The organism is Mycobacterium colombiense (genome assembly GCF_003284975.1).
Lineage (GTDB): Bacteria > Actinomycetota > Actinomycetes > Mycobacteriales > Mycobacteriaceae > Mycobacterium > Mycobacterium europaeum_A.
The window spans coordinates 1-57,025 of the sequence record NZ_QMEU01000022.1 but is presented as its reverse complement, the minus strand read 5'-3'; the positions used below and the strand labels follow the sequence as shown (position 1 = coordinate 57,025).

Below are 57,025 nucleotides of genomic sequence, written 5' to 3'. Positions count from 1 at the left end.
CGGCTGTCCGCGACCGTGACCAGGGGGCTCAAGGCGGAGGGGTTCGTCGTGGTGGCCGTCGGCAACGGTGTCGACGGGCTGCGGGAAGCCACCGAAAACGCCTTTGACGTAATCGTTCTCGACATCATGCTGCCCGGCCTCAGCGGTTATGAGGTGCTGCGCCGGATGCGGTCGCACAACGTGTGGACGCCGGTGCTCATGCTCACCGCCAAGGACGGCGAATACGACGAGACCGATGCGTTCGATCTGGGTGCCGATGACTATCTGACCAAACCGTTCTCGTTCCGGGTGCTGGTGGCGCGGTTGCGGGCGCTGGTTCGCCGCGGCGCACCGGCGCGCCCGGTGGTGCTCAAAGCCGGGTCACTGGCGCTCGATCCCGCCCGGCACACGGTGAAACGGGGCTCGACGCCGATCGCGCTGACTCCCCGCGAGTACGGCGTGCTCGAGTACCTGATGCGCAACATGGACGTGGTGGTGACCAAGGCCGAGATCCTGCAGAACGTCTGGGATGCCCACCATCACGGCCCGGACAACGTCGTCGAGGTCTATGTGGGCTACCTGCGCCGCAAGATCGATGTTCCCTTCGGTACCAACACCATCGAGACGATCCGGGGCGTCGGCTACCGGTTGCTGTGCTAAGACTCCTGCCGCGGCAACGTCACAACCATCGTGGTCCCCCCGCACGGCGGGTCGTCGATGGCAACCGTGCCGCCATGTGCGGCGACGACCTCGGCGACGATCGCCAGGCCCAGCCCGGTCCCGCCCCCGCTGCGGGCCCGGTCGGAGTCCAGCCGCACGAAACGTTCGAACACCCGGTTGCGGTCGGCGGGGGCGATTCCGGGGCCGTCGTCGCTGACGGTCAGGATCGCCGTCGCGCCCTCGCCGCGGACTTCGATTGCGACACACGAAACCGCATGTCGCACAGCGTTTTCGACGAGGTTGCGGATCATCCGCGACATCGCCACCGGGTCGGCGTCCACGCGCACCGGACGGAAATCGGTGTGGATCACGCACCGTGCGTCGCGCCGGGCCCGGTCGGCCTCGGCCCGCGCGAGGTCGTCGAGGGCCACCGGCTCCTTGCGCCGCAGCAGCCGCTGCTCGTCGGCTCGGGCCAGCAGCAGCAGGTCTTCGATCAGCGTGTGCATACGCTGCGCCTCGGGTAGCAACGTGTTGACCGCCAGCTCGGCGTCGAGCAGGTCGGGATGGGCCTCGGCCACTTCCAGTCCCGAGATGATGGTGGCCAGCGGGCTGCGCAGCTCGTGGGAGGCGTCGCCGACGAAGCGTTGCTGGGCGCGGTGACCCGCTTCCAGCCGCGAGAGCATCTCGTTCATGGTGACGGCCAGGGCCGCGATCTCGTCGTGGCTGTCGGGCACCGGAACCCGCTCGGCCAGATCGGACGTCGAGATGTCGGCCACCCTGGTCCGGATCGCGTCGACCGACTGCAGCGAGCGGCGCACCAGCCAGTAGGTCGCCCCCGCCACCACCGCGACGATCACCGGCGCGCTGCAGGCCAACAGGATCGCCAGGGCCCGCGCGGTCCCCTCGACCGCCTCGCTGCCCCCTCCCACCAGCACCGTGTATACGCCTGATCGGGTCGCGACTTTCTGGCCGCTGACCCGCATGTCATCACCGGCCACCGCGTCGTCGGGCAGGCCGCGACGCAGGGTGAAGTCGAACTGATCCGGCGAGATCAGCGGCGTTCTCGGCGCCGAACCGGACCGCCTGACCACGGTGCCGTCCGGGCCGATCAATTGGGTCGCAACCACCCGCTGGTCGGTGTGCAGCAGCGCGTTGTCGAGGTCGTCGAACGAATCGGCCTGCAGCGCCTTGGTGATATCGCGGACCCGCTCGGCGGCGGCGTAATCGACGCCCGCCAACAGCGACCGGTACAGGATCGCGTCCAGTCCCGCGCCGGCGATGGCCAGCGCACACAGCACGACGATCGCCGACACCGCCGCCGAGCGAGCCGAGATGCCCAGGTGCGGCAGGTGCCGCGGGCGCAGCCGCCCGCGTCGCCGGGCCGACCGGCCACCGAATTTGTGCACGCCCTTGATTCTGCAGGGCCGCGTGCTCGCAGAGAACACCGAGCTCAGCGCGCTCTCAGCGCCCTCTCAGCGCCGCCGTCCTAGGCTGACGCCGTCATGTTTGGTACCGCACGCTCTTCGCGTCGTCCCGACCGGGTGATCACCCGAGTGCTGGTCAGCGCGGCGGTGCTGGTGGGCCCGGCCGTCGTAGTGGCGGCACCGGCCGTCGCCGACCCCAGCCCGTTCAGCACCCTGCACTCGAGCTGCAACGACACGGCCCCGGCGGGAAGGGACGCACTGCTGCAGGGAATCCGGCGCGGCATCGCCGACTGGTCGACCGGCGCACCGCACACCTCGGCGCGCACCACCTGCGCCGCCCGGCCGACGCCGACCCCCCGCTGATCGCTCAGCCGCTGTCGGCGCCCGACGGTAGGGCCGGGGCGTCGCTGGCCCCGTTGTTGCGCGCCCCGTTGGTCGCGGACGCGTCCGAGGGCAGCTCGAAGGCCGCGGTCACCGAACCCACCGCCGCCATCGCGGCGCTGCGTTGTGCCTCCATCCGCGCCAACGCCGTCTCGGTGAACACCGACAACCCCAGATCCGGGTTGTAGCCGTGGATTTCCTTGACGTCGAGCTGGGCCAGGAAGTACACGATCTCCTTGGACACCACCTGACCGGGGACCAGCACCGGGAAGCCCGGCGGGTAGGGCACCACGAACGTGGTCGACACCAGGGTCTTGCCCTCGGCCAGCCGTCGCCCGGCCATGCCGATCAGCACGTGTTCGCGGTCGGACTCCTCGTATCCGGCGTAGAACGCCGAACGCATGTCGCCGAATTTGCACTCGTCGACGGGCTTGAACGCCATGTCGAATTCGCTGAAGTCGGGTAGATGCGGCAGGTCCTCGGTGATCTCCTCGACGTGACGCTGTTGCAGCGCCCGGTCGGCAACGCTGGCCGCCTTCTGGATGCGGTCGAAATCGATTGCCACTCTTCGCAACACGTCGAGCAGGTAGTGCACGCTCGACCAGGTGACGCCGATCGTGAAGATCAGCAGCACGCTGTTGATCGACGTCTTGTTGATCTGGATGCCGAATCGCTCCATCAGGATCTTCTCGCGGAAGTCGTAACCGTTCATCCCGGTCGCGCCGACGAACAGGGTCACCCGGGTGGCGTCGAGCACGAACTGGTCCGAGCGCCACGCCTCGTTCCACTCGGCCAGCGCCCCCTGCCTGACCTCGCGGTAGGAGCTCACCGAGGACTCCCGGAATTCCTCTGGCACCAAATCGGATTCGTCGAGGATGCGGAACCACTTGCTGATCAACCGGTCCTTGCGCACCCGATGCCGGAAGACCAGCGCCATGTCGTAGACCTGCCGGACCAGTTGGAAGCCTTCGATGTCGACCTGCCGGCGCGCCAGATCCAGCGACGCCAGCAGTTGCTGGTTGGGTGACGTCGAGGTGTGGGTCAAAAACGCCTCACCGAACGAATCGCGGGTGAGCGCGTTGAAATCCTGGTCGCGCACGTGGATCATCGACGCCTGCCGAAGCGCCGACAGCGATTTGTGGGTGGAATGCGTGGCGTAGACGCGGACCCGCGCGGTGGCCGGGTCGGGCATCAGCTCGCGCTCGATCCATTCCGACCGGTCGACGCCGTCCATGGTCGCGGCCCATTTCCGGTACTCCTCAAGGTATTCCGGCGAGGCAAGCATCTGCTCGAGGCGCTCGGCGGAGACCATCGCGGTCCGCTGCCGGGCCCACGGCACCGCCGTGGCGAACGCGTACCACGCCTCGTCCCACAGGAAGCAGATGTCCGGCTTGATCGCCAGCACCTCCTGCATGACCTGCAGCGGGTTGTAGACGACGCCGTCGAAGGTGCAGTTGGTCAGCAGCAGCATGCGCACTCGGTGCAGCTGCCCGGCGGCTTCCAGGTCTAGCAGCGTCTGCTTGATGGTGCGCAGCGACACCGCGCCGTAGATCGCGAACTGCGGCAACGGATAGGCGTCCAGATACAGCGGGTAGGCGCCGGCCAGCACCAGCCCGTAGTGATGCGACTTGTGGCAGTTGCGGTCGATCAGCACGATGTCGCCCGGCCGGGTCAGCGACTGCACCACGATCTTGTTGGCCGTCGACGTCCCGTTGGTGACGAAGTAGGTGTGGTCGGCGTTCCACGTCTTGGCGGCCTTGTCCATCGCCTTTTTGATGTTGCCGTGCGGATCCAGCAGCGAGTCCAGGCCACCGGAGGTGGTGGAGGTTTCGGCCATGAAGATGTTGCGGCCATAGAACTCCCCCATGTCCTGCAGCGACCTGGAGTTGAAGATGCTGGCGCCGCGCGCGACGGGCAGCGCGTGGAATTGACCGACCGGCGCGGCGGCATACGCCCGCAGCGCATCGAAAAACGGTGTGGCGTAACGGTTCCGCAGACCGGCGAGCACCGTGCTGTGCAGGTCGGTGACGTCGTTGAGCCGGTAGAACGTGCGGTCGTAGACGTCGGGCTCGGTGTCGTCACCGGCCGCGATCGACTCGTCGGTGAGCAGGTACAGGTCGATGTGGGGTCGCAGTTCCCGGATCCACTCGCCGCACTCCACCCAGTAGTTGGCGCGATCCGGAATGCCGTCTCCGGCGTCCTCGTTCGGGCCGAGCAGCGTGTTCATCAGCGGCAGCCGGTCGCGGGACCGCAGCGGCAGGTCGTCGCGGATTATCGCGGCCTGAATCTCCCCGTTCAGCGCCACCGCGGTGATGGCGTCCTCGACGCTGGGAACCACCAGGATCTCGAACTGCACATCGTCGGACGGTGCGCGCAGCGCGCGCAGGCACTCGGCCAGGCTGTCCGGCGCGGTGCTCGGGGCGTCGTCGGCGAGCAGGACCGTGTAAAAGTGCTGCTGTTTGGCCTGGGCCACCAGTTCCTGGTCATCCAGCGGCGCCGACGTATCGAAAAGCCCTGCGCGGTCGCCATATTCACTGAGCAACCGCACGGCCAGCGACACCTCTTCGGTGAGCCGCACCGTGGACAGGCTTTCCAGGTGGGCGCGGAAGATCGCCAGGTTCGCCGCCCCGGGGTACAGCCAATACCGCTCGTAAGCGGCGATGCGGTCCATCAGCCGTTTCACCCGGGCCACGTCGTGCGTCTTGTCCAGGCCGGCGAGGTCCACCTCGGCCAAGTGACGGCAGGCGTCGTCGAGCAGGTTCCAGGTGTCGACCCGCGCGTAGGACGGGTTGGCCACGGCCGCCAGTGCCGACACCCGAAGTCGTCGCGGCTGGGTGCTGTATCGAATCATGACCTCACCTGTTCGTCGTTCGCCGCCGCTGACGTGCCGCTCGTATTGTCAACCCGCCGCGGCATGCCCGTGGTCATTTCACCTCAGCTTGATCAGTGATCCGCCTCGTCGTCACTTTCCACCACACGGCGATTACCCCGGGTGCTGTCCACCCAACGCAACACGGGCAACTCCCAGCGGCGGGCGGGCAATTCGGTGACGTCGGACAGCGAGCGCACCACGCCCTGCGTCAGCCCCATGATCGCGGCCATCACCGGCAGCAGCGGCTGCAGCGGCTTGGCCGCCGAACGCACCGTGCTGATGCGCCGGGCCACGACCACCCGTTCGACGCAGTGATACAGCCAGGCGCCCACCCCCAGCGCGTAAATGGAGAGCACCGAGGCGACGATGGTCAGGCGGTAGGCGGCGCAGATCACCGCGCCCAGCACCACCGTCGCGGCCAGCGCGGCCGCAACGAGCAGGCGCAGCTCCAACCGGGTCATGGCTGCGGTCCGGGGTCCTCCGGGGTTATGTCGGGGCCCACCGCGCCTCGGACCGCCTCGGCGGCGGCCCGGATCTGCGGCGTCACCAGCATGACGTGGCCCAGCACCCCGTTGACGAAGCCCGGCGAGTCGTCGGTGGACAGCTCCTTGGCCAGCTGGACGGCCTCGTCGACGGCGACCGGCTCGGGCACGTCGTCGGCGTACAGCAGCTCCCACACCGCGACCCGCAGGATCGCCCGGTCCACGGCGGGCAGCCGGTCCAGCGTCCAGCCCTGCAGATGCGAGCTGATCAGGTCGTCGATGTGCGCGGCGTGCTCGCCGACGCCCCGGGCCGCCGCGGCCGTATACGGCTGCAGGGGCGCGACTTCGGGGTTCGTCTCGGCGAGCCCGGTGCGGACGTCGACGACCTCCGCCGGGCTCAGTCCGCGGGCCTCGGCTTCGAACAGCAGGTCGACGGCGCGTTTGCGGGCCTGGTGGCGTCCCCTCGCGGGTCTACTCACGCGTTGATGCGCCCCAAGTAGCTGCCGTCGCGGGTGTCCACCTTCAGCTTGTCGCCGGTGTTGATGAACAGCGGCACCTGGATCTCGGCGCCGGTCTCCACGGTGGCCGGCTTGGTGCCGGCGCTGGACCGGTCGCCCTGCAGGCCGGGCTCGGTGTGGGTGACCTCCATCTCGACCGACACCGGCAGCTCGAGGTACAGCGGCGACCCGTTGTGAAACGCCACCTGCACCGGCAGGCCCTCCAGCAGGAACCGGGCGGCGTCGCCGACCAGCGACTCTGGCAGCGGATGCTGCTCGTAGTCCTGGCTGTCCATGAACACGAAGTCGCTGCCGTCGCGGTACAGATAGGTGGCGTCGCGCCGGTCGACGGTGGCGGTCTCCACCTTGACCCCGGCGTTGTACGTCTTGTCGACGACCTTGCCGGAGAGCACGTTCTTCAGCTTGGTCCGCACGAACGCCGGGCCCTTGCCGGGTTTGACGTGCTGGAACTCGACGATCTGCCACAGCTGGCCGTCGATCACCAGCACCAGTCCGTTCTTGAAATCGGCGGTGCTTGCCACGGTTCGGTATATCTCCTCGGGATGGACAGCCGTCTGCGGACTGTCTGCGACTTGTCGGCTAGTTTAGAGCGCCGCGGGGCCGGGGCTTGCGGGCCGGGGTCGCGCGGCCGACGCGCGAAACTTCGTCAGCGGAGCGCCGGTTCGCGGCCGGCCGCGGCGTGCTCGTCGTGCGACGGCTACCCCAGGACGGCCAGCTCCTTGGGAAACTTGGTCAGCAGTTCCGGTGGCGTGCCGCTCGACTCCTGCGGCACCACCAGGGTGTCCTCGATGCGCACCCCGCCGCGGCCGGGCAGGTAGACGCCGGGTTCCACGGTCACCACCGATTCGGCCAGCAACGTGCCGGTGGAGGTGGCGCCGATGCCCGGCGCTTCGTGGATCTGCAGGCCCACGCCGTGGCCCAGGCTGTGGCTGAACTGCTCGCCGTAACCGGCGTCGGCGATCACCTGGCGGGCCGCGGCGTCCACCTCGCGCAGGTCGGCGCCGGCGTGCAGCGCCTCTCGGCCGGCCCGCTGCGAGTCGGCGACCAGCTGGTAGATCTCCAGCTGCCAGTCGGCCGCCTTGCCGAGCACGAAGGTGCGGGTCATGTCGGAGTGGTAGCCGCCGACCAGCGCGCCGAAGTCGATCTTCACGAAATCCCCGCCGGCCAGCACGGCATCGGTGGGCCGATGGTGCGGGATCGCCGAGTTCGGCCCGGCGGCCACGATGGTCTCGAACGAGATCGCGTCGGCGCCGTGGTCGAGCATCAGGGCCTCCAGCTCGCGGCTCACCTCGCGTTCGGTCCGGCCGGGCCGCAGGCCGCCCCGCGCCACCAGATCGGCCAACGCGGCGTCGGCGGCCTCGCAGGCCAACCGCAGCAGCGCGACCTCACCGGCGTCCTTGACCTCGCGCAGCGCCTCGACCGTTCCGGCGGCCTTGACCAGCTCGGTGGCCGCCTTGCGGTCGTCGAGCTCACGGGTCAGGGCGTCGAACCCGTCGACGGTGACCACGTTGCTTTCGAAGCCGAGTTTCTGCGCGCCCGCCTCGGCGGCCTGTGCGACCAGGTAGCGCCCGAGGGCCCGTTCGATGGCGACCTCGAGGTCCGGCGCCTGCTCGGCCGCCTGGGTTCGATACCGCCCGTCGGTGGCCAACACGGGGCCCCGGTCGTCGGCAAACACCAGCAACGCGCCGTTGGACCCGGTGAAACCGGAGAGGTAACGGACGTTCACCAGGTCCGTGACCAGCAGCGCATCCAATCCGCTGGCCTCGAGTCGTGCTTTGAGCCTGTCTCGACGCTGTGAATGTGTCACAGGTCTTGACGGTACTCGCTACGCTTTTGGGCCATGAGTAACTGGATGCTGCGCGGATTGGTCTACGCCGCGGCGATGGTCGTCGTCCGATTGTTCCAAGGTGCACTGATCAACGCGTGGCAGACGAACGCCGGGTTGTTCAGCGTGGTGCTGCTGGTGCTGTTCATCATCGGCGTGGCCGTGTGGGGGGTGCTCGACGGGCGGGCCGACGCCCGCGACAACCCGGATCCGGACCGCCGCGGCGACCTGGCGATGACCTGGCTGCTGGCCGGCCTGCTGGCCGGGGTGCTCAGCGGCGCCGTGTCCTGGCTGATCGCGCTCTTCTACAAGGGCCTGTACACCGGCGGGCTGCTCAACGAGCTCACCACCTTTGCCGCCTTCACCGCGCTGTGCGTCTTCCTGCCCGGCATCATCGGCGTGACCTTCGGGCGCTGGCGGGTGGACCGCAATCCCCCGCCGCGGCGGCCGGGCTCCGACGACGAGCGTGCCGACACCGACGTGTTCTCCGCGGTGCGCGGTGACGACGCCCCCACCGGCGAGATCCCCGCGCAGACCTCCGGCGCGCAGGCCGAGGCGCGGACCGGGTCGGTCGCCACGGCCGAGCGCGAGGCGCCCACCGACAAGGTGGCCACCACCGAGTCGCCGACCGAGACGATCGCCAAGCCCGAGGACGACCCGAAGACCGAGGTGATCCGCACCCGCCGCGGCGACGATGCAGCGGGGGCACCTCCCGCTTGCGGGGGACGAAGCGATGAGGAGGAGCGCCGCAACTAGCCGCGAGGAGCACACCAAGCCGGACCACGACAAGGGCTAGCTGTCGGTGCCGGGCTGTCCGGCCAGATAGCGCAGGGCCAGCAGATAGCCCTGCACCCCCAGCCCGACGATCACGCCGGTGGCGACCGGGCTCAGGTAGGAATGCCGCCGAAATTCTTCGCGCGCATGGACGTTGGAGATGTGCACCTCGATCAGGGGTGCGCTCAGCTCGGCGCAGGCGTCGCGCAGCGCCACCGAGGTGTGGGTGAGCCCGCCGGCGTTGAGGATCACCGGCTCGCCCGCGTCGGCGGCCGCGTGGATCCAGTCCAGCAGTTCGGCTTCGTTATCACTTTGCCGCACAACGGCTTTGAGGCCCAGCGCGTCGGCCTCCCGCTCGATCAGCGCCGCCAGCTGATCGTGCGTCGTGTCGCCGTACACCTCGGGCTCGCGCCGGCCCAGCCGGCCCAGGTTCGGGCCGTTGATGACGTGCACCGTGTCACTCATGGGCCACCCCCGCGTACGCCGCCGCCAGCAGCGCCGGGTCGGGTCCGGCCAGCCGGCCCGGCTTGCCCAGCCCGTCGAGCACCACGAACCGCAGCACCCCGGCGCGCGACTTCTTGTCTCCCGCCATGTATTCCAGCAGCTGCGGCAGCGCGTCGGCGTCGTAGCTGACCGGCAGGCCGAGCGCGGACAGGATGGTGCGGTGGCGCTGCGCGGTGGCGTCGTCGAGTCGGCCGGCCAGCCGGGCCAACTCGGCGGCGAAGACCAGACCCACCGACACCGCGGCGCCGTGGCGCCACTGGTAGCGCTCCCGGCGCTCGATGGCGTGGCCCAATGTGTGCCCGTAGTTGAGGATTTCGCGCAGCTCCGACTCTTTCTCGTCGGCGGCCACCACCTCCGCCTTGACCGCGATCGCGCGGCGAATCAGTTCCGCCAGCACGTCACCCGACGGGTCGACGGCGGCCTGCGGATCGGCCTCGATGAGGTCGAGGATCACCGGATCGGCGATGAATCCCGCCTTGACGATTTCGGCCATCCCGGCGACAAGTTCGTGGGGCGGCAACGTCTGCAGCGTCGCGAGGTCGACCAGAACCGCGTGGGGCTGATGGAAAGACCCGACCAGGTTCTTGCCCGCGTCGGTGTTGATCCCGGTCTTGCCGCCGACCGCCGCGTCGACCATGCCCAGCAGCGTGGTGGGCACGTGCACGATGTCGACGCCGCGCAGCCAGGTGGCCGCCGCGAACCCCGCGACGTCGGTGGCCGCGCCGCCGCCGAGGCTGACCAATGCGTCCTTGCGCCCGATCCCGATGCGGCCCAGCACTTCCCACAAGAAGCCCACGACCGGAAGGTCTTTGCCGTCCTCGGCGTCCGGGATTTCGATGCGGTGCGCGTCAACACCCTTGTCCGCCAACCGGCTTCGGATCACCTCGGCGGTCTCGGCCAGCACCGGCTGATGCACGATGGCCACCTTGTGCCGGTTGCAGAGGAGATCGTCCAGCTCGCCCAGCAGGCCGGTACCGATGACCACCGGGTACGGCGGGTCGACGGCCACCTCGATGGTGACCGGATCACCCGAGCCGGTCATGTCGCGGCCCCCGCGGGAGCCTGCAACCGCGAGACGATGTAGCGCACCACCGCGCCGGGGTTGCGCCGGTTGGTGTCGACGCGGATGGTCGCGGCCCGCCGGTACAGCGGGCTGCGCTCGGCCAGCAGCGCGCGGTACTTGTCGGCGCGATCGGGCCCGGCCAGCAGCGGACGCACGGCGTTGCCGCCGGTGCGCCGCACGCCTTCGGTGGCGCTGATCTCCAGGTAGACGACGGTGTGACCGGCCAGCGCCGCCCGCACACCCGGGGTGGTGACGGCGCCGCCCCCCAGGGACACCACACCGTCGTGATCGGCCAGCGCGGCGCGCACCACTTCCTCCTCGATGCGGCGGAATTCCGGCTCGCCGTCGGTGGCGAAAATGTCGGCGATGCGCCGCCCGGTCTGCTGCTCGATGGCCACATCGGTGTCCAGGAAGTCGACCCCGAGGGCCTTGGCCAGCCGCCGGCCGATCGTGGATTTGCCCGATCCCGGTAGACCGATCAGAACAGCCCTGGGCGCCATTACGCGGTACCCCGGGCGGCCGGCGACTCCCGCTCGGCGACCGCCCGCCGGTAGGACTCGACGTTGCGGCGGGTTTCGGCCAGCGAGTCGCCGCCGAACTTCTGCAGCGCCGCGCGGGCCAGCACCAGCGCCACCATGGCCTCGACCACCACGCCGGCGGCCGGCACCGCGCACACGTCCGAGCGCTGGTGGATCGCGACGGCCTCGTCGCCGGTCGCCATGTCGACGGTGGCCAGCGCCCGCGGCACCGTGGAGATGGGCTTCATCGCGGCGCGCACCCGCAGGGGCTGGCCGTTGGTCATGCCGCCCTCCAGGCCGCCCGCCCGGTTGGTGGAGCGGACCACCCCGTCGGGGCCCGGATACATCTCGTCGTGGGCGCGGCTGCCGCGGCGGCGCGCGGTCTCGAAGCCGTCGCCGATCTCAACGCCCTTGATCGCCTGGATGCCCATCACGGCGGCGGCGAGCTGGCTGTCGAGACGGTTGTCGCCGCTGGTGAACGAGCCCAGCCCGATGGGCAGGCCCAGGACCACCACCTCGACCACCCCGCCCAGCGTGTCGCCGTCCTTCTTGGCGGCCTCGATCTCGGCGATCATCGCCTCCTCGGCCACCTTGTCGAAGGCCCGCACCGGGCTGGCGTCGATCGCGGGCAGGTCGCCCGGGCCGGGCGGCGGGCCCTGGTAGGGCGCCGACGGGCCGATCGCGATGACGTGCGAGAGCACTTCGACGCCCAGCGCCTGACGCAGGAACGCGCGGGCGATGGTGGCCGCCGCGACGCGGGCCGCCGTCTCGCGGGCGCTGGCCCGTTCCAGCACCGGCCGGGCGTCGTCGAAGCCGTACTTGAGCATGCCCGCATAGTCGGCGTGGCCGGGCCGCGGCCGGGTGAGCGGCGCGTTGCGCGCGCTGTCGGCCAGCTCGCTCGGGTCGACCGGGTCGGCGGCCATCACGGTCTCCCACTTCGGCCATTCGGTATTGCCGATCTCGACGGCGATGGGGCCGCCGAGGGTGACACCGTGGCGCACCCCGGACAGCACGCTCACCGCGTCCCGCTCGAACGCCATCCGGGCGCCGCGGCCGTAACCGAGGCGGCGGCGGGCCAGCTGTTCGGAGATGTCCAGGGAGGTGATCTCCACACCGGCGACCATGCCTTCGAGCACGGCCACCAGCGCGCGGCCGTGCGACTCCCCAGCAGTGATCCAACGCAACACGGGTCCCATTGTCCCATGGGCGCCTGCGCTGACTTAAATCCGCGCGCTGCGTCAGAAGAAGCTGCTCTGCGGCAGCTCGACGCCGTTGACCGCGACATCGCCGAGCACCCGCGCCTTATAGACCGTCGGGTTGTGCGAGAACAGCGTCCGCAGGTTGCGCCAGTGCCGATCCAGCAGCGCCGACGCCTGCACGGCCGACGCGCCGCCGGCGTCGAAGACGCGGGAGGCGGCCCGCAGGGCGGGTTCCTGGATCGCGACCTTGACGCGCGCCGCGGCGATCGACGACCTGGTTTCCAGCTCGGGATCGATCCCGGTGTTGCGCGCCGCCTGCAGCGCGGGAGCAAGTTCGGCCGCGGCGCTGTGCACCAGCGCCTGGGCGGCGTATGCCACCGCGTCGATCTCGCCGACGATCTGCAGCAGCTGCGGATCCGCGGTGGGCTCCTCGACGCTGGCGAAGGTGTAGGTGCGTCGCCGCCCCCGCACCAGCGCCGCGGCGTCGGCGGTCAGGGACCGCAGGATGCCCGCGGCTATCGCGTGCAGATACAGCTGCATCAGCGCGCCCCTGGAGCGGTTCATCCCGATGGTGTCGGCCAGCGGGAACACCTCGTCGGGTGCGACGGCGACGTCGTGGAATACCGTTGTGCCGCTGCCTGTTTGACGCTGGCCAATGCCGTCCCAGTCGTCGAGGTGCTCGACGCCGGCCCGGTCCACCGGGATCACCACGGCGGTCGGGACGCCGTCGTCGTCCTGGGCGGTGATGCGCAGATAGTCGGAGAACTGCGCGCCGGTGCTGTAGAACTTCCGGCCCCGCAGCCGCAGCCCGTCCGCGCCGCCGACCAGCCGGGTGTCACGGTCGTTGCCGCCCACCGACTTCTGGCTCTTCTCGGCGTTGGCACCACCGATCAACCCGCCCTCGGCGACCACCGCGATCCACCGGTCGCTGCCCGGCCGCCGCGGTGTGACCTGTAGCTCCTCGACCAACGCGTAGTGGATCCGCAGGATGTGCGCCAGATCCGGATCGGCGGCGGCGAGCGCGATGAGGTGGTCGAAGAATTCGGCCACCGAGTAGCCGGCGCCGCCGTGTTCGCGGGCCAATCGCACCGCGCCCCACCGCTGTTCCCGGACGAGCTTGAGGCCGCGCAGCGGCGGCTCGGTCCCGCCGTTGGCCAGCCGCAGGCGGTAATCGGCCGCGATGTCGGCGAGCACGCCGTCGTTCTGGGGTCCAACGGGCATGCGGGTCAAGGCCTTTCTGGATGAATCGTTGTCGCGTGTACGACAACCAGCCCGAAAGGCTGTCAGGAGCCGACGCCGCGGGCAACGGTTTCCTGCGTGCTGAATTTTTCGGCGGCCGGTGGACTTTCATCCGCGGTGATTCCTGGCCTGACCACGCGTTAAGCGCCGACGGCAGATGCGGCCGCGCGGTCATGTGCCAGCATGTTGTCTGGTGGGTCAATTTCTCTGGTACATACCGAATACCGTCGAGCCGGGCCATCGAGGCGATGACACCGTCGACGGCTGGGGAAGCCTGGACTATTCGGTGGATCTGGCGCTGCGCGCCGAGCAACACGGCTGGGAAGGCGCGCTGATCGGCACCGGCTGGGGCCGGCCGGACACGTTCACGGTGGCGACCGCGATCGCCGCGCGCACCAGCAACTTCGCGCCCCTGGTGGCGGTCCGGCCGGGGTACTGGCATCCGGCGCATTTCGCCAGCGCGGCGGCAACGCTGGATCGGCTCAACAACGGCCGGCTGCTGGTCAACGTCGTCAGCGGCGCCGATGACCTGGCCGCCTACGGCGACCCGGAGGTCGACAAAGCCCGCCGCTACGACCGCACCCGCGAATTCATCCGCCTGGTCCGCCGGTTATGGAGCGAGGACGACGTCACCTTCCGCGGCGAGTTCTACCGCGTCGAACACTCGACGCTGCAGCCGCGCCCGACCGGTGCGGACGAAGGCCGGTACCCGAAGCTCTACTTCGGTGGGGCGTCGGCGGCCGCCGAGCAGGTCGCCGCGACCGATGCCGATGTCCAACTGTTCTGGGGCGAGCCACTGGACGGGATCGCCGAACGCATCGACAGGCTGAAGTCGTTGTCCGCCAAGCTCGGTCGCGAGCACGCGCCGCTGGAGTTCGGCCTTCGGGTGACCACGCTGGTGCGCGACACGTCCGAGGAGGCGTGGCGCGACGCCGAGGCGAAGGTCGCCAAGCTGGCCGGCACACCCACGATGATGCTGCTGCACGACCCGGCGGGGTCCGCGGGCCAGCGGCGGCTGACCGATCTCGCCGAGCGCGGTGAGGTGCTGGACTCCTGCCTGTATACGACGCCGAGCAAGTACGGCGGCGAGGGCGCCGGGACGACCTGGCTGGTCGGCTCGGCCGCCGAGGTCGCCACCGCGCTGCGCAACTACGCCGACCTCGGGGTCACCCACTTCGTGTTGTCGGACACCCCGTACAAGTCGGAGACGGTCCGGCTCGGCGAGCAGCTGTTGCCGCTGCTGCGACCCGCCCCCGCCGGAACCTGAGGGCCTCAGAGCAGCGCCAGCCCCACGCCTGCCGCGCTGGCCAGACACATCGATGGACCGTGCGGCACGGTGGCCGTGCCGCACCTGGGAAGCCGGGCCACCATCCCGAACGCCGCGGTCAGCAGCGGCGCCCCCAGCGCCGCCAGGAACCATGCGCCCACGCCGAAGCACCCGGTCAACGCGCCCAGGCCAAGGGCCAGCTTGACGTCACCGGCGCCCATTGCGCCCCGCGACGCGCAGTGCACGACGAGATAGGTCGCGGTCAGCGCCCCTGTTCCGGCCAGCGCCGGCGCGCCGCGGCCGGCCAGAGCGGCGGCCGCCAGAATCGTCGCGGCGCCGGTCAGCGTCAGCGCGTTGGGCAGCCGGCGCTCCCGGATGTCATAGCCGCTCAACGCCGCCAGCCAGGCCAGCACCACGCACGCCGCCGCAATTCGCATGCGCGGCAGGCTAATCCGGTGCGCCCACCGCGCAAGTCATGGCCTCGCGCGGCGCGGGCCGCCCGGTGAACTGTTCCACCTGCGCGAAGGCCTGATGCAGCAGCATCTGCAGACCGCTGATCACCCGGCCGCCGGCCGCGCTCACCGCGGCGGCCAGTGGCGTCGGCCACGGGTCATAGACGGCGTCCAGCAGCACGCCGATGCGTCCGAAGGCGCCGGCATAGCGCGCGGCCACGTCCGCCGGGATGGTGCTGACCAGCACCTCGGCGCCCGCCACCTCATCGGCCAGCCCCCCGCCGTCCAGGTCGCAGAACCGGGTCGGCACGCCCAGTTCGTCGCCCAGCTCCACCAGCCGGGCCGCCTTGGCGGGGTTGCGGGCCACCACGGTGACGCCGGCGACGCCCAGTTGGGCCAGGCCGGCGACGGCCGCCGGCGCGGTGCCGCCCGATCCACAGACCAGCGCCCATCCAGAGGCCCCGCCTATTGACGCCAGCGCCCCACTGACCCCGTCGATGTCGGTGTTGTCGGCGCGCCAGCCCGCCGGCGTGCGGACCAGGGTGTTGGCCGAGCCCACCCGCCGCGCCCGGTCGGTGCGCTCGTCGGCGAAGCGCAGGGCGGCGAACTTGCCGGGCATCGTCACCGAGACCCCGACCCATTCCGGCCCGAGACCGCCGACCACGCCGGGCAGCTGCTCGGCGTCGCACTCGATGCGCTCGTAGGTCCAGTCGGCCAGGCCCAGCGCGCGGTAGGCGGCCAGGTGCAATTGCGGGGATTTCGAGTGGGCGATCGGCTTGCCGAGCACGGCCGCCTTGCGCGGCGCCGGGCTAGCGGGGGGTGCTGTCGAGGACACCGTTGTGCTTAGCCAGCTCGATGTTGGCCAGGTGTTGTTGATAGTCGCGGGTGAACAGCGTCGTGCCCTGCGCGTCGATGGTGACGAAGTACAGCCAGTCACCGGGCTGCGGGTGCTCGGCGGCGTTGAGCGCGTCGGTGCCGGGCGAACAGATCGCGGTGGCCGGCAAGCCCTGCGACACATAGGTGTTCCACGGCGTCTTCTGGGCCCGGTCGGCGTCACTGGTGGCCACCTCGCGGCGGTCCAACGGGTAGTTGACCGTCGAGTCGAACTCGAGCGTGTGGTGGGCGTGCAGCCGGTTGTAGATGACCTGCGCCACCTTGGCGAAGTCCTGGGAGTTGGACTCCTGCTGCACCAGCGACGCCACCACCAGGATGTCGTACGGCGACAGGCCCATGGCCTGGGCGGTGTCCACCAGCCCGGACTTGACGTACTCCTCGGCGCCGGCGCCGATCAAGGTGGCCAGAATGGCCTCGGGCGACGCGGACGGATCGATGTTGAAGGTGCCCGGCCCGATCAGCCCCTCGATGCGGCGGTGGTCCTTGCCGAGTTCACCGACGGGTTCGGTGGCCCACGGCGGCACCGCCAACGCCAAGGGAGAACTGTTGGTGGCGGCGGCCCGCAGACCCTCCACCGGGACGCAGTGCGTGTCCCCGTCCAGGTCGACACAGGTGGCGCGCGAGATCAGCGTCAGGATTCCCGGCGTCACCACGTTGGTCTTCATGTCGGTGGTGTCGTCGAGCTGACGGCCTTCGGGAATGACCAGCCGGCCTACCCGGCTCTTCGGGTCGGTCAGCCGCGCGACCGCGTTGGCGGCCGGGATCTCGGTGCGCAGCCGGTAGAAACCCGGCTGGATCGCGTTGATGGCGCTGTTGCCGTGCGCGGCGTTGACGAACGCCCGCACCGTCTTGATGACCTGCTCTTTTTGCAGCGTCTCGCCGATGTTGGTGGTCGAGTCACCGGCCTGGACCTGAATCACCAGGTCCCGCTTGCCGCTGCCGGTGTAGTCGTCGCCGGACCCGAACAGCGCGTGCCACAGCTTGCCGCCCACCAAGACACCGGCGAGCACCACCACGACGAAGATGGCCAGCGCGACCTTGCCGGCGAAGCGCCGCCGCCGGCGGCCCCGTTCGGCCTTTCGGGCGACGCGGCTCGACCTGCGCCCCGACGACGCACCCACCGCCTCGGGCTCGGCCCGTTCCCGCCGTGCGCTGTCAACCATCGCTGAGCTCCCCCGCCACCGCCGCGCGGCGCTGATCCAGCCAACTCTGCAGGATCGCCACCGCCGCGGCCTGATCGATCACCGCACGCTGTTCTTTGGCCCGCATCCCGGCCGCGCGCAGCGAGCGCTGGGCGGCCACGGTGGTCAGCCGCTCGTCGGCCAGCCGCACCGGCACCGGGGCGATGCGCTGGGCCAACGCGTCGGCCACCTCGATCGCGTCGAGGGCCGACAAGCCGGTGCGATCGGCCAGCGTGCGCGGCAATCCGACCACCACCTCGACGGCTTCGTATTCGGCGACCAGCGCGGCCAGCCGCCGCAGGTGCTTGCCGTTGCGGTCGCGGCGCACGGTCTCCACCGGGGTGGCCAGGATGGCGTCGGGGTCGCTGCAGGCCACGCCGATGCGCACGCTGCCCACGTCGATGCCGAGCCGTCGTCCCCGGCCGGGGTCCTGGTGAGGATCGCCGGGCCGGTCAGGCGAGCGGTGCTGTGTCAAGACCACTCAATCGACCCGCGCTATCACGGCGATCTCGGACCGTACCGCGTCGAGCGCTGCGTCGATGCCCGCCGGATCCTTGCCGGATCCCTGCGCCAGGTCCGCCTTGCCCCCGCCGCGGCCGTCGACGGTCGCCGCGAGCTGCTTGACCAGGTCGTTGGCGCGCAGCCCCAGGTCCTGGGCGGCCGGATTGGCGGCGACGGCGTAGGGCACCGACCCGCCCTCGCCCTCGGCGATCAGCGCGACCACCGCGGGATCGCTGCCCAGCTTGCCGCGGATGTCGCCGACCAGGGAGCGCAGATCGCCCGCCGTCATCCCGCCGGACATCCGTTGCGCCACCACCCGGACGTTACCGATGCGCTCCGCGCCCGCCGCGGCGTTGGTCGCGGCGGCCCGGGCGCCGGCCAGCCGGGCGCGTTCGAGTTCCTTCTCCGCCGCTTTGAGGCGCTCCACCAGATTGGCCACCCGGGCAGGCACCTCGTCGGAGGGCACCTTCAGCGACGACGCCAGCCCCGCCATCAGCGCGCGTTCCTTGGCCAGGTGCCGGAACGACTCCAGCCCGACGTAGGCCTCCACCCGGCGCACCCCGGAACCGACCGAGGATTCGCCCAGGATGGTCACCGGCCCGATCTGCGCCGAGTTGTGCACGTGGGTTCCACCGCAGAGCTCGAGCGAGAAGGGGCCGCCGATCTCCACCACCCGCACCTCGTCGGGGTAGGCCTCGCCGAACATGGCCATCGCGCCCATCGCCTTGGCCTTCTCCAGCTGCTCGGTGAACGTGTGCACCTCGAAGTCGGCCTGCACGGCCTGGTTGGTCACCTCTTCGACCTGGGTGCGCTGCTCTTCGGACAGCGGCCCCTGCCAGTTGAAGTCGAACCGCAAATAGCCGGGGCGGTTGAGCGAGCCGGCCTGAACGGCGTTGGGGCCCAGCACCTGTCGCAGCGCCGCGTGCACCATGTGGGTGCCGGAGTGGCCCTGGGTGGCGCCGCGGCGCCACTGCGGGTCGACCGCCGCGACGACGGTGTCGCCCTCGACGAATTCGCCCGACTCGACGTTGACCCGGTGCACCCACAGGGTTTTGGCGATCTTCTGCACATCGGTGACCGCGGCGCGGGCGGTCTCGCCGGCGCCCGTCCCGCTGATGGTGCCCTCGTCGGCGATCTGGCCGCCGGCCTCGGCATACAGCGGCGTGCGGTCCAGCACCAGTTCGACGCGGTCGGCCCCCTCGGTGCCGTGGGTCACCACCGGAACCCGCTTGCCGTCGACGAAGATGCCCAGAATCCTTGCCTCGGAAGTCAATTCGTCGAAGCCGGTGAACTCGGTGGGCCCGGCGTCGACCAGCTCGCGATAGGCGGTCAGGTCGGCGTGGGCGTGTTTGCGCGCGGCGGCGTCGGCCTTGGCGCGGCGGCGCTGCTCGGCCATCAGTTCGCGGAAGCCGGCCTCGTCCACGCGCAGGCCGGCCTCGGCGGCCATCTCCAGCGTGAGCTCGATCGGGAATCCGTAGGTGTCGTGCAGGGTGAAGGCATCCGACCCCGAAATCGCCTTAGCGCCGGAGGATTTGGTGGTGCCGGCCACCTCGTCGAACAGCTTCGAGCCCGCCGCCAGCGTGCGATTGAACGCGGTCTCCTCGGCGACGGCGATGCGCCGGATCCGGTCGAAGTCGGCGACCAGCTCGGGGTACGACGGCCCCATCGCGTCGCGCACCGTGGCCATCAGGTCACCGACGATGGGCCCCTCGATGTCGAGCAGCCTGGCCGAGCGGATCACCCGGCGCAGCAGCCGGCGCAGCACGTAGCCGCGGCCGTCGTTGCCGGGAGTGACGCCGTCACCGATCAGGATGGCGGCGGTGCGGCTGTGGTCGGCGATAATCCGGTATCGGACGTTGTTGGCGTGGTTGCCTTGCTCATCGTCTGGGTCATACCCGCGGGGCGCCCGGGCGGCGGCGGTGTCGATGACCGGGCGCAGCAGGTCGGTCTCGTAGACGTTGTGCACGCCCTGCAGGATGAACGCGACCCGCTCCACGCCCATGCCGGTGTCAATGTTCTTGCGCGGCAACGGCCCCAGGATCTCGAAGTCGGCCTTGCCGGTGCCCTCGCCGCGCTCGTTCTGCATGAACACGAGATTCCAGATCTCGATGTAGCGGTCCTCGTTGGCGATCGGGCCGCCCTCGATGCCGAACTCCGGCCCGCGGTCGTAGTAGATCTCCGAGGACGGGCCGCACGGGCCGGGGATGCCCATCGACCAGTAGTTGTCTTCCATGCCGCGGCGCTGGATGCGATCGGAGGGCAGGCCGGCGATCTCCTGCCACAGCTGCACGGCCTCGTCGTCGTCGAAAAAGACCGTCGTCCAGATGCGTTCGGGATCCAGGCCGTAGCCGCCCTGCTCGACGCTGTTGGTCAGCAGGGTCCAGGCCAGCTCGATGGCGCGTCGCTTGAAGTAGTCGCCGAACGAGAAGTTGCCCGCCATCTGAAAGAACGTGTTGTGCCGGGTGGTGATGCCGACCTCGTCGATATCGGGCGTGCGGATGCACTTTTGGATGCTGGTGGCGGTCGAGTACTCGGGAGTGCGCGCGCCCAGGAAGTAGGGCACGAACTGCACCATGCCCGCGTTGACGAACAGCAGGTTGGGGTCATCGAGGATCACCGATGCGCTGGGCACCTCGGTGTGGCCCGCCTTCACGAAATGATCAAGAAACCGCTTCCTGATCTCGTGTGTCTGCACTTTCCAGCCCGCTTCTTTCCGTTACTTCGACGTCTGGCTCCCAGCCTATTCGCCGGGTGTGAGAAGCCCATCTCACGACGCATTTCGACCGCTCACAGTACCTGCCCTGGCGTGCCGGGCGTTCGGCCGCTAACCCTCCAGAAAGCTCAGCCGCACCGAGCGTTGGGGGTTGTCCCGATTCAGGTCGACCAGGACGATGCTTTGCCACGTGCCCAGCATCGGCTCCCCGCCCGAGACCGGCACCGTCACCGACGGCGCGACGAGCGCCGGCATCACATGGTCGGCGCCGTGGCCCGGGGAGCCATGCGAGTGCCGGTACCGGTCGTCGCGCGGCAGCAGCCGTTCCAGCGTGTCGACCAGGTCGTCGTCGGAACCGGCACCCGTCTCGATGATGGCCACCCCCGCGGTGGCGTGCGGGACGAACACGTTGCACAGGCCGTCGCCGCGCGACCAGCAGAACCCGCGCACCGCCTCAGTGAGATCGACGATGCGGCGGCGCGAGGTGTCCACGTCCAACACATCGGTATGCACCCGGACAAGCCTACGGCGCGACCGTCGCGACCAGCCAATCGTTTGTGAGCGCGGCCACAGTTGGGCATTGCGGCACGCAACCGGCAGGAGGAAGGTAACTGGTGGGACCGGTGGCGCCACCGGGGTGCCGCCCCGAGACAGAAGGGGTCGACCGTGTACGCACGTTCCACCACCATCCAGGCGCAACCCCTGTCGGTCGACATCGGAATTGCGCACGTTCGCGACGTCGTCATGCCCGCCCTCACCGAGATCGACGGGTGCGTGGGGCTGTCGCTGTTGGTCGACCGGCAATCCGGCACCTGCATCGCCACCAGCTCGTGGGAGACCATCGAGGCGATGCGCGGCAGCGCCGAGCGGGTCGCACCCATCCGTGACCGGGCCGCGCTGATGTTCGACGGCAGCGCGCGGGTCGAGGAATGGGACATCGCCCTGCTGCACCGCGACCACCCGTCCCGCCAGGGCGCGTGCGTGCGCGCCACCTGGCTCAAGGTGGTGCCGGATCAGCTCACGCGGTCGCTGGACTTCTACCGGTCCTCGGTGCTGCCCGAGATGGAGGACCTCGACGGGTTCTGCAGCGCCAGCCTGCTCGTCGACCACCCCGCATGCCGCCGGGCGGTCACCTGCTCCACGTTCGACTCGATGGAGGCGATGGCCCGCAACCGCGACCGGGCCAGCGAACTGCGCAGCAGGCGGGTGCGCGAGCTGGGCGCCGAGGTGATCGACGTTGCCGAGTTCGAGCTGGCCATCGCCCACCTGCGGGTGCCCGAGCTGGTCTAGCCCGGCGACGCTGCGCGCCGCGAAGCGGCGAGACGAGAAGCCGGGCAATCAGGCTGGGCCTAGGGCAAGGCGTCGCCGGGGAACCCGCGGCAGGCGTGCACCTCGTAGGTGAAGACGCCCGCGGCGACCCCGGGGTCCTCGCTCATGATCCGGGTGGTCTCGTCGACCGTCGCCGCGAACACCCCGACGCCGCAGACGTCGGACTCGTCGCTGACCGGCAGGACCACCGCGAGCACCCCGTCGTCGCGCAGGCCGAAATTGCGCCGGCCGTGCTCCCAGATCACGCCGACCGACGACTCGTCGCCGAACCTGGGGCCGCGCTTGAGGATGACGACGCTGTAGGGCTTGGCGGTGGGCAGCAGCCGGCCCATCTCCTCGTCGGTGAAGACTTTCATGACCGTCCCCTCTTGTTGCGGATGATCGCGCGCAACCGGTCCAGCCGGCCGGCCATTTCGCGTTCACCGCCGCGGCCGGTGGGCCGGTAATAGTCGACACCGACCAGCTCGTCAGGTGGATACTGTTGCGCGACAACGCCATCCGGGTGGTCATGGGAGTACTTGTAGCCCTGCGCGTTGCCCAGCCCGGCGGCGCCCGAATAGTGCCCGTCCCGCAGGTGCGGCGGAACCAGGCCGGCCTTGCCGGCCCTGATGTCGCTCATCGCCGCACCCAGCGCCGTGGTGACCGCGTTCGACTTCGGCGCGGTGGCCAGATAGACCGTGCAGTGCGCCAGGGTGAGCTGCGCCTCGGGCATGCCGATCAGCGCGACGGTCTGCGCGGACGCGACCGCCACCTGCAGCGCGGTCGAGTCGGCCATGCCGATGTCCTCGCTGGCCAGGATCATCAGCCGGCGCGCGACGAACCGCGGGTCTTCCCCGGCGACCAGCATGCGCGCCAGATAGTGCAGCGCGGCGTCGACGTCGGAGCCACGGATCGACTTGATGAAGGCGCTGATGACGTCGTAGTGCTGGTCGCCGTCCCGGTCGTAGCGCACCGCGGCCTCGTCCAGGGACTGCTCGACGGCGGCGACGGTCAACTCGCCACCGGGTTCCACCGCCTCGGCAGCGACCTCCAGCGCCGTCAGCGCGCGCCGGGCGTCGCCGGCGGCCAGTCGCACCAGCAGGTCGACGGCCTCGGGGGCGACGGCGATCTGACCGCCCAGCCCGCGCGGGTCGTCGATCGCGCGCTGCACCACCACCCGGACGTCGTCGGCGCTCAGCGGCCGCAACTGCAGGATCAGCGAGCGGGACAGTAGCGGCGCCACCACCGAGAAGCTGGGGTTCTCCGTGGTCGCCGCGACGAGCAGCACCACCCGGTTCTCCACGGCCGACAGCAGCGCGTCCTGCTGGGTCTTGGAGAACCGGTGCACCTCGTCGATGAATAGCACCGTCTGCTCGCCGGACAGCAGCGCCCGGCGCGCGGTATCGATCACCGCCCGAACGTCTTTGACACCGGCCGACAGGGCCGACAGCGCCTCGAACCGGCGGCCGGTCGCCTGCGAGATCAGCGCGGCCAACGTCGTCTTGCCGCTGCCGGGGGGCCCGTACAGGATGGCCGATGCCACGCCCGAGCCCTCGACCAGGCGGCGCAGCGGGGACCCAGGCGCCAGCAGATGGTCCTGCCCGACCACCTCGTCCAGCGATGCCGGACGCATCCGCACCGCCAGGGGCGCGCCGCCCGACACGCCCAGCCCGTGATCGGTTGGCTGCGACGCGCCGGGTAGGTCAAACAGACCGTCGGACACGGCTTCAGGCATACCACGACCGGCCGACGCCCGCGCCGGCCCAGGCACGCAGCCGGCAATCCCGGCACCCACGGCCCATCTTTGCTAAGTTCCGGTTGCCGAGTTCCGCGGGCGTCTTCTCATAGGAAACTTCGCCACACGAGGAAATCCGACAGCAAGGACGGACATGAGCCAACCTCCCGAGTATCCAGGCACCCCGTCAGACCCGCAGGGCACCAACCCTCCCGGCTACCCGCCCCCGCCGGGCTACGGCGCACCGCCACCACCTCCCCCGGGTTACGGCCCGCCGCCCGGTTACGGCGCACCCCCGCCCCCTCCGCCGGGTTACGGCCCGCCCCCGGGTTACGGCGCACCCCCGCCCGGCTACGGGCCCCCGCCCGGCTACGGGGCGCCGCCCCGGCCGGCGTTCAGCGTCGGTGACGCGTTCGGCTGGGCCTGGAATGCGTTTACCAAAAACCCTGTGGCGCTGATCGTTTCGGCTCTCGTCTACGGGGTGCTGTTCGGCATCGCGTCCGCCCTGGTCGGCCTGAGTCAAAGCGTGGGTTCCACCACGAGTAGCTCCGACGACGACTACTTCACCTTCACCGCGAACCTCAACGGCGGTGGGCTGGCGCTGCTCATCCTCGGCTATCTGGTCGCCTACCTGGTGGGGGCGTTCGCCCAGTCCGCTTTCCTGTCCGGCTGCCTGGACCTGGCCGACGGGCGCCCGGTGTCCATCGGGTCGTTCTTCAAGCCGCGCAACTTCGGCACGGTGTTTCTGGCCGCGCTGTTGGTCGGTATCCTCACCTCGATCGCCTCGGCGTTGTGCTTCCTGCCCGGGCTGATCCTGGGAATCTTTGCCCAATTCACCATCCCCTACGCCATCGACCGGTCCGAGCAGCCGATCAAGGCCCTCACCTCCAGCTTCTCCACCGTCACAGCGAACTTCGGCAACGCCCTGCTGGTCTGGCTGGTCGAGGCGGCGCTGTTCTTGGTGGGCTTCCTGGTGTGCGGCGTCGGCCTGCTGGTGGCGGCCCCGGTCGCCTCCCTGTTCGGGATCTACGCCTACCGCAAGCTGTCCGGCGGACATGTGGTCCCGGTGCAGCAGGCGGGATACCAGTCCGGCCCGCCGCCCGGGCCCGCGCCGGCCTAGCGCAGCGCGCAGGTCTTTCGGTCACGGCCGCGCTCGCGGTGCGCTGCGCCGGGTCGGCGCGTGTGATGGGATCGGCGATTATGAACATCAAAGTGGCGCTGGGGCAGCACTCCGGCCACACCTTTGATTGGCCTTCGCGGACATGACATTCGGCACCGGCGCACCGGCTGGACCCGGCTCGATGGCGGGCACCGCACGCTATGACGCCGACCGGCTGCTGGCCGGCTACCGCGCCGCGCGCGCCCAGCAAGCGCTGTTCGACCTGCGGCACGGCCCGGCGAGCGGCTACGACGAATTCGTCGATCGCGACGGCAACGTCCGCGCGGCGTGGGGCGAACTGGCCGACGCCATCGCCGAGCGCGGCCGGGCCGGGCTGGACCGGCTGCGCTCGGTGGTGCGCGACCTGATCGACAACGACGGCATCACCTACACCGACGTCGAGCCCGGCGGCCGCGCCCTGGAGCCCAGGCCCTGGCAGCTGGACACCCTGCCGATCGTGCTGTCCGCGGCCGACTGGGAGGTACTCGAGGCCGGCCTGCTGCAGCGGTCGCGGGTGCTCGACGCGGTGCTCGCCGACCTGTACGGGCCGCGCACGCTGCTCACCGAGGGCGTGCTGCCCCCGGAGCTGCTGTTCAGCCATCCCGGCTACGTGCGCGCGGCCAACGGCATCGAAATTCCGGGCCGCCACCAGCTTTTCATGCACGCCTGCGATGTCAGCCGACGACCGGACGGCGCCTTCATGGTCAACGGCGACCGCACCCAGGCCCCGTCGGGCGCCGGGTACGCGCTGGCCGACCGGCGCGTCGTCGCGCACGCGATTCCGGACCTCTACGAACGCATCGCGCCGCGGCCCACGACACCGTTCGCCCAGGCGCTGCGGCTGGCGCTGATCTACGCCGCACCCGACGACGCCCAGGACCCCGTGGTGGTGGTGCTGTCGCCGGGCATCTACTCCGAGACGGCGTTCGATCAGGCCTATCTGGCCACCCTGCTGGGTTTTCCGATGGTGGAAAGCGCCGACCTGGTGGTGCGCGACGGCATGTTGTGGATGCGCTCGCTGGGCACCTTGAAACGCGTCGACGTGGTGCTTCGCCGGGTCGACGCCGACTACACCGATCCGCTGGACCTGCGCGCCGACTCCCGGCTCGGGGTGGCCGGTCTGGTGGAGGCGCAGCACCGCGGGACGGTGACCGTGGTCAACACCCTGGGCAGCGGCATCCTGGAAAACCCTGGGCTGCTGCGCTTTCTGCCCGCAATGGCCGAGCACCTGCTGTCCGAGACCCTGCAGCTGCCCACCGCGCAGGTCTATTGGGGCGGCATCGCCAGTGAACGCTCACACCTGCTGGCCAATCTGTCGTCGTTGTTGGTGAAGTCCACCGTCGCCGCGGAAACCCTTGTCGGCCCGGCGCTTTCGTCGCAGCAGCTGAGCCGGTTGGCCGCGCGCATCGAGGCGATGCCCTGGCAGTGGATCGGCCAGGAGCTGCCGCAGTTCTCGTCCGCGCCCACCGACCACGCCGGCGGGCTGTCGTCGGCGGGTGTCGGCATCCGGCTGTTCACCGTCGCCCAGCGGGGCGGTTACGCGCCGATGATCGGCGGCATCGGTTATGTGCTGGCCCCCGGGCCCGCCGCGTATGTCTTGAAAACCGTTGCGGCGAAAGATGTCTGGGTGCGTCCCACCGAGCGGGCACGCGCCGAGGCGATCAGCCTTCCGACGCCGGAGGCGCCGGCGAAGACGGCCGCGGGCACCTGGGCGGTCAGCTCGCCACGCGTGCTGTCCGACCTGTTCTGGATCGGCCGCTACGGTGAGCGCGCGGAAAGCATGGCGCGGCTGCTCATCGTCGCCCGCGACCGGTTTCACGTCTACCGCCACCATCAGCACAGCGAGGAAAGCGAATGCGTGCCGGTGTTGATGACCGCGCTGGGCCGCATCACCGGCACCGACATCGCGGCCGACAGCGACGGCGACCACGCCGAGATGATCGCCATCGCCCCGTCCACGCTGTGGTCGCTCACCGTCGATCCGCACCGGTCCGGCTCCCTGGTGCAATCGGTGGAGGGTTTGGCACTGGCGGCGCGGGCGGTGCGCGACCAGATGTCCAATGACACCTGGATGGTGCTGGCCGGCGTGGAGCGCGCGCTGGCGCTGAAAAGCGAACCGCCGGAATCGCTTTCGGAGGCCGACGCGCTGCTCACCGGGGCGCAGACCCAGACGCTGGCCGGCATGCTGACGCTGTCGGGGGTGGCCAACGAGTCGATGGTGCGCGACGTGGGCTGGACGATGATGGACATCGGCAAGCGGATCGAACGCGGGCTGTGGCTGACGGCGCTGCTGGGGGCCACCCTGACCGTGGTCCGCGGCGCCGCGGCCGAACAAACCGTCATCGAGTCCACGCTGGTGGCGTGCGAGTCCTCGGTCATCTACCGGCGCCGCACGGTGGGCAAGGTCAGCGTGGCCGCCATGGCCGAACTGATGCTGTTCGACGCGCAGAACCCGCGGTCGCTGCTGTACCAGGTGGAGCGGTTGCGGATCAACCTCAAGGACCTGCCCGGCTCGTCGGGCTCGTCGCGCCCGGAACGGCTGGTGGACGAGATCGGCACCCTGCTGCGACGGTCCCATCCCGCCGAGCTGGAACGGGTCAGCGACGACGGCCGCCGCGCCGAGTTGGCGGAGCTGCTCGACGCGGTGCATGCCGAGCTGCGAGACCTGGCCGAGGTCATCACCACCACCCAGCTGACGTTGCCCGGTGGCATGCAACCGCTGTGGGGTCCCGGCGTACGCCGGGCGATGCCGGCCTAGCCGGCGATCGCGGCGGGTCCCCTGGCCTCCGAGGTGATCTCGTCGATCACGGTGTGGATGAACTTCATCTTCTCCAGCACCGCGCCCGGCAGTACGAACGGGTAGAGGTCGTCGTGGCCCATCGAACGGTTCACCATGTTCAGCGACCACGACAACGGCAGCCACATGTCAATGATCGTCTGAAAAGCGCTGGGCCCCAAGACCGGCCGGTCGAAGGTCGCCGTCGCCGGTGCGAATCCGCACCACGCCGAGGTATCCAGTGCGTCGCGGATGTGCAGGTAGTGGGCGAACGTCTCGGCCCAGTCCTCGGCGGGATGCATGGTCGCATACGACGACACGAAGTCGTCCTGCCAGCCCTGCGGCGGGCCGTCGCTGTAGTGGCGGTCCAGCGCCGCCTGGTAGTCGGCGTCGGGATCGCCGAACAGCTCGTTGAACTGCGCCAGGTAGTCGCTCGACGGGGCGATCAATCGGTAGAAGTAGTAGTGCCCGATCTCGTGGCGGAAGTGCCCGAGCAGGGTGCGGTAGGGCTCGTCCATCTCGACGCGCAGCTGCTCGCGGTGCACGTCGTCGCCTTCGGCCAAATCCAGTGTGATGACGCCGTTGTCGTGTCCGGTCATCACCTTCTCCTTGGCGCTGGACAGCAGATGAAACGCCAGGCCCTGCTGCGGATCTTCGTCGCGGCCGATGATCGGCAGCTTCAACTCGTGCAACTCGACGATCAGCCGGCGCTTGGCCGCCTCGGCCCGGGCGAACTCAGCCAGCCCGGCGGTGTCGGCGTCGTTGGGCCGCACCGTGGTCAGCGAGCACGACTCGCACAGCCGGCCGTAGTTGTTCTTCGGCACCAGCCAATTGCACTCGGCCAGATGCAGGTTGCCGCACAGCTGGTACTCGTCGGCGTCCACGGCGCCGGCGTGCTCGCCCTCGTTGCCCCTGGCGATCACCAGCAGTGCCATCTGGTTGAGGGAAAAGCCCAGCGCGCTGCCGCACGACAGGCACGCCGAGTTCTCGAATGCCAGGCGCTGACCGCAGTTGGGGCAGTGGAAATCACGCATGAAGCACATCACCTTCGAAAGGCACCACGTCGACGGCGACGTCGATCACGCTGTGTTCTGAGTTGGTGTAGATGATCCCCCGCAGCGGCGGGACGTCGGCGTAGTCGCGTCCGCGGCCCACGACGATGTAGCGCTCGTCGACCATCTGGTCGTTGGTGGGATCAAGCCCCAGCCACTCGAATTGGCCGACCTGCTGGGGTGTCCACACCGCCGCCCACGCGTGGGTGGCGTCGATGCCGATCATTCGATCCTTTCCGGGTGGCGCGTCGGTGGCCAGGTATCCGGACACGTAACTGGCCGCCAGACCGTTGGCTCGCAGGCAGGCAATCGCCAGCCTGGCAAAGTCTTGACATACCCCTTCCCGGGCGGCCAGAACCTCTTTGACTCCGGTGGAAATCGTCGTCGATCCCGACCGGTAGGTGAAGTCGGTGAAGATGCGCGACGCCAGATCCCGCAGCACCTCGATCAAGGGACGGCCGGGGGCGAAGCTGGACGCCGCGTACTCGCGGATCTCGTCGGTGATCTCGGGCGGATTCAGGTCCAGGGTGAACTCGGTCGCCAGCGCCCCGCTGCGTCCGACCGGGCGGGCCGATTCCCACGGTTGGGTCGCCGGGCCGGCGCCGTACACCTCCGGGCCGGGCGGGTAGACGTCGACGATCGAATCGCTGGTCACCTTCAGGGCGCGGTGCGGCTCGGTCACATGGAAGTAGGAGCTGATGTTGCCGTAGCTGTCCTCGCTGGTGGAGCTGTCGCCGGGGGCGGGCTCGATGATCAGCCGGTGCGCGACGCAGCGCTGCCGCAGCGAGTCGCACGGGGTGAGGAATCCGCGACCGTAAGAGCTGGTCACGACGTCGGAGTAGCGGTACTCGGTGCGGTGGGTCACCCGATGACGGCGGGCGGTCCCGCCGCCGTCTCCGCCTGGTTCTGCTGGCAAGCGCGTCCTCCTGTCCACGCTGATCTCATCACATGCCGGGCGCTCGCGTGGGGTCCGCGGACCGCGCGGTCGGCCACCGTTTGCCGATCCGGCGGCACTCGCGCCAAAACGGGAGCACAATCGTGTTGTGGCCACGTGGGGCGAGGTCGCCCGCATCGTTGGTGAGCTGGCACTCACCTCCGAGCCGTCACCGCACGACTGGCGGGTCGGCAAGAAGTTGCTGGCCTGGGAGCGGCCGCTGCGGCCGTCGGAACGCGAGGCGCTGGAACGCGACGGTCTCCCACCCCCGCAGGGCGACATCATCGGGGTCCGGGTGTCCGACGAGGGCGTCAAGTTCGCGCTGATCGACGACGAACCGCGGGTCTACTTCACCACCCCGCATTTCGACGGCTATCCCGCGGTGCTGGTCAACCTGGCCGAGATCTCGGTGCGCGACCTCGAGGACCTGATCACCGAGGCGTGGCTGACCCAGGCCCCGCGCAAGTTGGTCCAGGAGTTCTTGGCCGACTCGCGCTAAATCGCTCAGACGGTTCGAAGGTCGATGACCCGTTGCAGGTCATCGACGCAGGCGCTGACGACGTCCGCGAGGATCACCTGCGTCTTCTCCCGCGCCCCGGACTGCAGTTGCGCGGCGTGGTGGCGCGCCGAGGCCGTGTACGCGCAGGCACCCGCGGGGTCGGGATCGGCGAGCGCGCTCGCCGCCGCCAGCACCACCAGCGCGATGTGCACGGACTGCGGCAGGCGCTCGCGCCTGCCGTCTTCACCGGGTGCGACGGCGCGGACCAGTTGCAACACCGAACCGGCCAACAGGGCCACGTGCACGGCCTGGTGGTCGGCCGCCGAGATCGCCTCCCGCAGCCCCCAGCGCCGCGGCGCGATGGTGACGACGTGGCGCGCGGTGGTGCGCGCCTCGAGCAGCCCGCTGAGCTGTTCGTGCACCCGGTCGACGGCCGCCAGCGGCCAATCCGGCGGCGGCGCCTTGCGTCCGGCGGCGACGTCCGCCGCCCGCGCCAACACGTCGTGCAGCACGCCGAGCACCCCGACGCGCGCGTTGCGCAGCACCTTGCGCGGGTCGGCTGGGAACAGCAAGACGGCGAAGACGATGGCCACCGCACCACCGATAAGCGCATCGAAGATACGTTCAAACCCGACGCCCCCGCGGTACAGCGCCAGCACCAGGATCGCCGACACCACCGTCTGGTTGGCGAACATCATCCCGTGCCCGATGAAGCCGCCCCCGATGAACACCGCGGCTCCCAGCGCCACCACGGCGGCGACCGCGATGGGCACGTCCCCCGGCCCGAGCAGGCCCTGCACCAGCGAGCCCACCCCGATGCCCAGGGTCACCCCGATCATCATCTGGATGGCGCGCTGCGCCCGGAGCACGTTGCTGGTCGACAACGACACCGCGGCGGCGATCGGCGCGAAGAACGGCTGCGGGTGCTGCAGGACGTCGTGGGCCAAATACCAGGACAGGCCCGCGGCCACCGCGGTCTGCACCAGGTTGAACCAGACCGTCCGCAGCCGCTTAGTGCCGGCACGCGCGACCGCGGCAACCAACGAGGGCACCGCCGGTCGCGACGTGCCCACCGGCTAGGTCCGGTTTAACTCGAACAGCGGGATCACCCGGCTGGTCTTGGCCTGGTAATCGGCGAAGCCCGGCGCGACGGCGGTGACCTTGTCGAAGAGCGCGGCGCGCTCGTCGGCGGGCAGCTCGCGCGCGGTCACGTCGAACGCTTGCACCCCCTGCGGGGCGCCGACCTCGACCTGCGCCCGGGGGTTGGCCCGCAGGTTGTGCACCCAGGCCGGGTCCTTGGGCGCGCCGGCGAAGGAGCCGATGATGATGAGCTTGCCGTCGATCTCGAAATAGGCCAGCGGCGACACCCGGGGCTGGCCCGACTTGGCGCCGGTGGTGTGCAGCAACAGCAGGCTGGCGCCCTCGAACTGGCCGCCGACCTTGCCGTCGTTGGCCCGGAATTCGTCGATGATGCCCTTGTTGAATGCGTTGACGTTCTCGGCGTCAGGGGTTTGAGGCATGCCCGGTCAACCTTGCCCGGCTCGGCGTCTATTCCGGACCCCGGGCCGGAAGGTCTTAGCTGCGACGGCTGCTCGACAGACACCCGGACACGGTAATTGGTTTTGACGGCGACTGAAAACTGACTGGTGAATCGGGACTGAGACGACCAAACCGACGCAGATCGGCGCATCTCGGGCAGGATATGCAGCATGGCCGATCAACCCGAGGTCCGCACCGACAAGATCACCGTGCCGCAACGCCTGGACGCGAATCACGTTCGCGCGCTCGCAATGCAGAAGGCGCAACACAAGGTGAGGCGGGGCCATAAGGTGCGTGACCTGCACCTCGGTGACAGCAACCCGGTTGGCGGCCAGGACGTGGAGTGGTCCTACACCTACCGGGTGGTCTAGGCGCCGATATCGAGAGGTGCCGCCGCGCTACTTGGGCCCGGGCTTGGCGTCTATCCCGGACTCCTTGCGCTGCTGTGCGGTGATCGGCGCGGGTGCCTCGGTGAGCGGGTCCACGCCGCCGCCGGTCTTCGGGAAGGCGATGACCTCGCGGATCGAGTCGACGCCAGACAGCAGCGCGTTGATCCGGTCCCAGCCGAACGCAATCCCGCCGTGCGGGGGCGCACCAAATGTGAACGCCTCCAACAGGAAACCGAACTTCTCCTGGGCCTCGGCGTGGTCCAAGCCCATCACCGCGAACACCCGTTCCTGGATGTCGCGGCGGTGGATACGAATCGACCCGCCGCCGATCTCGTTGCCGTTGCAGACGATGTCGTACGCGTCGGCGAGCACGTTGCCGGTATCGGTCTCGATGTCGCCCTCGTGGCCGGGCTTGGGCGAGGTGAAGGCGTGATGCACGGCGGTCCACGCCCCCGAGCCGACGGCCACGTCACCCGCGGCGGTGGCGTCGTCGGCGGGCTCGAACAGCGGCGGGTCCACCACCCAGACGAACGCCCAGGCGTCCGCGTCGATCATTCCGAGCCGGTGGGCGATTTCACCGCGGGCGGCCCCCAGCAGCGCCCGCGACGGCTTCGGCGGCCCGGCCGAGAAGAAGACGCAGTCGCCCGGCTTGGCCCCGACGTGGGCGGCCAGGCCGTCACGTTCGGCGTCGGACAGGTTCTTGGCGACCGGACCCCCCAGCGTGCCGTCGTCTGCGATCAGCACGTAGGCCAGTCCGCGGTGACCGCGCTGCTTGGCCCACTCCTGCCAGCCGTCCAGCGTGCGCCGCGGCTGTGACGCCCCACCGGGCATCACCACCGCGCCGACATACGGCGCCTGGAACACGCGAAATGTGGTGTCTTTGAAGAACTCTGTGCAGTCGACCAGCTCGAGGCCGAAGCGCAGGTCGGGCTTGTCGGAGCCGAATCGCCGCATCGCGTCGGCGTAGCTGATCCGTGGGATGGGCCTGGGAATCTCATACCCGATCAACGCCCACAGCGCGGACAGGATCTCCTCGGAGATGGCGATGATGTCCTCGGCGTCGACGAAGCTCATCTCCATGTCGAGCTGGGTGAACTCCGGCTGGCGGTCGGCGCGGAAATCCTCGTCGCGGTAGCAGCGGGCGATCTGGTAGTAGCGCTCCATGCCGGCCACCATCAGCAACTGCTTGAACAGCTGCGGGCTCTGCGGCAGGGCGTAGAACGAGCCGGGGTGCAGGCGGGCCGGCACCAGGAAGTCGCGCGCGCCTTCGGGGGTCGAGCGGGTGATCGTCGGGGTTTCGATCTCGACGAAGTCGTGCTGGGCGAGGACCGACCGCGCCGCGGCATTCACCTTGGAGCGCAACCGGATTGCCTCGGCCGGCCCGTCGCGGCGCAGGTCCAGATAGCGATACTTGAGCCGCAGCTCCTCGCCGGCGGGCTCGTCGAGCTGGAACGGCAGCGGCGCGCTCTCCCCCAGCACCGTCAGCGACGTGGCGTTGACTTCGATGTCGCCGGTGGCGATGTCGGGGTTGGCGTTGCCCTCGGGGCGGATCTCGACCACACCGGAGACCGCGACGCAGAACTCGGCGCGCAGCCGATGCGCCTGGGCCAGCACGTCCTCGGCGCGGAACACCACCTGGGCGATCCCCGAGGCGTCGCGCAGATCGATGAAGATGACGCCTCCGTGGTCGCGGCGCCGGGCCACCCAACCCGCCAGCGTCACCTGCTGCCCGGCATCGCTACTGTCCAGCGAACCCGCGGCATGACTGCGCAGCACAAAAGACTCCTTTTCACCTGGCCAGAACGAGTGCCCAGTCTAAAGGAGGTAATTTCGGTGGCATCGCCACAGACGCTGCTACCAACATCGCCCTGGTCGGTCCCGGCGCCGTCGGCACGACGGCCGCCGCCCTGCTGCATCGGGCCGGCCACTCCGTCATCGTGTGCGGGCGCACCCCGCGCGACGTGATCGAAGTGCGACCCGACGGCGCCGACCCGATCGTCGTGCCGGGCCCCGTGCACACCGATCCGGCCGACGTGGCCGGGCCGGTGGACGTGGTGTTGCTGGCCGTCAAGGCCACCCAGACCGAGGCGGCGGGCGGCTGGCTGGCCCGGCTGTGCGACGTCCACACCATCGTCGTGGTGCTGCAAAACGGTGTGGAGCAGGTCGAACACGTGCAGCCGCTGTGCCCGCAATCGCCCGTCATCCCCGGGATCGTGTGGTACTCGGCCCAGATGCAGCCCGAAGGCTGGGTGCGGTTGCGCACCGAACCGGCCCTGGTGCTGCCCAGCGGGCCGTCGGCGGAGGCCGTCGCCGAGCTGCTGCGCGACGCCGGGTGCCGGGTGGACTGCGATCCCGACATCATCACCGCGGCCTGGCACAAGCTGCTCACCAACGCCCTGGCCGGCTTCATGGCGCTGGCGCGCAGGCGGTCCGGGATGTTCCGCCGCGACGACGTCGCCGCCCTGGCGCGCCGCTACGTCGCCGAGTGCCTGGCGGTCGCGCGGGCCGAGGGCGCCCGGCTGGCCGACGGCGTGGTCGACGAGTTGGTGGACATGTTCCGCAACGTCGCCGAGGACATGGGCACCTCGATCCTGACCGACGCCGAACATCAGCGGCGGATGGAATGGGACATCCGCAACGGCGTGATCATTCGCAAGGGCCGGGCCCACGGCCTGGCCACGCCGATCAGCGACGTGATAGTGCCCTTACTGGCCGCGGCCAGCGACGGCCCCGGCTAGATTGATTTCATGTTCCCCTGCGAGCGCGTGGATCTGAACTTCATCGACGCTGATTTTGTTGAGGCCCGTTACCGCTTCCGCAACAGCGTCGACCTGGCCATCACCCCCGAGCGGCTTTTCGAGGTGCTCTCCGACGCCGGGTCCTGGCCTCGGTGGGCGAAGGTGATCACGAAGGTGACCTGGACCAGTCCCGAGCCGCGCGGTGTGGGGACCACCCGCGTCGTCGAGATGCGCGGCGGCATCGTCGGCAACGAGGAATACCTCGCCTGGGAACCGTTCACGCACATGGCGTTTCGGTTCAACGAATGCTCTACCCGGTCCGTGGCGGCCTTCGCCGAGGATTACCGGGTGCAGGTCATCCCGGGCGGCTGCCGGCTGACGTGGACCATGGCCCAGAAGCCGGCCGGCCCGGCGAAGCTGGCGATGGTCGTGGTGGGGCCGCTGCTGAACCTGGCCCTGCGCCGCTATCTGCGAAACCTGCGCAGCTACACCGAGTCCCTTGCGACCCGGCAACGTTAGGAGAGCGTCGTGACCTTCAACGAGGGCATGCAGATCGACACCAGCACCGCGTCGTCGTCCGGTGGGGGCGGGATGGGCATGGCGGTCGGGGGTGGCGGTCTGGGGCTGCTCATTCTCATCGGGGCGCTGTTTTTGGGCGTCGACCCCGGCCGCGTCATGAACTCCCCGCAGACCAACACCGGCGGGTACTCGGCGCCCGGCTTCGACCTGAGCCAGTGCAAGACCGGCGCCGACGCCAACAAGTACGTGCAGTGCCGGGTGGTCGCCACCGGCAACTCGGTGGACGCGGTGTGGCATCAGCTGCTGCCGGGTTACACCCGCCCGCATGTCCGGCTGTTCACCGGCCGGGTGAACACCGGCTGCGGGGCGGCCACCACCGCGGTCGGACCGTTCTACTGCCCGGTCGACCAGACGGCGTACTTCGACACCGACTTCTTCCAGGAGCTCGTCGACAGATTCGGTTCCAGCGGTGGGCCGTTCGCCCAGGAGTATGTGGTCGCCCACGAATACGGCCATCACGTGCAGCAACTGCAGGGTCTGCTCGGCCGCTCGCAGCAGGGCGCGCAGGGCGCCGGGGGCAACGGCGTGCGCACCGAGCTACAGGCCGACTGCTACGCCGGAATCTGGGCACACTACGCCTCCACAGTCAAGCAGGAGAGCACGGGCGTGCCCTACCTGGAGCCGTTGAGCGACAAGGACATTGCCGATGCGCTGTCGGCCGCGGCGTCGGTGGGCGATGACCGCATCCAGAAGGAAGCCACCGGGCGGGTCAACCCCGAGTCCTGGACGCACGGCTCGTCCGAACAGCGCCAGAAGTGGTTCACCATCGGCTACCAGACCGGCGACCCGAAGAAGTGTGACACCTTCTCCGCGCCGGATCTGGGTTAAACGTCCAGCAGACGCCGCAGCTCGGCGCGGCCCTGTTCGTCGAGCGGCAGCAGCGGCGCGCGCGGGTCGCCGACGCCGAAGTCGAGCAGCTCCAGGCCGGCCTTGACGGTGGTGGCCAACCCGCCGGCGACGATGTAGGTGAGCAACGGCTGGAGATCGTCGTAAAGCTTCTGCGCGGTGTCGAGGTCGTGCGCGCGCACCGCCTCGTACAGGTCGATGCAGGGTTGTGGCCGCAGATTCGGTGCGGCCGTGCACCATCCGGATGCGCCGGCCTTCAGGGCGTCGAGCACCAGCGGGTTGCTGCCGTTGTAGAAGGGCAGCCGGTTGCCGGACAGTTCGGCGATGCGGTGCATGCGGGCCAGGTCGCCGGTGGATTCCTTGACCATGGTGACGTTGTCGATGCCCTCGAACATTCGCACCAGCAACTCCGGCGGCATGTCGACACCGCTGGTGGCCGGGTTGTTGTAGGCCATGATGGGGATCGAGATGGCGTCGCTGATGCTGCGGTAGTGCTGGAAGATCTCCCGCTCGGTGAGCTTCCAGTAGGACACCGGCAGGATCATCACCGCGTCCGCCCCGGCCCGCTGCGCGTAGCCGGCGCGCCGAATCGTCTTGGCGGTGGTCACATCCGACACGCCGACGATTACCGGGACCCGCCCGGCGACAGTGGCGATGGTGGCGTCGACGACGGCGTCGAACTCGGGTTCCTCGAGGTACGCCAGTTCGCCGGTGCTGCCCAGCGGCGCGATCGCGTGGACATTGCCGGACACCAGCCGCTCGACCAGCGTGGCCAGCCGTTCGGTGTCAATCCCGTTGTCGCCGAACGGCGTAACCGGGTAGGCGATGATGCCGTGGATCTTGGGCTCGGTCACAGGGCGGCTCCTTGGCTGGTCAACACGTCGGGATGCCGGGCCAGGACCCGACGGCCGTAGTAGGCGAAGTTGGCGCGGCTGCGCTGCGGCGACAGCGTCCAGTCATGGGCCTCGCGAGCCAGTTCTTCGGGCAGCTCCTGGACGGTGCCGGCGGCCATCGCGGCCAGCTGCAGTTTGGCGGCGCGCTCGATGAGGATGCCCAGCGAGCAGGCCTCCTCGACGCTGGCCCCCGCGATGACGTGGCCGTGATGCGCCAGCAGGACGGCCTTCTTGTCCCCGAGGGCGGCGGTGATGATCTCGCCCTCTTCGTTGCCGACCGGCACCCCCGGCCACTTCGGCAAGAACGCACAGTCGCCGTAGAGCGGGGTGGTGTCCATGTGGGAGACGATCAGGGGAACTTCCAGCATCGACAGCGCCGCGACGTGGAACGCGTGGGTGTGCACGATGCAGTTGACGTCGGGCCGGGCGCGATAGATCCAGCTGTGAAAACGGTTGGCGGGGTTGGCAATCCCCTCGCCGTCGAGGACGTTGAGGTCCTCGTCGACCAGCAGCAGGTTGGCGTCGGTGATCTCGTCGAACCCCAGCCCGAGCCGCTGGGTGTAGTAGGTGCCCGCGGCCTCGGCGCGGGCGGTGATCTGGCCGGCCAGCCCCGAGTCGTGCCCGGCGTCAAAGAGCGCCCGACAGGTCAACGCCAGCTTCTGGCGCGTGGTCAACTGCGAATCGGCGAGGTTCGCCGTCAACTGCTCGGCAGCCCGGCGCATCAACTCGGATTTCGATTCGGTGAACGTGCTGCCCATGTGACACAATGTAGCAGCATAGGAAACCTTGTGTCATAGGAGGTGCCGTGACGGCACTGCTGCGCCCCGTCCGCAGACAGCGCGGCCTCACCCTCGAGCAACTCGCCCGGCAGACGGGCCTGACCAAGAGCTACCTGTCCAAGATCGAACGGGGCCAGAGCACTCCCTCGATCGCGGTGGCCCTCAAGGTCGCCCGGGCGCTCGAGGTCGACGTCGGGCGGCTGTTCTCCGCCGGGGCGGCCCAGGAAAAGATCACCGTGGACCGGGCCGGCGACGGCGACGGCGGCCGCTACCGGGTGCTGGCGCCGTCGCTGTTGGGAAAGTCGATGTCGCCGTTCGTGGTTCGCCCGACCGAGCAGCTGGCCGAGGATCCCCATCCCGAGCATGCGGGCCAGGAATTCATGTTCGTGCACGCCGGAACGGTCGAACTCGACTACGGTGACCAGACGTTCACGTTAAGGCCGGGCGACAGCGCCTACTTCGACGCGTCGGTCAGCCACAAGATCCGGGCGGTCGGCGCCGAGAGCGCCCAGGTCGTCGTCGTTGCGCACGCCGAGCCCGGCAGCGCACCGGCCCTGGGCTCGACTAGCTGAGCCGGCAGGTGACGGTGGTGGTCGCGTCCTGCTGGACCACCACCTGACCGTCCACGGCGATTTCGCAGTGGAACTGGGCCGGGCCGTTGCCCGAGTCCGGCCAGTGCAGCATGCCGTTGGCGGTGATGCTCGCGAACTGGTTCGGGTTTGCCAGGGTGGCGGTGTAGGTGACCGGCGCGCCGGCGCTGAGCGGGGCCTGCACGCTGGTCGAGAACTTCGACGGGTCCGCGTTGAAGGCCGCCTGGCTGGGCGGATCGGCGTTTACGTAGGAGACGTTGGCGGTCACGTTGTTGGGGCTCGTCACGGTGTAGGTCACCTGGTGGCCGGCCGGGTCCGCATAGCTGGTCGCCGGCGTGAGTACCGCCCCCGCGGCCGCGGCCAGAATTGTCGCTGAGATCGCGCTCGCTGTCCTGTGCACGTTCGTCATATCGAAAACGCTACCGGATTCGTTAGCGACGGTTCGATGGTTACGCCGCAGCTGTGCCCCTGGTCGCCCGGCTCCGGTATGAAGCAAGCATGCGTGAAGACCCCACTGCGGTGACCCGGCGCCGGTTGCTGACCACCGGCGCGGTCTCGGCCGCCCTCGGCGTGGGCCTGGGGGGTGGCGCCACGCTGCTGTGGTCCCGTCCGCAGGGCCCGACGGCCTGGTTGCAGCCCGATCGACGTGGCGCACCACCTGTCGGTGGGCTGCACCTGCAGTTCGGCAAGAACGCCGGCACCGAAGTGGTGGTGTCCTGGCACACCACCGACGCAGTCCGCAATCCGCGCGTCCTGCTCGGAAGACCGACATCGGGCTTCGGCAGCACGGTGGCCGCCGAAACCCGCACCTACCGGGACGCGAAGTCGGGCACCGAAGTTCGCGTCAACCATGCCCGGCTGACCGACCTCACGCCGGACACCGACTACGTGTACGCCGCGCTGCACGACGGCGCGGAACCGGAGCAGGGCACCGTCCGTACGGCGCCGAAGGGCCGAAAGCCGTTGCTGTTCACCAGCTTCGGTGACCAGTCCACTCCGGCGCTGGCCAAAATGCCCGACGGCAGCTACGCCACCGACAACATCGGCTCGCCGGCCGCCGCCGACACCACCATGGCGATCGAACGGATGGGCCCGCTGTTCAACCTGATCAACGGCGACCTGTGTTACGCCAACCTGGCCCGGGATCGGGTGCGCACCTGGTCGAACTGGTTCGAGAACAACACCCGCTCGGCGCGCTACCGGCCCTGGATGCCGGCGGCAGGCAACCACGAGAACGAATTGGGCAACGGTCCAATTGGTTACGGCGCCTACCAGACCTACTTCGCGGTGCCCGAGTCCGGGTCGAGCCCCGAAACCCGTGGCATGTGGTACTCGTTCACCGCCGGCTCGGTGCGGGTGATCAGCCTGAGCAACGACGACGTCGCGTTCCAGGACGGCGGCAACTTCTACGTGCACGGCTACTCCGGTGGCGAGCAAAAGCGTTGGCTTGCAGACGAACTCGCTGCGGCCCGGAGCGATCCGGACGTCGACTGGATCGTGGTGTGCATGCACCAGACCGCGGTCTCCACCGCCGACAAGACCAACGGTGCCGACCTGGGCATCCGCGCGGAATGGCTGCCGCTGTTCGACCAGTACCGGGTCGACCTGGTGGTGTGCGGCCACGAACACCACTACGAACGCTCGCATCCGCTGCGCGGCGCGCTGGGCACCGACACCCGCACGCCGATACCCGTCGACACCCGAAACGATCTGATCGACGCCACCCGGGGAACGGTGCACCTGGTCATCGGTGGCGGCGGCACGTCGGCCCCGAGCAACGCGATGTTCTTCCCGGAGCCGCGGTGCCGTGTGGTCACCGGTGTGGGCGCCTTCGATCCCGCGCTGCGCCGCAAGGCGCCCGTCTACGTCCTCGAGGACGCGCCGTGGTCGGCGTTCCGCGATCGCGACAACCCTTACGGTTTCGCGGCTTTCGAGGTCGATCCGGGCCAACCCGGCGGCAACACCTCGATCAAGGCGACGCACTACGCGCTGCGGGGCCCGTTCGGCGAAGTCGCCGTCATCGACCAGTTCACGCTCACCAAGCCGCGCGGCGACCGGGCCCGCTAGCCCGTCCCAGCAACGTGACCGCGGCGGATTTTATCCCTGTGAAATACTTCAAAAATGGCTGAATCGCCCGGTCCGTCCATGGGGGGACGCTTGGCGGACTTCGTGGTCGATCGGCGCATGCTGCTGACGGCGGCGCTCGCCGTGCCGATCGGAGCGCTCGCCGCGGGGGCGGCGTGGTGCCTGCTCCGGTTGATCGGGTTGGTCACCAACCTCGTCTTCTACCAGCGCTGGGCGGTCGACCTGGTGGCACCGGGATCGCACCCCCATCCGTGGTGGTTGCTGCTGGGCGCCCCCGTCGCCGGCGGTCTGGTGGTCGGCGTCATGGCGCGGCTGGGCTCGGAGAAGATCCGCGGTCACGGCATGCCGGAAGCGATCGAGGCGATTCTCACCCAGGGCAGCCGTGTCGAGCCGAAAGTCGCTGTCCTCAAACCGGTTTCGGCGGCGATCAGCATCGGCACCGGCGGCCCGTTCGGCGCCGAGGGGCCGATCATCATGACCGGCGGGGCACTCGGGTCGATCCTGGCCCAACACCTGCACCTGACCGCCGACGAGCGCAAGATCCTGCTGGTGTCGGGGGCCGCCGGCGGAATGGCGGCCACGTTCAATTCGCCGCTGGCGTCCATCCTGCTCGCGGTCGAGCTGTTGCTGTTCGAATGGCGGCCTCGCAGCCTGATTCCGGTGACGGCGGCGGTCGTCGTCGCGACCGTCGTGCGCCAGTTCATTCTCGGCGGCAACCCGGTCTTCCCGGTCGACGTCGGGCGCCTGAGCCGGGTCGAACCGAAGATAGACCTGCTGGCGCTCCTCATCGGGGCGTGCGGCGCGGTGGTCGCCATCGCCGCGACGCGGTTGGTGTACCTGGCCGAAGACGCCTTCGCGCGCCTGCCGATCCACTGGATGTGGTGGCCGGCGATCGGCGGGCTGGTGATCGGCGCGGGCGGACTGATCGAGCCGCGGGCGCTCGGCGTCGGCTACGACGTGATCGACGCGCTGCTCACCGGCCGCGCCACCCTGTCGTTGATCGTCGGCATCCTCGTCGTGAAGACCGCCATCTGGTCACTGTCGTTGGGTTCGGGCACCTCGGGCGGTGTGCTCGCACCGGTGTTCATGATCGGCGGCGCGCTGGGAGCCCTGGTGGGCCAGGGCCTGCCGAACGTGTTCCCGGGGTTCTGGGCGATTCTCGGACTGGCCGCCGTGGTGGGCGGCGTCATGCGCTCGCCGCTGACCGGCATCGTGTTCACCCTCGAACTCACCCACGCCTGGCCCGCGCTGCTTCCCCTGATCGTGGCCTCGACCACGGCCTACGCGGCGTCCGTGCTGATGCTCGACCGATCGGTGCTGACCGAGAAGATCGCCCGGCGCGGCCTGCACCTGACCCGCGACTACACCACCGATCCGCTGGAAGCGTTCTTCGTGGCCGACGTCATGCATCCCGAGCCGTCCCCGGTGCCGACCGGCGGCAGCGTCAGCACCCGCGACACCCTGCGGCATGCCGCCAACGTCCTCGCCGAATCGGGCGGCCACGCGCTGCGTGTCCTGTCACCGGACGGCGCGGAACAAGGTCACCTGCTGCTGCGGGATCTGCTCACCGCCCGTCTGCACGACATCACCGAAGACACCAGGCGCACAAGGCATTTCGTCGCGTTCCCCCGCAGACGGACGCTACGAAACGCCGATCCCGAAGCTCAAAACAACGTCGGCTGACTCGCTTTCGGTGCCGGCGCCGCCGAGGCGGCCCGGGCGAACGGGCGATGGTCGCCCGCCAGCCCATGCTTGGCGATCAACGGCGCGGCCCGCCGCCACAGCGTTTCGCGATAGTCCTGGGGCAGGTAGGCGCCGCGGCGGTACAGCTCGCGATAACGGCCGACCAGCTCGGGATGCGAACGGGCCAACCACGCCATGAACCATCCCCGGGTCGAGCTGCGCAGGTGCAAACCGAACACGGTGACGCTGGTGGCACCGGCCGCCGCGATCTGGCCGAGCAGCCCATCGAGGTGCTCGGCGGAATCGGTGAGGTGCGGCAGCACCGGCGCGACCATCACATGACAGTCCAACCCGGCGCCCCGAATAGCGCTGATCAGACCCAGCCGGGCCTGGGGCGTGGGGGTGCCCGGCTCGACGTCCTTATGGAGCTCTGGATCGCCGACGGCCAGCGACACCGCCACCGAGACCGGGACCTGCGCCGCGGCCTGGGTGATCAGCGGCAGGTCGCGCCGCAGCAGCGTGCCCTTGGTCAGGATCGACAGCGGTGTGCCGGATTCGGCCAGGGCGCCGATGATGCCGGGCATCAGCGCGTAGCGCCCCTCGGCCCGCTGGTACGGGTCGGTGTTGGTGCCCAGGGCGACGGTCTCACGCTGCCACGACGGCCGGCGCAGCTCGCGACGCAGCACCTCGACCACGTTGGTCTTGACGACGACCTGGGTGTCGAAGTCGTTGCCGCAGTCCAGCTCCAGGTATTCGTGGGTGGGCCGGGCGAAACAGTACCGGCAGGCGTGCGAGCAGCCGCGGTAGCCGTTGACGGTGTAGCGAAACGGCAGCGCCGACGCGTTCGGCACCTTGTTGAGCGCGGACTTGCACACCACCTCGTGGAAGGTGATGCCGTCGAACTGCGGCGAGCGCACGCTGCGCAGGAAGCCGATGCGCTGCAGCCCCGGCAGCGCCCCATCCTCGACCGGTGTCCCGTTGACCGCGACGGCTTGATTTGCCCACCGCATACCGGCTATTCGAACATTAGTTCGAGGCTGAGTCAAGCAAGGGCGACGGCCGCACAGTGAGCGGTGACCGTATCACCCCAACGCTTCAAGGCGCCGACGGTGATCCGGTGCGCGGCGTGGGCGATAAGTTCGTCGTTCACATGGCCGGCATTTTCCCCGTCTTGTCCGAGGGTGCATTGCGCGCGACTTTGGGAATTCTCGACCGCACCGTGCGCCGCGGTTATCCGGGCGGTTAAACCGAAACCGCGCACGGGCCTGGCGAATCGAGTTTCGGTTTTGCGCGACATTTGCGCGGGTATTATTCCAGGGCCCCTCACGAAAGGACCTGTCATGTTGCACCAGGTGATTTTGGCGAGTTCGGACCCGGTCGCGGCCGGCTTTATCCTCCGCGGCATCAAGGGAATTTTCGTCGCTATCGGCAGCATTATCGCCGCAATAATCTGCGGAGTCATCGCCATGATGAAGGGCCGCAATCCGCTGGGCTGGGGAATTCTCGGGCTGTTCTTCTCGATCCTGACATTGATCGTCGTCATCATTATTCCCAGCAAAAAATAACGCTTAGAAGGGCGGCGGTTCCCCGTCGCCGACGGGGTGGGCCGATGCGGAAGCCCAAGTGCGAGAAGGCGTTTCGATCGCACGTGCCATGCGGTTGTGCCGGCGTTCGGTGGCCACGCGCGCGGCGCGGTTCTGAGCGCGGGTGCGGCGGCGTTTGGGCATCATCGCCGTGCGATCACCGCAGTAATCGGGCGCCACGTCGGCCTCGGCGGCGGGGATCGCGCCGACGTCCCGGCACAAACTCGGGAACAGCAGTGCGCTGCCCGGCGTGGTGACATAGGTCCGCCCGGCCGGCGAGGTCAGGATCAGCGTGCCGTCGGACAGCTGCTTTTCCTGCCAGCCCCAAAAGGTTTTCACCAAATGATGGGCGCGGCAATAACATTTGAGGTTCGACGCGTGCGTCGGCCCGCCGTCGGCGTAGGGGATCGTATGGTCCACGTCACAGTTCACGGCGGGCTGATCACAGCCGGGCCAACGACACGTCAAATCCCGGCAGCGCACAAAATCGGCCAGCGCCTTAGACGGCACATAACCGGGCTCCGGCGGCGCACCACCCGGATGGACCAGCGGCGCCAGCCTGGCCGAGGCGGCCAACTCGCCGAGCAACTCCGGCGGGATCAGGCCCTGCGCGCCTATCTGAGCGGCGGGCGTCGAACCGCGGCCATTCAGCGTGGCCTGCTCGGCGATCACGTGGATCACCACCGGGCTCGACGCGGGCCGTTTGCCGGCCGCGCAATCGGGCCGCCCGCACCGACACCCCAGCCGGTCCGCACCGGCCGCCAGCGCACCCAGCGCATCAGCGCGGCGCTGCTCGCGGGTGCGCGGATCATGCTCACACACCGTGGCCGCTAACGCAGTCAATCGCCGATCCAGCGCATGCGCGTCCGGAGCGAGCAGGGTGCCCTCCAGATGCGCCAACCCCTCCCCCATGTCGGCAACCCAGACTTCCCGCCCGGCCGCGCGCTCCTTGCGGCGGCGTACCGCGTCCGCGTCAGCGCGAGCCACCACCTTGTCCACCTGTGCGGCCAGCCGACCCTGGCTCAGCGACGGCCACCTGGTGACCCCGGCGGCCAACTCGGCATCCACCGCACCGAGCACGTCGGGGTCGGTGATCAAATCGGTGCGAAACACGATCGTTTGAAACATTCGGTAGCCGATATCGCCGGCGGCGAAGACCGCCCCCACCTTCGGCAGCCGCTCGCGCATCGCGCGGGCGTAGCGCACGCGACTTTCGGCCAGGCCCTGGCCGATTCGCAACTCGGCGGCCACCTCCGCACTCACCGCCGCCTCGGTGTCGACGGCCCACTCCTCGGTCTCCGAACACCGTGACAGCCGATACCCGAACAGCTCACCAATGGCCACCAGCTGCGCGGCCGCCGCCCGATTCTCCGCCCGGGCGGCCGCACCGATCCGCTCCAGCAAGCCCGCCGACACCGGTGTCGCCGACGGGTAGTGGCGCTCGATGAGCTCGTCGAACCGCGCCCGCACTTCTTCGAACATGTGTTCGACAGTATCAGACGCGAGCGACACGTCAGCGGCCGAGCCGCCCAAGCACCTCGTCGACAACGGAATCCAACGCGACGGCGACCTGCTCCCCGGTCTCGAGATCCTTCACCCCGACCGTGCCCGCCTCGAGATCGCGGTCGCCGAGGACCAGCGCGACCCGGGCGCCGGAGCGGTCGGCCGCGCGCATCGCGCCCTTGAGTCCGCGGTCGCCGTAGGCCATGTCGACGCGCACGCCGCCGCCGCGCAACTGCGCGGCCAGCACCGCCAGGCGCAACTTGGCCTGCTCGCTCAGCGGCACGCCGAACACCTCGCAGCGCGCGGGGACCCCCGCACTCTTGCCCTCGGCGCGCAGCGCCAGCAGCGTGCGGTCCACGCCGAGCCCAAACCCGATGCCGGACAGGTCTTGCCCGCCAAGCTGGCGCATCAGGCCGTCGTAGCGGCCACCGCCACCGATGCCGGACTGCGCGCCCAGCCCGTCGTGCACGAACTCGAAGGTCGTTTTGGTGTAGTAGTCCAGCCCGCGGACCATGCGCGGGTTGATGACGTACGGCACGCCCATCGCGTCCAGATGCGCCAACACGGTGTCGAAGTGCTGCTTGGCCGCGTCGGACAGGTGATCGAGCAGCACCGGCGCTTCGGCCGTCATGGCGCGCACCTCCGGTCGCTTGTCGTCGAGCACCCGCAGGGGATTGAGCTGCGCCCGTCGCCGGGTCTCCTCGTCCAGGTCGAGCCCAAAAAGGAACTCCTGCAACAGTTCCCGGTACTGCGGCCGGCAGCTGTCATCACCCAGCGAGGTGATCTCCAGGCGGAAGCCGTCGAGCCCCAGCGAGCGGAAACCCGCGTCGGCGATGGCGATCACCTCGGCGTCCAGGGCCGGGTCGTCGACGCCGATCGCCTCGACTCCGACCTGCTGCAGCTGGCGATAGCGGCCGGCCTGCGGACGCTCGTAGCGGAAAAACGGCCCCGCGTAACAGAGTTTGACCGGCAGTGCGCCGCGGTCGAGCCCGTGCTCGATGACCGCACGCACCACCCCGGCGGTGCCCTCGGGCCGCAGCGTCACCGAGCGGTCGCCGCGGTCGGCGAACGTGTACATCTCTTTGGACACCACGTCGGTGGACTCACCGACGCCGCGGGCGAACAGCGCCGTGTCCTCGAAGATGGGCAGCTCGATATCGCCGTAGCCGGCCCGGCGGGCGGCGCCCAGCAGGCCGTCGCGCACCGCGACGAATTGCGCCGAGTCCGGCGGGACATAGTCGGGCACGCCCTTGGGCGCAGCGAACTCCGGCACGGGCTACAGGCCTTCGAGGAACGGGTTGAGGCGGCGCTCGGCGCCGATGGTGGTGGAGTTGCCGTGCCCGGGCAGCACCACGGTGTCGTCGTCGAGCACCAGAAGCTTGTCGACGATCGAGGTCAGCAGGTCGCGGCCGCTGCCGCCGAACAGGTCGGTGCGCCCCACTGCGCGCTCGAAGAGCGTGTCACCGGTGAACACCAAGTCTTTCCCGTCCTTCGTCCCGCCGTCGACCCGGAAGATCACCGATCCCCGGGTGTGCCCGGGCGTGTGGTCGACGTTGACGGTCACGCTGCCCAGGTCCAGCTTGTCGCCGTCGCGGTCCAGCTCGACGACCTGCTTGGGCTCCCGCCAGAACGCGCCCGCGACCATCTGCGCCAGGCGCGGGCCCAGGCCGTAGATCGGGTCGGTGAGCATGAACCTGTCCTCGGGATGGATGTAGGTCGGGCAACCGTAGGTGTCGGACACCTTCTGCGCCGACCACATGTGGTCGATGTGTCCGTGGGTAAGCAGCACCGCGGCCGGCGTCAGCCGGTTCTTGTCCAGGATGTTGCGCAGCGCGCCCATCACCCGCTGTCCCGGATCCACGATCACGGCGTCCGTACCAGGCCGTTCGGCCACCACGTAGCAGTTGCACTGCAGCATGCCGGCGGGGAATCCGGTGATCAACACGCTTCCCAGTTTCCCACGGGCCCCACTTGACACGAGTCGCGGCGCCCACATTAGCCTGAGCTGGCACCTCACCCGTCTAAGGGAATCCGACTTCACCAGCATGGAGGCATAGCGGCCGTGCCGACCAACGAACAGCGACGCGCCAACGCCAAACGCAAGCTCGAACGGCAGCTGGAACGGCGCGCGAAGCAAGCCAAGACGCGCCGGATCGTGCTGATCGCGGCCGCCTCGATCGTCGCCGTGGCCGTGATCGTGGCGGTGGTGATCACGATCGTCAACACCAAGCACGACCACAAGAGCAACACCGCGGCGTCGACGACCACCAGCAGCACCAGCTCGCCGGAGTCCACGACCCCCGCGGGGCCGACCCCGAACGCCGCGCCGCTGCCGCCGTTCAAGCCCTCTGCCGAGCTGGGCGCCAACTGTCAGTACCCGGCCTCGCCCGAGCCGGCCGCCAAGCCGGGGGTCAAGCCGCCGCGGACCGGCAAGGTGCCGACCGATCCCGCCCAGGTGAGCGCCAGCATGGTGACCAACCAGGGCCACATCGGCCTGATGCTGGCGAACAACGAATCACCGTGCACCGTCAACAGTTTCGCGAGCCTGATCGGGCAGAAATACTTCGACAACACCAAATGCCACCGGTTGACCACCTCGCAGGGCCTGGGCGTGCTGCAGTGCGGCGACCCCAAGGGCGAGGGCACCGGCGGCCCCGGCTATCAATTCGCCAACGAGTACCCGACCGACCAGTACCCGCCGAACGACCCCAAGGCGCAGGAGCCCGTCCTCTACCCGCGCGGCACGCTGGCCATGGCCAACGCCGGGCCCGGCACCAACGGCAGCCAATTCTTCCTGGTGTACAAGGACTCCCAGCTGCCGCCGCAGTACACCGTGTTCGGCACCATCCAGCCCGACGGGCTGGCCACCCTGGACAAGATCGCCAAGGCCGGCGTCGCCGGCGGCGGTGAAGACGGCGCCCCTGCGACCGAGGTGACCATCACCTCGCTGCTGCTCGACTAGCGTCGATCGCAAGCGCGGCGCGTGCGCCGGGCGCAGCGGGTCGGCGCCGACAACTAGCCCGCGTCGGCGCGAAACTGCCTCTGATCGGCGGGATTCGCCCGACGTGCACCGCCGACGGCTTATGGTCGTTGGGTGAATCTGGATCCGGACACATTCGGCCATTACCGAATACTGGACTTGTTGGGACGCGGCGGCATGGGCCGGGTCTACCGGGCCTACGACGCGACCACCGACCGGGTGGTGGCGCTCAAAGTGCTCCCGCCACATCTGGCCGAGGATCAGGACTTCCAGCACCGTTTCCGCCGTGAGGCCCGCATCGCGGCCGGCCTCACCGACCCGCACGTGGTGCCGATTCACGGCTACGGTGAAATCGACGGCCGGCTCTACGTCGACATGCGACTGATCGAGGGCCGCGACCTGTCGCACTACATCGCCGAAAGCGGCGGCCGCCTCAGCCCGGAGCAGACGGTCGCGGTCATCGAACAGGTTGCGGCAGCGCTGGATAGCGCGCGGCAAGCGGGCCTGATCCACCGCGACATCAAGCCGATGAACATCTTGATCACCACGGCGCGCAACTTCGTCTATCTGATCGACTTCGGCCTTGCCCGCGCGGAGGCTGACACTCAGCTCACGCAGACCGGCGCCACGATGGGCACCGTCGCCTACATGGCGCCCGAGCGCTTCAAGGGCAAAACCGATCATCGTGCCGACGTCTACTCGTTGGCCTGCGTGCTGTACGAGTGCCTGACCGGCAAGCGCCCATTCGCGGGCGACAGCCTCGAAGAACAGCTCAACGCGCACCTGAACGCCCCACCGCCGCGACCGTCGGCGATCGCGCCCGAGGTGCCCGCGGCCTTCGACGCGGTCGTCGCCCGGGGCATGGTCAAGGACCCCGAACAGCGGTATCAGACGGCGATGGAGCTCGCCGAGGCCGCCAGGGCCGCGCTGCCGAGCCCGGCAACGGGACCGGTCGGCTTCGCCCCGCCGCCGGCACCGCCGCCGCCCGATGGCAGTCCGGATCCGCGGCTAGCACCCGGCCGCCCAACGCATTCCAGGCGTTTGCTGGTGGGCATCGTCGGCGCGTCGACCCTGGCGCTGGCGGCGGTAGCGGCGCTGGTCTTCGCGTTGGTGACCCAGAGTCACGGCTCCCCGGACAGCGCGGCATCCTCCACCCAGACCCGGGCCCGGGCGCCTGGGCGGACCGGTTCCAACCCCGGTTCCAGTGGCCCGGCGTCGGCGACGGCGCCGCCGCTGCCGGCGTTCGCACCGCCGCCCGACCTGGGTGCCGACTGCCAGTACCGGTCGGTGCCCGATCCGGTCAGCCGGCCGGTGAACCAGCCCCCGTCGGGCCGGGTGTCGACCACTCCCCCGCAGATCGGCGCCGTCATCTCCACCAACGTCGGTGACATCGCGATCCAGCTCGCCAATTCCGAGTCGCCGTGCACGGTGAACAGCTTCATCAGCCTGGTCAAGCAGCAATTCTTCGACAACACCCAGTGCGCCCGGCTGATCAGCTCGCCCGATGGCGGGTCGCTGTTGTGCGGTGGCCCCGAGGTGGACGGATCCGGTGGCCCTGGTTACGAATTCGCCGACGAGTACCCCGCCGACCAATACAAGCCCGACGACCCCGCGTTGCGCGCGACGGTGGTGTATCCGCGCGGCACCATCGTCATGGCCACCGAGGGACCCAACACCAACGGCAGCCAATTCGCCTTGATCTTCAAGGATTCCGAGATGGAACCGCAGAGCACGGTGCTGGGCACCATCGACCAGGCGGGGCTGGCCACCCTGGACAAAATCGCCCGAGCCGGTATCGCCGGCAATCGACAGAGCGGCGCGCCCACCAACCCGGTGAAGATCACCTCGGTGCGGCTGAGCTAGGGCTCAGGCTGCGGACGTCACGCGGTAGACGTCGTACACGCCCTCGACATTGCGCACGACGTTGAGCAGGTGGCCGAGATGCTTGGGGTCGCCCATCTCAAAGGTGAAGCGGCTGATCGCAACCCGGTCACCGGAGGTGGTCACCGACGCGGACAAGATGTTGACCTTCTCGTCGGCCAGCACCCGGGTGACGTCCGAGAGCAGCCGGTGCCGGTCGAGCGCCTCGACCTGGATGGCCACCAGAAACACCGACGACGGCGAAGGCGCCCAATGCACTTCGATGATGCGCTCGGACTGCTGCTGCAGCGAGGCGGCATTGGTGCAGTCGGTGCGGTGCACGCTCACCCCGCCGCCGCGGGTGACGAACCCCATGATCTGGTCCCCGGGCACCGGGGTGCAGCACTTCGCCAGCTTGGTCAGCACGCCCGGCGCGCCCGGCACCGAGACGCCGACGTCGTCGCTGCTGCGCGGGCGGCGCAACATCGTTGTCGGCGTGGAGCGTTCGGCGAGGTCCTCCTCGGCCTGGTCGATGCCGCCGAGCTCGGCCAGCAGCCGCTGCACGACGTGCCGGGCCGACACGTGGCCCTCACCGATCGCGGTGTAGAGCGCGGAGACGTCCGTGTAGTGCAGCTCGCGGGCCACCGCCGCGAGCGTTTCACCATTGACCAAGCGCTGCAACGGAAGTCCGCCCCGGCGGACCTCGCGGGCCATGGCGTCCTTGCCGGATTCGAGCGCCTCCTCGCGGCGCTCCTTGGCGAACCACTGCCGGATCTTAGCCTTGGCGCGCGGCGAGACCACGAATTGCTGCCAATCCCGCGACGGCCCGGCGTTGGCCGCCTTTGAGGTGAAAACCTCGACGACTTCCCCATTTTCCAGCTTGCGCTCCAGCGCCACCAGCCGGCCGTTGACCCGGGCGCCGATGCAGCGGTGGCCGACCTCGGTGTGCACCGCGTAGGCGAAGTCCACCGGCGTGGAGCCGTTGGGCAGGGTGATCACGTCACCCTTCGGGGTGAACACGAAGATCTCTTGTACCGCAAGGTCATAACGCAGCGACTCGAGGAACTCGCCCGGGTCCGCGGCCTCCCGCTGCCAGTCGAGCAGCTGACGCATCCAGGCCATGTCGTCGATCTCGGCGGCGGCGTGCGGATGCGGAACGCCGTTGCGACCCTTGGCTTCCTTGTAACGCCAGTGCGCGGCGATGCCGTATTCGGCGGTGCGGTGCATGTCGCGGGTGCGGATCTGCACTTCCAGCGGCTTGCCTTCCGGCCCCACCACGGTGGTGTGCAACGACTGGTACACACCGTATCTCGGCTGGGCGATGTAGTCCTTGAACCGCCCCGCCATCGGCTGCCACAGCGAGTGCACCACGCCGACGGCGGCATAGCAGTCGCGGATCTCGTCGCACAGGATGCGAATGCCCACCAGGTCGTGGATGTCGTCGAAGTCGCGGCCCTTGACGATCATCTTCTGGTAGATCGACCAATAGTGCTTGGGCCGGCCCTCCACCGTCGCCTTGATCTTCGACGCGCTCAGCGTGTTGACGATCTCGGCGCGGACCTTGGCCAGATAGGTGTCGCGCGACGGCGCACGCCCGGCTACCAGCCGCACGATCTCCTCGTACTTCTTGGGGTGCAGGATCGCGAACGACAAATCTTCCAGTTCCCATTTGACGCTGGCCATCCCCAGCCGATGAGCAAGGGGCGCAATGACTTCCAACGTCTCGCGGGCCTTGCGCGCCTGCTTCTCCGGCGGCAGGAACCGCATGGTGCGCATGTTGTGCAGTCGGTCGGCCACCTTGATCACCAGCACACGGGGATCGCGCGCCATCGCGGTGATCATCTTGCGGATCGTCTCGCCCTCGGCGGCGCTGCCCAGCACCACCCGGTCCAGTTTCGTCACGCCGTCGACCAGATGGCCCACCTCTTCACCGAATTCCTCGCTCAAGGCGTCCAGGGTGTATCCGGTGTCCTCGACGGTGTCGTGCAGCAGCGCGGCCACCAAAGTCGTGGTGTCCATGCCCAATTCGGCCAGAATGGTGGCGACGGCCAGCGGGTGGGTGATGTAGGGGTCTCCGGAATGGCGCAACTGGGTGGCGTGGCGCTCGTCGGCGACCTCGAAGGCGCGCTGCAGCAGCGACACGTTGGCCTTCGGGTAGATCTCGCGGTGCACCGCCACCAGCGGTTCGAGCACCGGGTTGAGGGTGCTGCGCTGGGCGGTCATCCGGCGGGCCAGCCTGGCCCGCACCCGCCGGGACGCGCTGCTCGACGTTTTCAGGGATTCCGTCGGTGGCTCGGGAACCTCCATCGGCTGCGTGATGGCCGGCGACTCCGAGACGTTAGTGGGCGCGTCAAGCGCTTGCGCCGCGCTGTTGTCCTCCGCCACGTTGGTCACCTCCGAATTCGAGGATATCTCCAATGGGAGAGCGCTACTCGGAAGTCAGGCTGTGTACGGCCAATGGCGCGACCGCTTCCCGGCCGCGCAGCGCGCTCAGTTCGAACACCACCGCGGCCGTCGTCACGTGCGCTCCGGCGCGCTCGAGCAGCCGGGCCGCGGCGGCCAGGGTGCCCCCGCTGGCCAGCACGTCGTCGATGATCGCGATGTTGCGCCCGCGCAGGTCCAGGCCGTCGGCGGGAATCTCCAGGGTGGCGCTGCCGTACTCGAGGTCATAGGTCTCGGCGTGCACCGGCGGCGGCAATTTCCCGGCCTTGCGGATGGCCAGCACGCCGGTCTGCAGCCGCTCGGCGACGGCCGCGGCCAGCAGGAACCCGCGGGCCTCGATGCCGGCCACCAGATCGGCGCCCGCGGCGATCTCGGCCAGCGCGCCCGTGATCGCGGTCATCGCCGACGCGTCCGCGAACACCGGGGTGAGGTCCTTGAACTGGATGCCCGGCTTGGGGAAATCGGCCACCTTGCGCGTCAGCGACGCGATCAACCCGGCGGCGTTGGTCATCGGAGCCTCACTGAATAAGGGCCCATCGGTCCATGTTCCAGCCCGCGCCCCAGCGGGTCGGGTTCTTGCTCACCGCGTACATCTTCTTCGAGGTCAGCAGCGTGCGCTGCTGACGGTACAGCGGCAGGGTGGGCATGTCGCCCCACAGTACCGGCGCGGTTTCGGTCAGCAGCCTGGCGCGCTCGGCGGCGTCGGCCGAGACCGCCAGTGCCCCGATCGCGTTGTCGACCTGCGGGTTGCTGTATCCGGACAGGTTGTTGCCGTTGCCGGTGTGCAGGGCGTAGGCATCCAGCGCCGACGACCCCGTCGACCCGCTGCCGGTGGCCCCGCCGGTGCTGGCCAGCAGCGCGTCGATCTTCCCGTCCTTGAGCGCCTGCGGCCCCGAGCTGTCCAGGATGACGCCGGTGACGGTGACCCCGGCCGCGGCGCACGCCTTGGTGATGACGCCGACGTTGACCGCGAGCCGCGCGTTGGGCCCCTGATAGCCGATCCGCACCGTCAGCGGCGCACCGCCCAGCGCGGCGCGCGCGGTGACCGGATCGGCCTTGGCGAACGGGTCGGCCTCCCCCGCCCCGTCGGCGGCCGACACGGCGTCGTCGATGGCCGGGTCCAGGCGCGAGTTGGCGATCGGCGTCCCGGCGTCCTTGGCCAGCGAGTCGCGCGGCGTGCACAGCGCGACCGCGCGCCGGGCCTTGGGCGCGGCCAGCGGACCCTGCGGGGCGAAGATCAGCTGCTCGATGCCGCTCGACGGGCCATCGGAGCGCTCGTAGTTGTCCGGTGTGGTCAGGGCGCCGGACGAACCCGCGGCGACGTCGACCACGTCGACGCTGCGGCTGTTGACCCGATCCTGGATGTCGGGCCCCTGCGACCACACGGTGACCCGCTTGGTGATGGCCTTGGGCCCCCACCACCGGTCGTTGGCGACCAGCACCACCGCGCCGCCATCGAGGATGGATTCGATCTTGTACGGCCCCGACGACGGGAAACGCTTTTCGAGCACGTCTTTTTGGAGCCCGGGTTTGAGGTCCCAGATGGTGTTCCACAGCTTCGCGATCTGGGCCACCAGCGGCCCGTTGTTGCTGAGCAGGGCCGCGGTCACGTCGACGTTGAGCTGGTCGGCAATGACGTGCGACGGCATCAGCGAGGTCGCGGTGAACAGCTGGTTGTAGTCGACGACGCCGCGGTCCGGGATGAACGACACCCGGGCCTTCTTCTGCCCGGGGATGCATTCGACGTTGGCGATGTCGAGGAAGCCGGCCTGGGTGGCGGCGTGAAAGTCGGGAAACTTGCCGGACTGCGCCGCCCAGGCGAGCACGATGTCGTCGCAGGTCACCGGCTTGCCATCGGAGTAGACGGCGTTGTCGGCGATCTGGTAGTCCAGCACCAGCGGGGTGCCGCCGACCACCGACACGGTGCCGAAGTCGCGGTCGGCGACGATCTGCCCGTCGGGGCCGTGATAGCTGAAACCGGTGAGCGTGCGGGCGAACGCCTGGGCCCCGGCCGATGCGGCGCCGGCAACGGTGTTGGTGTTGTAGGTGGACAGCGGGCCGTCGACCACGTAGTCGATTTGGGAGGCGGCGCTGCCCGAACACGCGGTGAGCGTCACACCCGCCGCCAGCACCACAGCCAATCCGGCGCCGAGCCACCGCGTCAGGGCCCGGCGGCCGACGAGCACGCCACGACGACCGGCCCCAGTTCCCCGGTAGCTGGTGGCCATGGTGACTACCGCCGGCCGACGTTCCGCTTGCCGGTGGGACGCCGGGTCCCGGTCGGCCGCACGGGGCGAGCTCCCGGTGCCGGCTTGCTCGGCGCGGGCTTGGCCGGCTCGGCCGCCGTCGTCGTCTCTTCCGCTTCCTCCGCGGTGTCGGCGTCGCCGTCACCGGCGGTCTCGGCCGCCGCTCGCGAGCCGGGGCTGCGCCGCCGCGTCACGCGGCGGGTGTGGGTGCGCACCAGCTCGGTGCGCTCGCGCAGCGTGACCAGCAGCGGCGTGGCGAAGAAGATCGACGAGTACGTGCCGACCAGGATGCCGACCAGCTGCACCAGCGCCAGGTCCTTCAGCGTGCCGACGCCCAGCAGCCACACCGCCACCACCATCAGCGCGAGTACCGGCAGGACGCTGATCAGGCTGGTGTTGATGGACCGCATGAACGTCTGGTTGATCGCCAGGTTGGCCTGCTCGGCGAACGTGCGCCGGGTGGTGTGCTGGAAACCGTGGGTGTTCTCCTCGACCTTGTCGAACACGATGACGGTGTCGTAGAGGGAGAAACCGAGGATCGTCAGCAGGCCGATGACGGTGGCGGGCGTGACCTCGAAACCGACCAGCGAGTACACCCCCGCGGTAACGCTGAGGTCGAACACCATGGTCGTCAGCGCCGAGATGGCCATGTACCGCTCGTAGCGCACCATGATGTAGACGCCGACCAGCACCAAGAACACGGCCAGCGCGATCAGCGCCTTGTCGGTGATCTGGTCACCCCAGGTCTCGGAGACCGCCGCGTCGCTGATCGCCTGCTTGCTGGGCTTGCCGTCGGCGCCCTTGGGTCCGAACGCATCGAAGAGGGCGTTGCGCAGCTTGGTCGTCTGATCGTTTGTCAGCGTCTCCGAGCGGATCTGCACGGTCGCGCCGGCGCCGTTGCCGACGACCACCACCGATTCCGGATCCTTACCCAGGGCCTGGTGGAACACCTCCGAGACCTGCGAGGTCTGCACGGTGCCCGTCTTCCCGGCGGCCGGCATCGACACCGTCGTGCCGCCGTTGAAGTCGATGCCGAAGGTGAAGCCCCGCAACAGGATCGACAGGATGGCGACGGCGACGATCGCGCCGCTGATGCCGAACCACAGCCGGCGCCGCCCGACCACTTCGAAGGCGCCCGTGCCGGTGTACAGGCGCGACAGAAACCCGTGGTGCGGGGCGCTGTCGGTCAACTCGGTGGCGCCCTCGGAGGCTTCGGTGAGCTCGGTTGCGTCCTTGGAGGCTTTGGAGGAAGTCATGCGCTATCCCCGTCCCGTCTTGACCTGCGCCGAAGCCCGGCGTTCGCGGGCCACCTGCTGAACTGCGCCCAGGCCGTTGTAGGCCGGCTTTGCCAGCGTCGGGGACTTGGACGCCAGGTACACCAGCGGCCAGGTCACCAGGAACACCACCACGATGTCGAGGACGGTGGTGAGGCCCAACGTGAAGGCGAAGCCGCGCACCTGGCCGATCGCCAGGGCGTAGAGCACCGCGGCGGCCAGGAAGGTGACGGCGTTACCCGACACGATGGTCTTGCGGGCCCGCACCCAGCCTCGGGGCACCGCGGACCGGAACGAACGGCCTTCGCGGATCTCGTCTTTGATGCGTTCGAAGAAGACGACGAACGAGTCGGCGGTGGTACCGATACCGATGATCAGGCCCGCGATGCCCGCCAGATCCAGGGTGTAGTTGATCTGGCGACCCAGGATCACCAGGATCGCGAAGATCATTGCGCCGGAAGCACCCAGCGACAGGGCGGTGAGCAGTCCCAGCACCCGGTAGTAGAGCAGCGAGTACACCAGCACCAGGATCAGGCCGATGGCGCCCGCGATCAGGCCCGCCCGCAGCGAGGTCAATCCGAGTGTCGCCGAGACGGTTTGGGCCTCCGAGGCCTCGAAGGACAGCGGCAGCGAGCCGTATTTGAGGACGTTGGCCAGCTGCTTGGCCGTCGCGGCGGTGAACGGCGGATCGCCACCGCTGATCTGGGTGCGGCCGCCGGGGATCGCCTCCTGGATCATCGGCGCGCTGACCACCTGCGAGTCCAGGGTGAAGGCGGTCTGGGTGCCGATGTGGGCTGCGGTGAAGTCGGCCCAGGTGTTCGCCGCGGCGGACTTGAACTGCAGGTCGACGACGTAGCCGATGCCGCGCTGGTTCTGGCTGGCGCTGGCGTCCTGGATCTGGTCACCGCTGATGATCGACGGTCCCAGCAGGTAGGCGACCTTGTGGTCGGTGGAGCAGGTGATCAACGGCTGGGCGGGATCGTCGTTGCCGGCCAGGATGTCTTCCTTGTCGCAGCGCGTCGCCTGGAATTGCAGGGCCAGGAACTGGATGCCCTGACGCGTGCTCTGGCGCCACTTCTTCTCGTCGGCGATGCGGTCGGCGAGTTC

Annotated in this window: 54 protein-coding genes and 1 pseudogene (1 of these 55 cut by a window edge); 19 read left to right on the top strand and 36 right to left on the bottom strand. The window is 69.4% G+C overall.

Features of this window, described 5'->3' with window-relative positions; all coding sequences use genetic code 11:
• Positions 1–639, top strand: partial view of a response regulator transcription factor gene (locus DQP58_RS10520; RefSeq protein ID WP_066861611.1) — the 3' portion only. The gene continues 30 nt to the left of window position 1, outside the view; 639 of the gene's 669 nt are visible here — the last part of the coding sequence; its start codon lies off the left edge, out of view; its stop codon occupies positions 637–639.
• Here DQP58_RS10520 and DQP58_RS10515 read toward each other — a convergent pair.
• Positions 636–2,084: a HAMP domain-containing sensor histidine kinase gene (locus DQP58_RS10515; RefSeq protein WP_430915849.1), complete on the bottom strand. Its 1,449-nt coding sequence runs from the start codon at positions 2,082–2,084 to the stop codon at positions 636–638. The two genes, DQP58_RS10520 and DQP58_RS10515, sit on opposite strands and share 4 nt — an antisense overlap.
• 57 nt (positions 2,085–2,141) lie before the next feature.
• On the opposite strand from DQP58_RS10515, the gene DQP58_RS10510 reads away from it, so the two are divergent.
• Positions 2,142–2,426: a hypothetical protein gene (locus DQP58_RS10510; protein ID WP_240629724.1), complete on the top strand. Its 285-nt coding sequence runs from the start codon at positions 2,142–2,144 to the stop codon at positions 2,424–2,426.
• A gap of 4 nt (positions 2,427–2,430) precedes the next feature.
• Here DQP58_RS10510 and DQP58_RS10505 read toward each other — a convergent pair whose 3' ends face one another.
• The 5 genes from DQP58_RS10505 to DQP58_RS10485 all read right to left on the bottom strand — a co-directional run bounded on the left by DQP58_RS10505 (position 2,431) and on the right by DQP58_RS10485 (position 8,123).
• Positions 2,431–5,295 (bottom strand): aminotransferase class I/II-fold pyridoxal phosphate-dependent enzyme, encoded by a 2,865-nt coding sequence (locus tag DQP58_RS10505; RefSeq protein ID WP_112708335.1) that lies wholly within the window; start codon positions 5,293–5,295, stop codon positions 2,431–2,433.
• A gap of 92 nt (positions 5,296–5,387) precedes the next feature.
• A complete protein-coding gene (locus DQP58_RS10500) occupies positions 5,388–5,777 on the bottom strand; it encodes an antitermination protein NusB (RefSeq protein ID WP_112708334.1) in 390 nt (129 codons plus the stop codon).
• Complete coding sequence (gene nusB / locus DQP58_RS10495; protein WP_112708333.1) at positions 5,774–6,277, bottom strand: transcription antitermination factor NusB; 504 nt, start codon at positions 6,275–6,277, stop codon at positions 5,774–5,776. Before nusB ends, DQP58_RS10500 begins: the two co-directional genes overlap by 4 nt.
• Positions 6,274–6,837, bottom strand: coding sequence for an elongation factor P (efp, locus tag DQP58_RS10490; protein ID WP_066863465.1), 564 nt, complete (start codon positions 6,835–6,837; stop codon positions 6,274–6,276). The genes nusB and efp overlap by 4 nt, the downstream gene beginning before the upstream one ends.
• Before the next feature lie 176 nt (positions 6,838–7,013).
• Positions 7,014–8,123: a M24 family metallopeptidase gene (locus DQP58_RS10485; RefSeq protein ID WP_112708332.1), complete on the bottom strand. Its 1,110-nt coding sequence runs from the start codon at positions 8,121–8,123 to the stop codon at positions 7,014–7,016.
• Between the two features lie 33 nt (positions 8,124–8,156).
• Here DQP58_RS10485 and DQP58_RS27610 point away from each other — a divergent pair, with 33 nt between their 5' ends.
• Positions 8,157–8,897 carry a B-4DMT family transporter gene (locus DQP58_RS27610; protein WP_430915845.1) on the top strand — a complete coding sequence of 247 codons (741 nt, stop codon included), beginning with the start codon at positions 8,157–8,159 and terminating at the stop codon, positions 8,895–8,897.
• 36 nt (positions 8,898–8,933) lie between these two features.
• Here DQP58_RS27610 and aroQ read toward each other — a convergent pair whose 3' ends face one another.
• From aroQ to DQP58_RS10455, 5 genes are read right to left on the bottom strand one after another with little or no spacing between them, the layout of a single operon-like run.
• Positions 8,934–9,380: a type II 3-dehydroquinate dehydratase gene (aroQ, locus tag DQP58_RS10475; protein WP_112708331.1), complete on the bottom strand. Its 447-nt coding sequence runs from the start codon at positions 9,378–9,380 to the stop codon at positions 8,934–8,936.
• On the bottom strand, positions 9,373–10,461 hold the full coding sequence (gene aroB / locus DQP58_RS10470) for a 3-dehydroquinate synthase (RefSeq protein ID WP_112708330.1): 1,089 nt from the start codon (positions 10,459–10,461) through the stop codon (positions 9,373–9,375). Before aroB ends, aroQ begins: the two co-directional genes overlap by 8 nt.
• On the bottom strand, positions 10,458–10,982 hold the full coding sequence (locus DQP58_RS10465) for a shikimate kinase (RefSeq protein ID WP_112708329.1): 525 nt from the start codon (positions 10,980–10,982) through the stop codon (positions 10,458–10,460). Before DQP58_RS10465 ends, aroB begins: the two co-directional genes overlap by 4 nt.
• On the bottom strand, positions 10,982–12,187 hold the full coding sequence (gene aroC, locus DQP58_RS10460; protein ID WP_112708347.1) for a chorismate synthase: 1,206 nt from the start codon (positions 12,185–12,187) through the stop codon (positions 10,982–10,984). The genes DQP58_RS10465 and aroC overlap by 1 nt, the downstream gene beginning before the upstream one ends.
• Before the next feature lie 51 nt (positions 12,188–12,238).
• Complete coding sequence (locus DQP58_RS10455; RefSeq protein WP_112708328.1) at positions 12,239–13,420, bottom strand: acyl-CoA dehydrogenase; 1,182 nt, start codon at positions 13,418–13,420, stop codon at positions 12,239–12,241.
• A gap of 175 nt (positions 13,421–13,595) precedes the next feature.
• On the opposite strand from DQP58_RS10455, the gene DQP58_RS10450 reads away from it, so the two are divergent.
• A complete protein-coding gene (locus DQP58_RS10450) occupies positions 13,596–14,705 on the top strand; it encodes an LLM class flavin-dependent oxidoreductase (protein ID WP_165827837.1) in 1,110 nt (369 codons plus the stop codon).
• A 5-nt stretch (positions 14,706–14,710) separates the two neighbouring features.
• On the opposite strand, the gene DQP58_RS10445 is transcribed toward DQP58_RS10450, so the two are convergent.
• The 6 genes from DQP58_RS10445 to DQP58_RS10420 form a co-directional block, all read right to left on the bottom strand.
• Positions 14,711–15,142, bottom strand: coding sequence for a prepilin peptidase (locus DQP58_RS10445; protein WP_112708326.1), 432 nt, complete (start codon positions 15,140–15,142; stop codon positions 14,711–14,713).
• A gap of 10 nt (positions 15,143–15,152) precedes the next feature.
• Complete coding sequence (locus tag DQP58_RS10440) at positions 15,153–15,992, bottom strand: shikimate dehydrogenase (RefSeq protein WP_112708325.1); 840 nt, start codon at positions 15,990–15,992, stop codon at positions 15,153–15,155.
• Entirely contained in the window at positions 15,967–17,214 is a 1,248-nt protein-coding gene (locus DQP58_RS10435) for an endolytic transglycosylase MltG (RefSeq protein WP_112708324.1), read from the bottom strand. Before DQP58_RS10435 ends, DQP58_RS10440 begins: the two co-directional genes overlap by 26 nt.
• Complete coding sequence (gene ruvX, locus DQP58_RS10430) at positions 17,207–17,713, bottom strand: Holliday junction resolvase RuvX (protein WP_112708323.1); 507 nt, start codon at positions 17,711–17,713, stop codon at positions 17,207–17,209. Before ruvX ends, DQP58_RS10435 begins: the two co-directional genes overlap by 8 nt.
• On the bottom strand, positions 17,714–20,428 hold the full coding sequence (gene alaS, locus DQP58_RS10425; RefSeq protein WP_112708322.1) for an alanine--tRNA ligase: 2,715 nt from the start codon (positions 20,426–20,428) through the stop codon (positions 17,714–17,716).
• A gap of 129 nt (positions 20,429–20,557) precedes the next feature.
• Positions 20,558–20,947 carry a secondary thiamine-phosphate synthase enzyme YjbQ gene (locus DQP58_RS10420; protein ID WP_197497906.1) on the bottom strand — a complete coding sequence of 130 codons (390 nt, stop codon included), beginning with the start codon at positions 20,945–20,947 and terminating at the stop codon, positions 20,558–20,560.
• Between the two features lie 165 nt (positions 20,948–21,112).
• On the opposite strand from DQP58_RS10420, the gene DQP58_RS10415 reads away from it, so the two are divergent.
• Entirely contained in the window at positions 21,113–21,736 is a 624-nt protein-coding gene (locus DQP58_RS10415; RefSeq protein ID WP_112708321.1) for a hypothetical protein, read from the top strand.
• Positions 21,737–21,795: 59 nt separating this feature from the next.
• Here DQP58_RS10415 and DQP58_RS10410 read toward each other — a convergent pair whose 3' ends face one another.
• Complete coding sequence (locus tag DQP58_RS10410; protein ID WP_112708320.1) at positions 21,796–22,131, bottom strand: hypothetical protein; 336 nt, start codon at positions 22,129–22,131, stop codon at positions 21,796–21,798.
• Positions 22,128–23,489: a replication-associated recombination protein A gene (locus DQP58_RS10405; protein WP_112708319.1), complete on the bottom strand. Its 1,362-nt coding sequence runs from the start codon at positions 23,487–23,489 to the stop codon at positions 22,128–22,130. Before DQP58_RS10405 ends, DQP58_RS10410 begins: the two co-directional genes overlap by 4 nt.
• A 154-nt stretch (positions 23,490–23,643) precedes the next feature.
• Between DQP58_RS10405 and DQP58_RS10400 the strand changes: the two genes are divergently transcribed.
• Entirely contained in the window at positions 23,644–24,609 is a 966-nt protein-coding gene (locus DQP58_RS10400; protein WP_205869392.1) for a hypothetical protein, read from the top strand.
• A gap of 181 nt (positions 24,610–24,790) precedes the next feature.
• The gene (locus DQP58_RS10395) at positions 24,791–27,406 is read left to right on the top strand and encodes a circularly permuted type 2 ATP-grasp protein (RefSeq protein ID WP_112708346.1); all 2,616 of its coding nucleotides are present in this window, start codon (positions 24,791–24,793) and stop codon (positions 27,404–27,406) included.
• On the opposite strand, the gene DQP58_RS10390 is transcribed toward DQP58_RS10395, so the two are convergent.
• Both DQP58_RS10390 and DQP58_RS10385 read right to left on the bottom strand, forming a co-directional pair.
• Entirely contained in the window at positions 27,403–28,458 is a 1,056-nt protein-coding gene (locus tag DQP58_RS10390; protein ID WP_112708317.1) for a zinc-binding metallopeptidase family protein, read from the bottom strand. The two genes, DQP58_RS10395 and DQP58_RS10390, sit on opposite strands and share 4 nt — an antisense overlap.
• Positions 28,451–29,392 (bottom strand): transglutaminase family protein, encoded by a 942-nt coding sequence (locus DQP58_RS10385; RefSeq protein ID WP_112708316.1) that lies wholly within the window; start codon positions 29,390–29,392, stop codon positions 28,451–28,453. Before DQP58_RS10385 ends, DQP58_RS10390 begins: the two co-directional genes overlap by 8 nt.
• Before the next feature lie 127 nt (positions 29,393–29,519).
• Between DQP58_RS10385 and DQP58_RS10380 the strand changes: the two genes are divergently transcribed.
• Positions 29,520–29,909: an MmcQ/YjbR family DNA-binding protein gene (locus tag DQP58_RS10380; protein WP_112708315.1), complete on the top strand. Its 390-nt coding sequence runs from the start codon at positions 29,520–29,522 to the stop codon at positions 29,907–29,909.
• Between the two features lie 5 nt (positions 29,910–29,914).
• Here the strand turns inward: DQP58_RS10380 and DQP58_RS10375 are convergent, their stop codons facing one another.
• Complete coding sequence (locus DQP58_RS10375; RefSeq protein WP_112708314.1) at positions 29,915–30,982, bottom strand: FUSC family protein; 1,068 nt, start codon at positions 30,980–30,982, stop codon at positions 29,915–29,917.
• 3 nt (positions 30,983–30,985) lie between these two features.
• A complete protein-coding gene (locus DQP58_RS10370; RefSeq protein ID WP_112708313.1) occupies positions 30,986–31,429 on the bottom strand; it encodes a nitroreductase family deazaflavin-dependent oxidoreductase in 444 nt (147 codons plus the stop codon).
• A 189-nt stretch (positions 31,430–31,618) separates the two neighbouring features.
• Here DQP58_RS10370 and DQP58_RS10365 point away from each other — a divergent pair, with 189 nt between their 5' ends.
• Complete coding sequence (locus tag DQP58_RS10365) at positions 31,619–31,819, top strand: hypothetical protein (protein WP_112708312.1); 201 nt, start codon at positions 31,619–31,621, stop codon at positions 31,817–31,819.
• A gap of 27 nt (positions 31,820–31,846) precedes the next feature.
• On the opposite strand, the gene aspS is transcribed toward DQP58_RS10365, so the two are convergent.
• On the bottom strand, positions 31,847–33,613 hold the full coding sequence (gene aspS / locus DQP58_RS10360; protein ID WP_112708311.1) for an aspartate--tRNA ligase: 1,767 nt from the start codon (positions 33,611–33,613) through the stop codon (positions 31,847–31,849).
• A gap of 62 nt (positions 33,614–33,675) precedes the next feature.
• Between aspS and DQP58_RS10355 the strand changes: the two genes are divergently transcribed.
• The 3 genes from DQP58_RS10355 to ypfJ are packed head-to-tail and all read left to right on the top strand — an operon-like array spanning position 33,676 to position 35,982.
• Positions 33,676–34,575, top strand: a complete 900-nt coding sequence (locus DQP58_RS10355) for an oxidoreductase (RefSeq protein WP_205869395.1) — start codon at positions 33,676–33,678, stop codon at positions 34,573–34,575.
• A 9-nt stretch (positions 34,576–34,584) separates the two neighbouring features.
• Entirely contained in the window at positions 34,585–35,094 is a 510-nt protein-coding gene (locus DQP58_RS10350; RefSeq protein WP_112708309.1) for an SRPBCC family protein, read from the top strand.
• A 9-nt stretch (positions 35,095–35,103) separates the two neighbouring features.
• Entirely contained in the window at positions 35,104–35,982 is an 879-nt protein-coding gene (ypfJ, locus tag DQP58_RS10345; RefSeq protein ID WP_112634263.1) for a KPN_02809 family neutral zinc metallopeptidase, read from the top strand.
• Here ypfJ and DQP58_RS10340 read toward each other — a convergent pair.
• The gene (locus DQP58_RS10340) at positions 35,979–36,854 is read right to left on the bottom strand and encodes a dihydrodipicolinate synthase family protein (protein WP_112708308.1); all 876 of its coding nucleotides are present in this window, start codon (positions 36,852–36,854) and stop codon (positions 35,979–35,981) included. The two genes, ypfJ and DQP58_RS10340, sit on opposite strands and share 4 nt — an antisense overlap.
• Positions 36,851–37,651 (bottom strand): aldolase, encoded by an 801-nt coding sequence (locus tag DQP58_RS10335; protein ID WP_112708307.1) that lies wholly within the window; start codon positions 37,649–37,651, stop codon positions 36,851–36,853. Before DQP58_RS10335 ends, DQP58_RS10340 begins: the two co-directional genes overlap by 4 nt.
• 47 nt (positions 37,652–37,698) lie before the next feature.
• On the opposite strand from DQP58_RS10335, the gene DQP58_RS10330 reads away from it, so the two are divergent.
• Positions 37,699–38,244: a helix-turn-helix domain-containing protein gene (locus tag DQP58_RS10330; RefSeq protein ID WP_112708306.1), complete on the top strand. Its 546-nt coding sequence runs from the start codon at positions 37,699–37,701 to the stop codon at positions 38,242–38,244.
• On the opposite strand, the gene DQP58_RS10325 is transcribed toward DQP58_RS10330, so the two are convergent.
• A complete protein-coding gene (locus tag DQP58_RS10325) occupies positions 38,237–38,671 on the bottom strand; it encodes a hypothetical protein (RefSeq protein ID WP_112708305.1) in 435 nt (144 codons plus the stop codon). The two genes, DQP58_RS10330 and DQP58_RS10325, sit on opposite strands and share 8 nt — an antisense overlap.
• An 89-nt stretch (positions 38,672–38,760) precedes the next feature.
• Between DQP58_RS10325 and DQP58_RS10320 the strand changes: the two genes are divergently transcribed.
• Together DQP58_RS10320 and DQP58_RS10315 are read left to right on the top strand one after the other, a co-directional pair.
• A complete protein-coding gene (locus DQP58_RS10320) occupies positions 38,761–40,329 on the top strand; it encodes a purple acid phosphatase family protein (protein ID WP_112708345.1) in 1,569 nt (522 codons plus the stop codon).
• Between the two features lie 54 nt (positions 40,330–40,383).
• The gene (locus DQP58_RS10315; protein ID WP_112708304.1) at positions 40,384–42,030 is read left to right on the top strand and encodes a chloride channel protein; all 1,647 of its coding nucleotides are present in this window, start codon (positions 40,384–40,386) and stop codon (positions 42,028–42,030) included.
• Here the strand turns inward: DQP58_RS10315 and DQP58_RS10310 are convergent.
• Positions 42,012–43,040, bottom strand: coding sequence for an Rv2578c family radical SAM protein (locus DQP58_RS10310; RefSeq protein ID WP_112708303.1), 1,029 nt, complete (start codon positions 43,038–43,040; stop codon positions 42,012–42,014). The genes DQP58_RS10315 and DQP58_RS10310 overlap by 19 nt on opposite strands.
• Positions 43,041–43,183: 143 nt before the next feature.
• Here DQP58_RS10310 and DQP58_RS27105 point away from each other — a divergent pair.
• A pseudogene (locus DQP58_RS27105) lies at positions 43,184–43,276 on the top strand (polyketide cyclase); the annotation flags it as partial.
• A 94-nt stretch (positions 43,277–43,370) separates the two neighbouring features.
• Positions 43,371–43,595: a deoxyribodipyrimidine photolyase gene (locus tag DQP58_RS10300; RefSeq protein ID WP_066861033.1), complete on the top strand. Its 225-nt coding sequence runs from the start codon at positions 43,371–43,373 to the stop codon at positions 43,593–43,595.
• Positions 43,596–43,598: 3 nt separating this feature from the next.
• Here the strand turns inward: DQP58_RS10300 and DQP58_RS10295 are convergent, their stop codons facing one another.
• From DQP58_RS10295 to DQP58_RS10285, 3 genes are read right to left on the bottom strand one after another with little or no spacing between them, the layout of a single operon-like run.
• Positions 43,599–45,095, bottom strand: coding sequence for an HNH endonuclease signature motif containing protein (locus DQP58_RS10295; protein ID WP_112708344.1), 1,497 nt, complete (start codon positions 45,093–45,095; stop codon positions 43,599–43,601).
• A gap of 31 nt (positions 45,096–45,126) precedes the next feature.
• On the bottom strand, positions 45,127–46,389 hold the full coding sequence (gene hisS / locus DQP58_RS10290) for a histidine--tRNA ligase (RefSeq protein WP_112708301.1): 1,263 nt from the start codon (positions 46,387–46,389) through the stop codon (positions 45,127–45,129).
• A gap of 3 nt (positions 46,390–46,392) precedes the next feature.
• On the bottom strand, positions 46,393–47,061 hold the full coding sequence (locus tag DQP58_RS10285; RefSeq protein ID WP_066861041.1) for an MBL fold metallo-hydrolase: 669 nt from the start codon (positions 47,059–47,061) through the stop codon (positions 46,393–46,395).
• A 117-nt stretch (positions 47,062–47,178) separates the two neighbouring features.
• On the opposite strand from DQP58_RS10285, the gene DQP58_RS10280 reads away from it, so the two are divergent.
• Positions 47,179–48,078 carry a peptidylprolyl isomerase gene (locus DQP58_RS10280; RefSeq protein ID WP_112708300.1) on the top strand — a complete coding sequence of 300 codons (900 nt, stop codon included), beginning with the start codon at positions 47,179–47,181 and terminating at the stop codon, positions 48,076–48,078.
• 132 nt (positions 48,079–48,210) lie between these two features.
• Positions 48,211–49,959 carry a protein kinase domain-containing protein gene (locus DQP58_RS10275; protein ID WP_112708299.1) on the top strand — a complete coding sequence of 583 codons (1,749 nt, stop codon included), beginning with the start codon at positions 48,211–48,213 and terminating at the stop codon, positions 49,957–49,959.
• A 3-nt stretch (positions 49,960–49,962) separates the two neighbouring features.
• On the opposite strand, the gene DQP58_RS10270 is transcribed toward DQP58_RS10275, so the two are convergent.
• The 5 genes from DQP58_RS10270 to secD form a co-directional block, all read right to left on the bottom strand.
• Positions 49,963–52,341 carry a RelA/SpoT family protein gene (locus DQP58_RS10270; RefSeq protein ID WP_112708343.1) on the bottom strand — a complete coding sequence of 793 codons (2,379 nt, stop codon included), beginning with the start codon at positions 52,339–52,341 and terminating at the stop codon, positions 49,963–49,965.
• Between the two features lie 43 nt (positions 52,342–52,384).
• The gene (locus DQP58_RS10265; protein WP_112708298.1) at positions 52,385–52,909 is read right to left on the bottom strand and encodes an adenine phosphoribosyltransferase; all 525 of its coding nucleotides are present in this window, start codon (positions 52,907–52,909) and stop codon (positions 52,385–52,387) included.
• 7 nt (positions 52,910–52,916) lie between these two features.
• On the bottom strand, positions 52,917–54,584 hold the full coding sequence (locus tag DQP58_RS10260; protein WP_205869394.1) for an ABC transporter substrate-binding protein: 1,668 nt from the start codon (positions 54,582–54,584) through the stop codon (positions 52,917–52,919).
• Positions 54,585–54,631: 47 nt separating this feature from the next.
• Entirely contained in the window at positions 54,632–55,900 is a 1,269-nt protein-coding gene (gene secF / locus DQP58_RS10255; RefSeq protein WP_112708296.1) for a protein translocase subunit SecF, read from the bottom strand.
• Positions 55,901–55,903: 3 nt separating this feature from the next.
• The coding region (secD, locus tag DQP58_RS10250; protein WP_112708295.1) for a protein translocase subunit SecD at positions 55,904–57,025 on the bottom strand (1,122 nt) is incomplete at its 5' end.

Bases quoted from the DNA above. Each gene is read 5' to 3' on its own strand.
- DQP58_RS10350 (WP_112708309.1), top strand. From the start codon at position 34,585: ATGTTCCCCTGCGAGCGCGTGGATCTGAACTTCATCGACGCTGATTTT.
- DQP58_RS10455 (WP_112708328.1), bottom strand. From the start codon at position 13,420: ATGCCCGTTGGACCCCAGAACGACGGCGTGCTCGCCGACATCGCGGCC.
- DQP58_RS10500 (WP_112708334.1), bottom strand. From the start codon at position 5,777: ATGACCCGGTTGGAGCTGCGCCTGCTCGTTGCGGCCGCGCTGGCCGCG.
- DQP58_RS10395 (WP_112708346.1), top strand. From the start codon at position 24,791: ATGGCGGGCACCGCACGCTATGACGCCGACCGGCTGCTGGCCGGCTAC.
- DQP58_RS10410 (WP_112708320.1), bottom strand. From the start codon at position 22,131: ATGAAAGTCTTCACCGACGAGGAGATGGGCCGGCTGCTGCCCACCGCC.
- DQP58_RS10445 (WP_112708326.1), bottom strand. From the start codon at position 15,142: ATGCGAATTGCGGCGGCGTGCGTGGTGCTGGCCTGGCTGGCGGCGTTG.
- DQP58_RS10450 (WP_165827837.1), top strand. From the start codon at position 13,596: ATGCGGCCGCGCGGTCATGTGCCAGCATGTTGTCTGGTGGGTCAATTT.
- DQP58_RS10400 (WP_205869392.1), top strand. From the start codon at position 23,644: ATGAGCCAACCTCCCGAGTATCCAGGCACCCCGTCAGACCCGCAGGGC.
- DQP58_RS10335 (WP_112708307.1), bottom strand. From the start codon at position 37,651: ATGGGCAGCACGTTCACCGAATCGAAATCCGAGTTGATGCGCCGGGCT.
- DQP58_RS10435 (WP_112708324.1), bottom strand. From the start codon at position 17,214: ATGGTTGACAGCGCACGGCGGGAACGGGCCGAGCCCGAGGCGGTGGGT.
- DQP58_RS10370 (WP_112708313.1), bottom strand. From the start codon at position 31,429: ATGCCTCAAACCCCTGACGCCGAGAACGTCAACGCATTCAACAAGGGC.
- DQP58_RS10315 (WP_112708304.1), top strand. From the start codon at position 40,384: ATGGCTGAATCGCCCGGTCCGTCCATGGGGGGACGCTTGGCGGACTTC.
- DQP58_RS10300 (WP_066861033.1), top strand. From the start codon at position 43,371: ATGTTGCACCAGGTGATTTTGGCGAGTTCGGACCCGGTCGCGGCCGGC.
- DQP58_RS10405 (WP_112708319.1), bottom strand. From the start codon at position 23,489: ATGCCTGAAGCCGTGTCCGACGGTCTGTTTGACCTACCCGGCGCGTCG.
- DQP58_RS27610 (WP_430915845.1), top strand. From the start codon at position 8,157: ATGAGTAACTGGATGCTGCGCGGATTGGTCTACGCCGCGGCGATGGTC.
- DQP58_RS10310 (WP_112708303.1), bottom strand. From the start codon at position 43,040: ATGCGGTGGGCAAATCAAGCCGTCGCGGTCAACGGGACACCGGTCGAG.
- DQP58_RS10365 (WP_112708312.1), top strand. From the start codon at position 31,619: ATGGCCGATCAACCCGAGGTCCGCACCGACAAGATCACCGTGCCGCAA.
- aroQ (WP_112708331.1), bottom strand. From the start codon at position 9,380: ATGAGTGACACGGTGCACGTCATCAACGGCCCGAACCTGGGCCGGCTG.
- DQP58_RS10295 (WP_112708344.1), bottom strand. From the start codon at position 45,095: ATGTTCGAAGAAGTGCGGGCGCGGTTCGACGAGCTCATCGAGCGCCAC.
- DQP58_RS10320 (WP_112708345.1), top strand. From the start codon at position 38,761: ATGCGTGAAGACCCCACTGCGGTGACCCGGCGCCGGTTGCTGACCACC.
- DQP58_RS10510 (WP_240629724.1), top strand. From the start codon at position 2,142: ATGTTTGGTACCGCACGCTCTTCGCGTCGTCCCGACCGGGTGATCACC.
- DQP58_RS10505 (WP_112708335.1), bottom strand. From the start codon at position 5,295: ATGATTCGATACAGCACCCAGCCGCGACGACTTCGGGTGTCGGCACTG.
- DQP58_RS10465 (WP_112708329.1), bottom strand. From the start codon at position 10,982: ATGGCGCCCAGGGCTGTTCTGATCGGTCTACCGGGATCGGGCAAATCC.
- DQP58_RS10390 (WP_112708317.1), bottom strand. From the start codon at position 28,458: ATGCGTGATTTCCACTGCCCCAACTGCGGTCAGCGCCTGGCATTCGAG.
- DQP58_RS10325 (WP_112708305.1), bottom strand. From the start codon at position 38,671: ATGACGAACGTGCACAGGACAGCGAGCGCGATCTCAGCGACAATTCTG.
- aroB (WP_112708330.1), bottom strand. From the start codon at position 10,461: ATGACCGGCTCGGGTGATCCGGTCACCATCGAGGTGGCCGTCGACCCG.
- secF (WP_112708296.1), bottom strand. From the start codon at position 55,900: ATGACTTCCTCCAAAGCCTCCAAGGACGCAACCGAGCTCACCGAAGCC.
- DQP58_RS10265 (WP_112708298.1), bottom strand. From the start codon at position 52,909: ATGACCAACGCCGCCGGGTTGATCGCGTCGCTGACGCGCAAGGTGGCC.